Annotated in this window: 43 protein-coding genes (1 of these 43 only partly in view); 30 read left to right on the top strand and 13 right to left on the bottom strand. The window is 45.8% G+C overall.

Annotated elements, in window-relative coordinates:
* Window positions 1–469: 469 nt before the first annotated feature.
* Window positions 470–811 (top strand): DUF6970 domain-containing protein, encoded by a 342-nt coding sequence (locus EKG39_RS11230; RefSeq protein WP_126505821.1) that lies wholly within the window; start codon window positions 470–472, stop codon window positions 809–811.
* 513 nt (window positions 812–1324) lie between these two features.
* On the opposite strand, the gene EKG39_RS11225 is transcribed toward EKG39_RS11230, so the two are convergent.
* On the bottom strand, window positions 1325–1756 hold the full coding sequence (locus EKG39_RS11225; RefSeq protein WP_126505847.1) for a GNAT family N-acetyltransferase: 432 nt from the start codon (window positions 1754–1756) through the stop codon (window positions 1325–1327).
* A 128-nt stretch (window positions 1757–1884) separates the two neighbouring features.
* Between EKG39_RS11225 and EKG39_RS11220 the strand changes: the two genes are divergently transcribed.
* From EKG39_RS11220 to EKG39_RS11195, 6 genes are all read left to right on the top strand, one after another.
* Window positions 1885–2280, top strand: a complete 396-nt coding sequence (locus EKG39_RS11220) for a SirB2 family protein (RefSeq protein WP_126505820.1) — start codon at window positions 1885–1887, stop codon at window positions 2278–2280.
* Entirely contained in the window at window positions 2280–3068 is a 789-nt protein-coding gene (locus EKG39_RS11215) for a transglutaminase family protein (RefSeq protein WP_126505819.1), read from the top strand. The genes EKG39_RS11220 and EKG39_RS11215 overlap by 1 nt, the downstream gene beginning before the upstream one ends.
* 331 nt (window positions 3069–3399) lie before the next feature.
* Window positions 3400–4653, top strand: a complete 1254-nt coding sequence (locus tag EKG39_RS11210) for a DUF819 family protein (RefSeq protein ID WP_126505818.1) — start codon at window positions 3400–3402, stop codon at window positions 4651–4653.
* Between the two features lie 139 nt (window positions 4654–4792).
* Complete coding sequence (gene kdsA / locus EKG39_RS11205) at window positions 4793–5641, top strand: 3-deoxy-8-phosphooctulonate synthase (protein ID WP_126505817.1); 849 nt, start codon at window positions 4793–4795, stop codon at window positions 5639–5641.
* 176 nt (window positions 5642–5817) lie between these two features.
* Window positions 5818–7356: an AbgT family transporter gene (locus EKG39_RS11200; protein WP_126505816.1), complete on the top strand. Its 1539-nt coding sequence runs from the start codon at window positions 5818–5820 to the stop codon at window positions 7354–7356.
* Between the two features lie 185 nt (window positions 7357–7541).
* Window positions 7542–8414 (top strand): DMT family transporter, encoded by an 873-nt coding sequence (locus EKG39_RS11195; protein WP_126505815.1) that lies wholly within the window; start codon window positions 7542–7544, stop codon window positions 8412–8414.
* A 1-nt stretch (window position 8415) separates the two neighbouring features.
* On the opposite strand, the gene EKG39_RS11190 is transcribed toward EKG39_RS11195, so the two are convergent.
* The 5 genes from EKG39_RS11190 to EKG39_RS11170 form a co-directional block, all read right to left on the bottom strand.
* The gene (locus EKG39_RS11190; RefSeq protein WP_126505814.1) at window positions 8416–9069 is read right to left on the bottom strand and encodes a phosphatase PAP2 family protein; all 654 of its coding nucleotides are present in this window, start codon (window positions 9067–9069) and stop codon (window positions 8416–8418) included.
* Between the two features lie 186 nt (window positions 9070–9255).
* Entirely contained in the window at window positions 9256–9366 is a 111-nt protein-coding gene (locus EKG39_RS11185; protein ID WP_126505813.1) for a methionine/alanine import family NSS transporter small subunit, read from the bottom strand.
* A complete protein-coding gene (locus EKG39_RS11180; RefSeq protein WP_126505812.1) occupies window positions 9363–10850 on the bottom strand; it encodes a sodium-dependent transporter in 1488 nt (495 codons plus the stop codon). The genes EKG39_RS11185 and EKG39_RS11180 overlap by 4 nt, the downstream gene beginning before the upstream one ends.
* Window positions 10851–11127: 277 nt before the next feature.
* The gene (locus EKG39_RS11175) at window positions 11128–12060 is read right to left on the bottom strand and encodes a ketopantoate reductase family protein (protein WP_126505811.1); all 933 of its coding nucleotides are present in this window, start codon (window positions 12058–12060) and stop codon (window positions 11128–11130) included.
* 31 nt (window positions 12061–12091) lie between these two features.
* Entirely contained in the window at window positions 12092–12532 is a 441-nt protein-coding gene (locus tag EKG39_RS11170; RefSeq protein WP_425470163.1) for a VanZ family protein, read from the bottom strand.
* A 102-nt stretch (window positions 12533–12634) separates the two neighbouring features.
* On the opposite strand from EKG39_RS11170, the gene EKG39_RS11165 reads away from it, so the two are divergent.
* Entirely contained in the window at window positions 12635–13120 is a 486-nt protein-coding gene (locus EKG39_RS11165) for a YajQ family cyclic di-GMP-binding protein (protein ID WP_126505810.1), read from the top strand.
* Window positions 13121–13191: 71 nt separating this feature from the next.
* Entirely contained in the window at window positions 13192–14022 is an 831-nt protein-coding gene (locus EKG39_RS11160) for a hypothetical protein (protein WP_246028476.1), read from the top strand.
* A 99-nt stretch (window positions 14023–14121) separates the two neighbouring features.
* Here EKG39_RS11160 and EKG39_RS11155 read toward each other — a convergent pair whose 3' ends face one another.
* The 4 genes from EKG39_RS11155 to EKG39_RS11140 all read right to left on the bottom strand — a co-directional run bounded on the left by EKG39_RS11155 (window position 14122) and on the right by EKG39_RS11140 (window position 17310).
* Complete coding sequence (locus tag EKG39_RS11155; protein ID WP_126505809.1) at window positions 14122–15558, bottom strand: AmpG family muropeptide MFS transporter; 1437 nt, start codon at window positions 15556–15558, stop codon at window positions 14122–14124.
* A gap of 144 nt (window positions 15559–15702) precedes the next feature.
* Window positions 15703–16029 carry a hypothetical protein gene (locus EKG39_RS11150; RefSeq protein ID WP_126505808.1) on the bottom strand — a complete coding sequence of 109 codons (327 nt, stop codon included), beginning with the start codon at window positions 16027–16029 and terminating at the stop codon, window positions 15703–15705.
* Between the two features lie 83 nt (window positions 16030–16112).
* Entirely contained in the window at window positions 16113–16697 is a 585-nt protein-coding gene (locus EKG39_RS11145; protein ID WP_126505807.1) for a peptidylprolyl isomerase, read from the bottom strand.
* A 46-nt stretch (window positions 16698–16743) separates the two neighbouring features.
* Window positions 16744–17310: a YajG family lipoprotein gene (locus tag EKG39_RS11140; RefSeq protein ID WP_126505806.1), complete on the bottom strand. Its 567-nt coding sequence runs from the start codon at window positions 17308–17310 to the stop codon at window positions 16744–16746.
* 278 nt (window positions 17311–17588) lie between these two features.
* Here EKG39_RS11140 and EKG39_RS11135 point away from each other — a divergent pair, with 278 nt between their 5' ends.
* A complete protein-coding gene (locus EKG39_RS11135) occupies window positions 17589–18635 on the top strand; it encodes a DUF2804 domain-containing protein (protein WP_126505844.1) in 1047 nt (348 codons plus the stop codon).
* Between the two features lie 326 nt (window positions 18636–18961).
* On the top strand, window positions 18962–19525 hold the full coding sequence (locus EKG39_RS11130; protein WP_126505805.1) for a porin family protein: 564 nt from the start codon (window positions 18962–18964) through the stop codon (window positions 19523–19525).
* Between the two features lie 150 nt (window positions 19526–19675).
* On the opposite strand, the gene EKG39_RS11125 is transcribed toward EKG39_RS11130, so the two are convergent.
* Complete coding sequence (locus EKG39_RS11125) at window positions 19676–20914, bottom strand: methyltransferase (RefSeq protein WP_126505804.1); 1239 nt, start codon at window positions 20912–20914, stop codon at window positions 19676–19678.
* Window positions 20915–21036: 122 nt separating this feature from the next.
* Between EKG39_RS11125 and EKG39_RS11120 the strand changes: the two genes are divergently transcribed.
* The 14 genes from EKG39_RS11120 (at window position 21037) to dinB (ending at window position 33214) form a co-directional block, all read left to right on the top strand.
* Window positions 21037–21705 (top strand): alpha-ketoglutarate-dependent dioxygenase AlkB family protein, encoded by a 669-nt coding sequence (locus tag EKG39_RS11120; protein ID WP_126505803.1) that lies wholly within the window; start codon window positions 21037–21039, stop codon window positions 21703–21705.
* A 147-nt stretch (window positions 21706–21852) separates the two neighbouring features.
* On the top strand, window positions 21853–22356 hold the full coding sequence (locus tag EKG39_RS11115; RefSeq protein ID WP_126505802.1) for an ACT domain-containing protein: 504 nt from the start codon (window positions 21853–21855) through the stop codon (window positions 22354–22356).
* Between the two features lie 136 nt (window positions 22357–22492).
* Window positions 22493–22792: a BolA family protein gene (locus EKG39_RS11110; protein WP_126505843.1), complete on the top strand. Its 300-nt coding sequence runs from the start codon at window positions 22493–22495 to the stop codon at window positions 22790–22792.
* Between the two features lie 286 nt (window positions 22793–23078).
* On the top strand, window positions 23079–23588 hold the full coding sequence (gene luxS, locus EKG39_RS11105) for an S-ribosylhomocysteine lyase (RefSeq protein ID WP_126505801.1): 510 nt from the start codon (window positions 23079–23081) through the stop codon (window positions 23586–23588).
* A gap of 549 nt (window positions 23589–24137) precedes the next feature.
* Window positions 24138–25472, top strand: coding sequence for a Na(+)-translocating NADH-quinone reductase subunit A (locus EKG39_RS11100; RefSeq protein WP_126505800.1), 1335 nt, complete (start codon window positions 24138–24140; stop codon window positions 25470–25472).
* Window positions 25472–26671 carry an NADH:ubiquinone reductase (Na(+)-transporting) subunit B gene (locus EKG39_RS11095; protein WP_126505799.1) on the top strand — a complete coding sequence of 400 codons (1200 nt, stop codon included), beginning with the start codon at window positions 25472–25474 and terminating at the stop codon, window positions 26669–26671. The genes EKG39_RS11100 and EKG39_RS11095 overlap by 1 nt, the downstream gene beginning before the upstream one ends.
* Complete coding sequence (locus EKG39_RS11090; protein ID WP_126505798.1) at window positions 26664–27458, top strand: Na(+)-translocating NADH-quinone reductase subunit C; 795 nt, start codon at window positions 26664–26666, stop codon at window positions 27456–27458. The genes EKG39_RS11095 and EKG39_RS11090 overlap by 8 nt, the downstream gene beginning before the upstream one ends.
* Entirely contained in the window at window positions 27458–28090 is a 633-nt protein-coding gene (locus tag EKG39_RS11085) for an NADH:ubiquinone reductase (Na(+)-transporting) subunit D (protein WP_126505797.1), read from the top strand. Before EKG39_RS11090 ends, EKG39_RS11085 begins: the two co-directional genes overlap by 1 nt.
* Before the next feature lie 5 nt (window positions 28091–28095).
* On the top strand, window positions 28096–28704 hold the full coding sequence (gene nqrE / locus EKG39_RS11080; RefSeq protein ID WP_126505796.1) for an NADH:ubiquinone reductase (Na(+)-transporting) subunit E: 609 nt from the start codon (window positions 28096–28098) through the stop codon (window positions 28702–28704).
* A gap of 45 nt (window positions 28705–28749) precedes the next feature.
* Complete coding sequence (gene nqrF, locus EKG39_RS11075; RefSeq protein WP_126505795.1) at window positions 28750–29997, top strand: NADH:ubiquinone reductase (Na(+)-transporting) subunit F; 1248 nt, start codon at window positions 28750–28752, stop codon at window positions 29995–29997.
* Window positions 29998–30143: 146 nt separating this feature from the next.
* Window positions 30144–31160: an FAD:protein FMN transferase gene (locus tag EKG39_RS11070; protein ID WP_126505794.1), complete on the top strand. Its 1017-nt coding sequence runs from the start codon at window positions 30144–30146 to the stop codon at window positions 31158–31160.
* A 103-nt stretch (window positions 31161–31263) separates the two neighbouring features.
* Window positions 31264–31485: a (Na+)-NQR maturation NqrM gene (gene nqrM, locus EKG39_RS11065; protein ID WP_126505793.1), complete on the top strand. Its 222-nt coding sequence runs from the start codon at window positions 31264–31266 to the stop codon at window positions 31483–31485.
* A 283-nt stretch (window positions 31486–31768) separates the two neighbouring features.
* Entirely contained in the window at window positions 31769–31957 is a 189-nt protein-coding gene (locus tag EKG39_RS11060; RefSeq protein ID WP_126505792.1) for a hypothetical protein, read from the top strand.
* A gap of 174 nt (window positions 31958–32131) precedes the next feature.
* Entirely contained in the window at window positions 32132–33214 is a 1083-nt protein-coding gene (gene dinB, locus EKG39_RS11055; RefSeq protein ID WP_126505791.1) for a DNA polymerase IV, read from the top strand.
* An 85-nt stretch (window positions 33215–33299) separates the two neighbouring features.
* Here dinB and EKG39_RS11050 read toward each other — a convergent pair whose 3' ends face one another.
* Window positions 33300–34760 carry an aminoacyl-histidine dipeptidase gene (locus EKG39_RS11050; RefSeq protein WP_126505790.1) on the bottom strand — a complete coding sequence of 487 codons (1461 nt, stop codon included), beginning with the start codon at window positions 34758–34760 and terminating at the stop codon, window positions 33300–33302.
* A gap of 328 nt (window positions 34761–35088) precedes the next feature.
* Between EKG39_RS11050 and EKG39_RS11045 the strand changes: the two genes are divergently transcribed.
* The 4 genes from EKG39_RS11045 to EKG39_RS11030 all read left to right on the top strand — a co-directional run bounded on the left by EKG39_RS11045 (window position 35089) and on the right by EKG39_RS11030 (window position 42894).
* The gene (locus EKG39_RS11045) at window positions 35089–36624 is read left to right on the top strand and encodes a M17 family metallopeptidase (RefSeq protein WP_126505789.1); all 1536 of its coding nucleotides are present in this window, start codon (window positions 35089–35091) and stop codon (window positions 36622–36624) included.
* A 2368-nt stretch (window positions 36625–38992) separates the two neighbouring features.
* The gene (locus EKG39_RS11040; RefSeq protein ID WP_126505788.1) at window positions 38993–40282 is read left to right on the top strand and encodes an NCS2 family permease; all 1290 of its coding nucleotides are present in this window, start codon (window positions 38993–38995) and stop codon (window positions 40280–40282) included.
* A 162-nt stretch (window positions 40283–40444) separates the two neighbouring features.
* Entirely contained in the window at window positions 40445–41563 is a 1119-nt protein-coding gene (proB, locus tag EKG39_RS11035) for a glutamate 5-kinase (protein ID WP_126505842.1), read from the top strand.
* A gap of 56 nt (window positions 41564–41619) precedes the next feature.
* Entirely contained in the window at window positions 41620–42894 is a 1275-nt protein-coding gene (locus EKG39_RS11030) for a glutamate-5-semialdehyde dehydrogenase (protein WP_126505787.1), read from the top strand.
* Between the two features lie 49 nt (window positions 42895–42943).
* Here EKG39_RS11030 and EKG39_RS11025 read toward each other — a convergent pair whose 3' ends face one another.
* A complete protein-coding gene (locus EKG39_RS11025; RefSeq protein ID WP_126505786.1) occupies window positions 42944–43369 on the bottom strand; it encodes a hypothetical protein in 426 nt (141 codons plus the stop codon).
* 471 nt (window positions 43370–43840) lie between these two features.
* On the opposite strand from EKG39_RS11025, the gene EKG39_RS11020 reads away from it, so the two are divergent.
* Window positions 43841–44734 carry the start of a S9 family peptidase gene (locus tag EKG39_RS11020; protein ID WP_126505785.1) on the top strand. The gene runs 1164 nt beyond the window's last position, so the window shows 894 of its 2058 coding nt (coding positions 1–894); its start codon is at window positions 43841–43843; its stop codon lies off the right edge, out of view.

Raw genomic sequence — 44734 nt, 5'->3', positions numbered from 1 at the left:
CATTTTTAGCCAGATCAACACCAACAATAGTACTTTTCATTTTGGACTCCGAAATCTCGTGAGAATTGAGATATACCGTAACTGATTAGAAAGTGGGGAGTCCAATTATCTACACTGGCTGGTTTACGAGAAAGTTCTCTCTTCGATTAGAGCTTTTTGGGGCAGCCTCTAACTTGGAAATGCCCCATAAAGAGTTACATTTGGTAAGCAGCCTAGATAAATTTCCTGTCAGTTGACCTAGCTTTACTAACCCATTTACGGCAATAACTGGTTGCCTTCAGTAAGACCTCTGTATCAATGCAAACCTATTCGGTTAAGCGTGCTCGTTTTTTCTTCGCCATCCTGATAGAGTGCTTATGAATCAATAGCTTTACCAAAGCGAGGCTTAGATAATAGGTTTAATAAATGTGCATGCGCGTTTTGCCAAATATACGCGCATGCGCACTATACAAGTGTTAGGTGAATCATAGTGTTATTGAGAACCATATTTGTCTTCTTGTGTTTTTTTCTGGTTTCTATCAGTGCTAAAACACAAGAACCTATATTTAATGGCTTCCCCCAATGGCTTAATCTTGAACTTAAGGAAATAAGAAAAAGTAAGCTACCAGTGGTAGTAACGAAGCATATGTACAAAGGCACTAAAGTATATGTGTTTAAAGCGAATGCTTGTTGTGATTTAGGTGGTAGCATGCGCTCTGAAAAAGGAAAAACCCTCTGTATCTTCATTGGTTTTGTAGGTAGATGGGAAAACGAATGCAGAGATTTTCCAAAGTCAGGGAAGTTACTTCGCACCGTGTATGAAAAAAATTAAATCACCTAACAAACTGTTCAACAGGACAAAATACAATTGACTATTTTCGTTTCTCAAATTTTAGCCAACAATATTTTGCCTGTTAACAAGGGCGTTACCGCATATCCGATTGCCATACTTTTCTCATTTAAACTAGGAGCTAGACTCTAACTGACTTTTGTCCAAAAGCGTGTTTGAATCATTAGAAGTTAAATAGAAGAAATGAATACTCGAGTGTGGACGCGGCTGTGAGCTTCCAAAACCGGGATGATTTGGCAGAGCCTCCATGGAAGGATTTACGGCGACTCACAGAAGTGTTTACACATTCAGGTCATTTACTGGCATCCTGCCACCACGACATTTGTGCATCCCTGCACGGCACTAGCGCAGGCTATAGATCACATTGAAACTAGATTATTCAGCTAACTATCTAAGCAGCAAAAGCTGTCCAATGAACCCAACCTAAGAAGATACTTGAAACTTGTTATCCGGCAAGTGAATAAACGCTAACTAAAAAATGATAATGGCTTATCTCTATGCCACCAACTTCTTTACCATAAAGTATTTACAGCCGGTTTTTGGGTAGGCTTCCTGAGTCCACTGGACTGTGTAGCCACGGGCTTCGTAGAAGGGGCGGGCCTGGAAGTTCAGGGTGTCGAGGAGGGTGTAGATACAACCGCGCTCGATGGCAATAGCTTCGGCCTGCGCCAATAATTGACTACCTATGTTCTGCCCTCTTAGTGTCTCACTTACCCATAGGTTGTCTATCTGTAGCCAGTTACCGAATGTCCTGGCTGAGAATCCTGCCAATAACTCGCCGTCTTTGCCTTCGAGTTTTAACCCCAGGGGTAACCGCTCCGAGACCTCCCAGTTCTGCCAGTTAAACTCGGCGATCTTATCTTCGACGGCGTTGGCAAACTCTTTACTGTCGTCGAGGGTAAAATCAGGTGTGAAAGTGGGGGTCATAAGCTTTTCCATATTGAATACCAGTTTGTAGAGATTCTAACCGTTTGCAGAGATTCTGACCATGATATTGGTGATGGGGGAGGGGATCGGGTACACTACCGCCTTTGTCAGCCAAATAAGAACTATTAATGGAAACTTTCTACAGTCTTTACCCGGTGATTAAGCATCTTCATTTGACTCTGGTTGCGGCTAGCGTCTTGTTTTTCCTGGTACGTTTTGTATTGCACCTGCGTCAATCTCCAATTATGGATAAGAAGCTGGTCAAAATCGCCCCCCATGTGATCGACACCTTCCTGTTGTTATCGGGCTTGCTCCTCTGTGTTCTTATTAAGCAGTATCCTTTTGTCGACCCTTGGTTATCTGAGAAGTTAGGGGCTGTTGTTGCTTACATCTTCCTGGCAACGATTGCGCTCAAGGCACAGAGAAATACCCTGTTCAAAGTCTTTGCGGGTCTCGGTGCGATAGGCTGGATAGTTTACGCTGCAAAACTGGCCATGTTTAAACAAGCGATGCTGTTGGGATAATGACAACTTTTACATTGAAAGAGACGATTCAACTTCCCGAATCGGCATTTGAAATCACCGAACATTTGGGCTTCTCCAAGGTCGAGTCCGCGAAATGGGCTTGGCTTGAGATTGCTGGCTCAGTACTGAGTCATTATGTTGTGGATAGACATGCAAGGTTAGATGGCCTATTACGCTGGTTCTATCAAGATCTTGGCTTTTGTGCGCGAGAGTCTTATTTCAGTGTAGAAGCCGCGGATCTGGGAAGCTGTATTATCAGTCGGCAAGGAAACAGCACCACATTGGCGACAGTGCTCATGTTACTGGCCAAACAGCTGGATCTTAACCTCGAACCGCTACTGCTTCCCGGAACTACGGTGCTTTGTAGTCGAATCGATGATGAGGTTCGTTATATTGACCCCTTGACCGGTGATAGTCTGACCCGTCATCAATTGCATGCTTTGGTTCGGGGGGAGATGGGGAATGGTGCACCTTTCAAGCCAAATTACTTGAAACCTGCCAGTCTGAAGCGGCTGATATCCAGAATGATACATGAGCTTAAGGCCGGCAGTATTGTCACGCATAAGTTTGAGCCGGCTATGGAGTGCTGTAACTTGTTACTGCAGTGGCACGAGGACGATCTGAATCTTAATCGTGAACGCGCTTTTATCGCGCAGCAGCTAGGCTGTATCAGCGTGGCGGCTGCCGACTTGAAACATTTTGTCGATAACAGCCCTCATGATCCTGTGATTGAGTTAGTTAAGATGCAATTGAAAGAGCTCAAAGAGGAACAAGAGATCTATCATTAGTCTCTTCTCGCATTAGTTTCTTCTCATGTCATCTCAAAATGAGACAAGATGCGGCTGGATAAGAAGCTATAGCATGAAGTTGCAGGGCTGGTGATTCATATTCTTTCAATTAAGAATAAAATCTTGTGCTGCACTCTTCGCTGTTTTCCCTTTTCTGGTTCAGTCGGGAACAGTTGGCAAAAAATTCGCTAAATTTCACCTGAAAACTAATTTTAAATAAGATCAAATAAAACAGTAAACGTACAAAAGTAATAAAGTAAGAAACAATAAAAACCATAATAATCATAACTATAAACAAACAACAAATTGCCGGGTAGGGAGATAACACCGAATGAGTAGTACCGCTTTAGTGACGAACGATGCCACAGGTTTAGGCTTGTTGGCCGTGATTTTAGGCTTCGTATTTTATACCAGTCATAGTAATCATCCCTTTTGGAAGAAGTTCTACAAGTTCATTCCGGCGTTATTGATGTGCTATTTCCTGCCATCTTTGCTCAACACATTTAATATTATCGACGGACATTCATCGCAACTTTACTTCGTTGCATCTCGCTACCTGTTACCTGCGTGTCTGGTGTTGCTTATATTAAGTGTCGATCTAAAAGCGATTCTCTCTCTGGGGCCAAAAGCGATCATCATGTTCCTGACCGGTACGGTTGGTATCGTGATTGGTGGGCCAATTGCTCTGCTTATTATTTCCAGCCTTAATCCCGAGATCATCGGTGGTCATGGGCCCGAAGCCGTTTGGCGGGGGATGACCACGCTGGCAGGCAGCTGGATTGGCGGCGGTGCCAACCAGGCCGCGATGAAAGAAATATATGAAGCGGGTGGTGACATCTTCTCTATCATGGTGACAGTCGATGTTATTGTGGCCAACATCTGGATGGCGGTGTTGCTGTTTATGGCATCTAAAGCTAAACAGATAGACAAGAAGACAGGTGCCGATACAAGCGCTATCGAGCGACTCAAAGAGAAAGTGGAAAAGTATCATGCCGAGAATGCGCGGATCCCGAGCTTAAATGATTTGATGATGATCGTGGCGGTTGGTTTCGGTGTTACCGGCTTGGCTCATGTCGTAGCCGATTTCCTTGGCCCATTCTTCGAAGCTAACTACCCATGGACTCGCGATTACAGCCTGACATCTAAGTTTTTCTGGTTAATCGTGACTGTGACCAGTATTGGTCTGGCTATGTCATTTAGCCCGGTACGTCATCTTGAGGCGGCTGGCGCTTCTAAAGTGGCTTCGGCATTCCTCTATATTCTGGTCGCAACTATCGGCCTGCATATGGATGTGTCAAAACTTGCCGATCCCGACAACCTCTGGTACTTCGCTATCGGTATAATATGGATGGTCGTTCATGCGAGCTTTATGCTGATTGTGGCCAAGTTGATTCGGGCACCACTGTTCTATATGGCGGTAGGTAGCCAGGCCAACGTAGGCGGAGCAGCATCCGCGCCCGTAGTCGCTGCAGCATTCCATCCGGCTTTAGCCCCCGTTGGTGTGTTACTGGCGGTACTAGGCTATGCTGTTGGAACCTATATGGCGTGGATGTGCGGACAAATTTTGCAGATCATCGCATCCTAGTTTCCAGTTTCTAGGTTTCAGCTTGTTATCTATACTCTGGATGGTGGCATACTGTAAGTGGGTTGGGCCGAAAAGTAGACGTTAAACCAAATTGATTCACGCCGATGCATCGCCTCGGCTCTTTAAGAGAGAAGTTCTGATGAGTAATAAAGTCATAGATCTGGGTTCAATCGAGATCGCAAACGATAAACCTTTCGTGTTATTCGGCGGTATGAATGTGCTTGAGTCGCGTGATTTAGCAATGAAGATTGCTGAAACTTACGCCGAAGTGACTCAAAAGCTTGGTATTCCTTATGTTTTTAAAGCGTCTTTCGATAAGGCTAACCGCTCTTCAGTAAATTCATACCGTGGTCCGGGGATGGAAGAGGGCTTGAAGATCTTCCAAGAGATTAAATCGACCTTTAATCTTCCTCTTATCACAGATGTTCACGAGACGCATCAATGTGCTCCCGTGGCAGAAGTCGTCGATATAATCCAACTGCCGGCCTTCCTTGCCCGTCAAACGGATCTGGTTGTCGCCATGGCTAAAACAGACGCCATCATCAATGTTAAGAAACCTCAGTTCTTAGCACCTCATGAGATGCGCCATATCATTACTAAGTTCAACGAAGCCGGTAACGATAAGATCATCTTGTGTGAGCGTGGCAGCAGCTTCGGTTATAACAACTTAGTGGTTGATATGTTAGGCATGGATGAGATGAAGCAGTCCGGTTACCCGGTGATCTTCGATGCTACTCATGCACTACAGCGCCCCGGTGGACGTACCGATAGTGCCGGTGGTCGTCGCGCTCAGGCTACAGAACTTGCCCGTAGCGGTATGGCACTTGGCTTGGCCGGTCTGTTTATCGAAGCACATCCCGATCCTGATAATGCTAAGTGTGATGGCCCATGTGCACTGCCGCTCAATCAGTTAGAAGCGTATCTGAGTCAGATGAAAGCGGTCGATGATTTGGTTAAGTCATTCGATGCTATCGATACCAGTAAGTAGCACTCGCTAACGCTCTATTTTTAAAGCCCCGGTCGTTACCGGGGCTTTTTTTTGCTTTTTAACTAGGATTAAGGTTGATTACAGAGTGCATCTGTATCCTGCTGCGACATAAAAAATGTTGCGCCCGCTTTTTGTCAAAAAGTGAGGAGCGCTTAATGAGTAGAGGGTGATTGGCTATGGCAAATGAACTGGCAGCTCCGGGTAAACTCGGGCGGGTGTTAGATGGAATTGAACGGGTCGGAAATAAACTCCCCGATCCCGCAATGCTATTTCTTATTTTACTCTTTGCGGTGTGGGGGCTATCGGCACTGCTGTCTGGTGTCAGTTTTGAGGCCATAGATCCCAGAACCAGTTCTCCCATAGAAGTTAAAAACTTGCTGAGTGCCGAGGCGCTGACTCACTTTCTAACCAGCATGGTAACCACTTTCACGGCCTTTGCCCCACTGGGCGTGGTATTAGTCGCTATGTTAGGTGTCGGTGTTGCTGAGCATTCTGGCTTTATTAATACCGCACTTAAGAAGATGCTCAAAGTCACCCCGCTTAAGTTTTTAACGCCTGCAGTAGTTTTGGTGGGGATTATCTCTCATACCGCTACAGATGCTGGTTACGTGGTGGTTATTCCGCTTGCCGGGGTGATTTTCTTTACCGTAGGCCGTCATCCGTTAGCGGGTATTGCTGCTGCTTTCGCCGGTGTGTCAGGTGGCTTCTGTGCTAACTTTATTCCGTCGGGTATCGATCCGCTACTGCAAAGCTTTACTCAGTCGGCAGCGCAAATTGTTGACCCGGATATTCAGATTAACCCGTTGAACAACTGGTTCTTCGCCGCAAGTTCCTGCATTCCTATCATGTTAATTATCTGGTATCTGACCGATAAGGTACTGGAGCCCAGGTTGAACCGTACTCATAAGGTTAATACCGAAGAGGTTGATGTGCCTTCTATGGAAGAGAGCACACCTAAAGAGGAGAAAGCATTTCGTGTTGCCACCTTTATTATGCTGACTGCTGTTATCGGCTTCTTCTCGCTCACAGTCTCTGAAACCTCAACACTACGTGACGCTAATGGCTCGCTCACCAGTTTCAGCGCCCCCTTAATGCAGTCAATCGTGCCACTGATCTTCATCTTCTTTGTGATCCCCGGGATGATTTATGGTTATATGACCGGCACCTTTAAAAATTCGATTGATGTCGTGCAAGCCATGTCTAAGTCGATGAGTGGAATGTCTCACTATATCGTGATGGCATTTTTCTGTGCTCAATTTGTGGCGGCGTTTTCAGCATCAAACTTAGGAGCGCTAATCGCGGTTGAAGGGGCAAGTGGTCTTCAGGCGATGAATTTGTCAGCTGAAGTGACCATAGTGGGGTTGATCATCTTAGTCGCCTTCGTGAACCTGTTTGTCGGTTCATCATCGGCTAAGTGGGCCTTAATTGGTCCGGTGCTGGTGCCTATGTTAATGCAATTGAATATCAGCCCGGATCTGTCACAAGCGGCTTACCGTGTCGGTGATTCCAGTTCCAACATTATTACTCCATTAATGCCGTACTTTCCACTTGTCGTTGTCTATTGTCAGCGCTACGTGAAAGATATCGGTATCGGTACCCTCATTTCAATGATGTTACCTTTTAGTCTTTGTTTGCTTGCATTGTGGAGTAGTTGGTTACTGATTTATTGGTCGATTGGTATGCCACTAGGCTTGGGGGCCAGTTACACTTACTAAGTGTTGGACCAATTGTCAGCTATCATCAGATAGCGATATCAGATTAAAGCCCCGAATTGTTCGGGGCTCACTATTACTTTAACTGATAATGAGTATCGCTAATTTTCCTCTGTTTTGGGTCGTTTGACATAAGAGGATAGGATACGCTTAACAGCTATTTCAGCTGTCAGAAGTGTTCATTCTTTATGTGGATCTTGTTTACCTTTCTCGCCGCGTCCATGCAGGCTTGGCGTAATGCCTTTCAGAGCCAACTGAGCAGAGAGGTGAAAGTCGCCGGTGTCACCCTGGCGCGTTTTCTCTGGGCCGGCCCCATAGCAGGGCTATACCTGTTGATACTCTATCTATGGCGACCGGTGGAGTTACCCGAGTTCTCATCTGCCTTCTCGCTTTATGTGCTCGGGGCTTCGGCAATGCAGATTGTAGCTACGGCCTTGATGGTGAAGTTATTTAAACTGAAAAACTTTGCCGTTGGCGCCGGCCTAGCAAAGAGTGAGGCCTTAGTGGCTGCGGTATTGGGGGTTCTCTTTTTCGGTACTAAGCTCTCGTTGCTGGGGTGGCTCGGTGTGATTATCGGCGGCATCGCAATCTTCCTGATGAGCAGCCGTCAGGGATTAAAGGATATCTCCTTACAGACCGCATCAATCGGCCTGGCTTGCGGCAGCGCATTTGCGCTGACATCACTGTGGGTGCGTGAGGCGAGCCTGAATTTAGACCTGCCTTTTCCTCACCGGGCCGCCTGGGTTCTGCTGTTGGTGATAACTATTCAAACAATCGTGCTGCTGGCATACCTCTACCTTTCAGATAAACAGACTCTAACCGCACTATGGCAGCGCCCTAAGCTCACTTTGCTGACCAGCACTACCAGCTGTTTGGGCTCCATCGGCTGGTTCAGCGCCATGTCTTTGCAGGCCGTGCCATATGTTAAGACATTAGGCCAGATAGAGGTGTTCTTTACCCTCTTGATTGCCATGTTCTGGTTAAAGCAGAAGGTAAAGATCAAGGAGGTATTTGCCTTAGTCATGATAGCTATCGCGGCTATATTGGTGATGTGGGGCTAGTCTAGGCCTTGGCCCTGCGGCTTCTTCTGCTCTGAGTGGCAATAATGACCATGTGCGCGATAAATGTTCCTAAGGTCGCACCGGCTAGCAGGTCCCCCAGGTAGTGATAATTTTGCCCCAGTTGCCCGATAAATACGGCGCACATTGCGGCAATCCAGAGTGGACGGTAGCGCGGCAGGTGATACCAGAAGGTCGTCGCGAGCGCAAAGGTGAACAGGGCGTGCCCCGATGGAAATGAGTTATAGGCGAGCCCCTCGGCAAAGGGATGAAATCCTTCGATACGATCGGTTATCCAGGAGGGATTATCGTTAACCCAGGTCTCAGGCCAAGTGCGGCCAAAGAGATACTTTGCCGATACTCTGGTAATACTGGCAAGTATTAAGGTGATAGTCAGGTCGACCGCTAGCTTTAATGATTTAACTCTCCAGAGTTTGAAGGTACAACTTAAGATAGCCAGCCCAGCCAATATCTCTAACAGCAGAGGAGTCTGACTAAGTAGTTTTAACAAGCTATTGGCTTGACTATGCAGATGCATAAACTCAGCAATATTTCTATCTAAGAAGAGGGCACTGAATATGGTAGCTGTTATCGCTAGTGAGTAATACAGCAAGCTCTTCATAGAGCTGAGTGACTCCGGTCGTACTTGTGCGGGCATAATTAGCTGTCAGGATGGTCTTTATTGAATTGATTTTATGGTGTTAGTGGAGAGCGAGCAAGCCGGAGTTAGATATATGGCTACATACATATACCGATTGATATCAGGGCTCTCTCTTGAAATGAGTTCCTGTTATCTCTGGTGAGCCGTTAACGCTAACAGAGTGAAGCTGAACGCGATAAGGAACTAGCTTTCCCGCTTATTCCTTTTCTTTATCGCTATCGCAATACAGATGGCTGCGCCGCCCCAGGTGATGCTCAGTGCAAGCACCATCATAATTATGGCTCCGCTACTCATAGTTTTTCCTCATGATTGGATGCTAAGTTTATCAGTAAGGAGATAAACAACATGGTGGCGATGAGTCCCCAACCTAAGATTATCTGGTCTGCTATCGGGTAATCACCATATCCATTATTGACTGTGTTGACTAAGTTTCTGACGAGAATGATGCCTAGCATTGCCGGACTGATAAAGCGTAAACAGAGCTCGAACCACCTCCCTATAGTGAACTCCGAGAGTCGATTCGTGTAGTCTCTTATATCGGCAATTTTAAATAGCCAGGTAAGAATGATGAGCTCTATAAAGCAACTGAATAGCAGGGCGACATTATTAATAAAGTAGTCGATGAGGTCGAGCAGTAGTAGTCCGCCATTGGTGGCAAATGCCATGGAGATGATAAAACCGCTGCCGCATACTAATGCAGCCGCTTTTTTACGGGGCAGGTGTAGCTTATCCATGATGGCTGAAGTCACGGCTTCAAGAATAGATATATGCGAACTAAGTCCGGCAACAACCAAGGCGAAGAAAAATAGTGGGCCGAGTATATAAGGTGCCGGAAGTAAGTTTATGGCAGCTGGGATGGTGACAAACGCAAGTCCAACGCCGGATGTGACCACCTCTGTCAAAGGTTTAGCCTGCTCCATTGCCATGTAGCCAAGTACACCGAATATCATTATTCCCCCCATAATAGAGAAGCCGCAGTTGATAAGAACGGTCATGAAGGCATTATTATTGATATCTGACTTTTCAGGAAGGTAGCTTGAATATGCGAGCATAATTGCGAAACCCACACTCAGGGTAAAGAAGATCTGCCCATAGGCGGCAGACCAGACCTTAGTGTCCATTATCTTGCTGAAATCCGGTTGGAAAAGATAGTTGAGGCCTTCGAGCGCACCGGGTAGAAAGACGATTCTGCCTATCAAGACCAGTACCATGATGAACAGTAAAGGCATCATTATTTTACTCGCGCGCTCGATTCCCCCCCTCACACCGGTGAAGATAGCTAACGAGGTGATTGCCCAGGCTATGGCCATCGGAACGGCGATATGTGGTTGAAACACGCCCAAGCTGGTGGGGGAGTTATCACCCAGTTGTAAGTATTCATTGAAGAAAAATGCGTTGGTATTGGTTCCCCAACTCTGGGTAAACGAGAACCCCAGGAATGAGATCGTCCAGCCGATAATTGCCACGTAATACACAGCGATGACAGCGGCGATAAGCACCTGAAACCAACCGAGCCATTCCAGCCTGAGCCCATAATGTATGCCTAATCGGGAGAAAACTTTAGGTGCGGCTCCGCGGAGTTTATGTCCGAGACTGAATTCCATTATCATAAATGGAATACCTGCGGATATCATGGCAAAGAGGTAAGGGATGAAGAAGGCCCCGCCTCCGTTTTCATAGGCCATATAGGGAAATCGCCAGATATTACCTAACCCGATAGCAGAACCCACAGCCGCGAGAATAAAGCCAATACGTGAGTTCCACTGTTCTCTTTGCATATGATTTTTCCATAGTTTTCAATCTACTTTCTCTTCTCATAATAGTAGACGAAAAATGAAGTGATGCATTGAGTTGCTTAATGTTCATTAATTAAGGGGAATATATGATTGTCGACGAAAGGGGCGGTGGGAGTAAAAATACGGCTTAGGTATTTTTTCGCCCACAGTTGTTGGCACAGATGAGATTAATTTATTCGGGATGATATGATTCCATCTTTTAACCGCTTCCCGCAGATTTGGTTTATCTTTTAGCTTAACTCATCTTGGTTGCTCTTAATTATTGCAGGTAGTCAAGTTCCATATTCTTGACCTGCTCCAGCAGACTCAGGTTTACCTTTGCGGTTAACTTATGGTGTTGTGCTCTTTGCACGACAAAACCATTTATAGACTCGATCTCAGTCTTTCTTTTATTGGCGATGTCTTGATGCATGGAGGAGTAATTAGCCCCCGTCAGCTCGATAACCTCAAATACCCGGTTAATGAGTGCTGACTTATCGAGTTCGACCCCATCGGCTGACGCGACCTCGACCAGCTCAGAAACAACGTCAGATATCTGCTGTCGATATTGTGCCTGAGCTAATGCTCCATTATTACAGTTATGTATCGCAGTAAGGGGGTTGATGGCCGCATTGATAGCCAGTTTGTGCCAGAGTGAAGGTAGAATCGGTTCACACCACTGGCTGCCCGGGATAGCGTTTAACAAGCATGCTTTTAACTCCCGGCTCAGATGAGGACCGGTGAGGTCGCCTAATTGAGTGCTTCCCGGGCCGGTTTGCGCTATGTGCCAGCGACTCTTTTTCAATGCTGCCTGTGAGGTGGTGCCTAAGCTTAAACCTTGCCCGCGGAGCTGCTTTGCTACCTCAAGGTGAGGTCCCATACCATTATGCAGTAAAAGAATGTGACACTCTTCGGGAAGCTTATCTATGATGGATTTGAGCGCATCACTGATCTGATAGGCTTTTACGCAGACAATAAGAAGTTGAATATGTTCAAATAGTGAGGGATCACTACGGTTGCAAAGCAGAGTCGCCGTGGACTCTGTGACCCGACCATCTAAAGCAGTAAAGGCGATGTGCTGTTGCTGCTCATGATCTCTGGTGATGAAAAGCGGGGCATGGCCATTGGCAAATAGTTGCTGGTAGATCAGCTGACCTACTGCGCCAGCGCCTAGAATCGCAATATTTTTTTCATCGACTAGTTGTTGACCCATGGATGTACTCTATTATTTCAATCAAGTTCGTTTATTCGGGTTCGGTGAGCTTAGCTGCACGGAAATAACGAAGGTAGCTCCAATGGCTTAAGTAGAACAGCAATACCCCGGCCATATCGGCAATGAAGTCACCGACCGATGCGCTGCGATAAGGCAGTGTGGATTGAACCAGTTCAATGAACACTGCATAACCGGCAAGCGTGAGAGCCAGATACTGCCATCTGGGTTTAAACGCCAAGTGGGTCAGGTAAGAGAGGCAAAAGAAACTACCAAGGTGCCCAACTTTGTCCATATGGGGGATCAGCTGAGGGTAGTTGGGCCTGGAGAAAACCAGGTAACTGATGACTATCAGGGCTATGGCCAGTGCCAGTTTAAAAATGTTTCGTCTTGATATCACTATGTCGCAGGATGTTTTGTTGTTTGTGCCATCATAGAAAAATGGTGGCTGATTGTCACCAAGAATATCATCCATTATTTGGTGTTAAACAGAGTTGAACTGGCGTTGATAAGACTTCATATTTACTCCAGATACGTTAAACTAACCCCACAAAAATTACTGTAATAGGACACTAAAATGCCTTCAATGGATATTGTTTCTGAAGTCGATGAAGTTGAGCTGCGAAATGCCGTAGATAACTCGGTACGTGAACTGAAGAGTCGTTTCGATTTTCGTGGTAAGGAAGCGAGCATCGAGTATAAAGACCATGTGGTTACGCTATCTGCTGAAGATGATTTTCAGTGTCAGCAGCTGGTTGACATACTGCGCATGCAGATGAGTAAGCGCAGTGTTGATCCGGCTTCCATGGATGTCGATGAAAAGGCAGTGCATAGTGGTAAAACCTTCTCTTTGAGGGTGCGCTTTAAAGAGGGCATTGAAACTCTCATCGCTAAAAAATTAGTGAAGATGATTAAAGACAGCAAGTTGAAAGTTCAATCTTCTATTCAGGGCGATTCGGTTCGCGTGACAGGTAAGAAGCGCGATGACCTGCAAGCCGTGATGGCATTGGCTCGTGAGTCTGAGCTAGGTCAGCCATTCCAGTTTAATAATTTTCGTGATTAATTACGTCTATTATGATGCAGCATAGTCGTTCAACTTAAATTTTCAGCGGGTTAATTATATCAAGGATGATTATGTTTAGACGATTAAAAATTTTATTGGTGGTTATTGGTGTTTCAACATCAATAGCCCACGCTGAAGCTCCAAGTTACTTCACTAATGATATCGACAGTGAATACAGAGCTTTAATTAACCATGTAGGGGAGTTGTTACCAGAAACTCAACTAGCTTTGGCATATTTACCTTCATTCACCCCTTATAGTTTGTTAGACGTTAGACCTCTCAAGTTCGAGGAAAACAAAGATAAACAAGCGTTTGCTAATTTTAACTTTGGAGTATTTGGACGTAGCCTGTTGAATGTGACTGAGAATCAGCTATCTACTTTGCCAAGTATCTCTATCTGTAAGGAAAAGAAATGTAAGTCTGAACGACTTCAGGTTATTGATGGCTTTTTAGCTGAGGCTAAATCGCATTTGAAACTGTTTAATAAAAACGATGAATTGTTTATTGTTCAACAAACATCCCCTCAGGTTTATCGTTTAAACAATACGTTCTATAGTCCAACAGCACTCATTACTTACTATCCATCTGAGCACGCAGGGTTTGTTCCCTCGAGCAACTTTGAAGTGGTAACTAACTTTGAAAACGTACCTGAGTTAATGTTTTTGGCTAACGAATCACAAGCTTTGAGGGGGCTCATGGGGAAATATGAGGTAGCTGCGATTGCTAAGATCGATGAAGTTAGTACAAATATCATTTTTAACGGTTTGAGTGATAACCATTGGGGAGTTGTGATCGACCACTACTCGAAGTTCCCTGCTAAGGGGGACAGCAACCACATTGGTCTTGAATATGACATAGTCGAAAAGCTATCAGATACAAATTTTTATTATCAAACTAACTAAAGGCTAAATTAAGTATTAGCAGATTCAAGTACAGCTTAGCTGGAAAATGAAAGCCCTCATGATGAGGGCTTTTTGTTTTGTAGCCGATTATCCGGAAGGCTAAGTCTGCTGCTCGGCAGAGTCACGGGACTCGTCATTTTTTGTCTGCCGGGCCTGCTTTAGGCTCTCGTCATGCCGGGTCCGCCTGTCTACCAAGAGCACTAACCACAGAACGGGTAAGCCGATGATACTGGCGCCAATGAAGAAGTTCACATAACCGAACGCATCGACGTAGGCGCCGGAGAAGCCGGCGATAAATTTCGGGAAGAGTAACATGATAGAGGAGAGTAGTGCATATTGTGTGGCACTGTATCCACTGCTGGTCAGACTCGAAAGGTAAGCAATAAAGGCCGCGGTTGCGATACCCGCACTGAAGTTATCGATGGAGATGACGACCGTTAACAGGGGAACGTTGTATCCCACCACCGCCTGGTAGGCAAACAAAAGGTTAGTGACGGCGACCAGCAGGGCACCGACAAAGAGTATTTTCATCGTACCGTAGCGAGCCAGAAGTACGCCACCAAATCCCGCCCCTACTAAGGTCATTATCAGGCCATAAATCTTGCTGATGGCGGCAATTTCTGCTTTGGCAAACCCCATGTCGACGTAAAAGACATTGGCCATGATCCCCATGACGATATCGGATATGCGATAACAGGAGATGAGCAGTAAGATCAATATGGCGTTGCGACCATAACGTTTAAAGAAGTCCATAAAAGGCAATACACTGGCGGTATATAACCAGGATAGGGTGCCAGCCACGGGCTTTGGATACCGCAGGCTCAGATCCTGCTTTAGCTTTTGCTCCTGTTCATCGGCCTTTTTATTCTCAACCTCTGGCTCTTTACTGAACAAGGTGGTGAGTATACCCACTCCCATGAGCCCGGCCATGATGAGGTAAGCCATCTGCCAGGAAACCAGGTTGTATTCATTGTTTCCGGGATCGACCCAGGCTGCAATCGTTAAGGCTCCGGCGGTGGCGACAATCATGGCGCTACGATAACCAACTTGATAGGCGGCTGCTAATGCTGCCTGCATCTTCTCCGGGGCGGATTCGATTCGAAAAGCATCGATAACGATATCTTGTGTTGCTGATGCAAAAGCGACCATTAAGGCAAACAGGGCCAGACGTTCCAGATCTTGTAGCGGGTCGCTAAAAGACATTCCTAAAATTGCTGCGACGAGCAGCATCTGTGCAAATAGCATCCAGCCTCGCCGCCGACCCAACAGGCGAGTGAATATTGGTAGTGAGAGTCGATCGACCAACGGTGACCAGACCCATTTGAAGCCATAGGCGAGAGCTATCCAGCTGAAATAACCTATTGCGGTTCTGTCGATACCCGCCTCTCTGAGCCAAAATGAGAGGGTCGAGAAAACCAGCATTAGGGGTAAGCCTGCCGAAAAACCAAGAAGTAACAGAACCAAGACTCGTTTATGACAGTATATGGAGAGCGCATCTTTGATGCGGGAATAGTTAGAGCCTAACGCTGGTGACATAGATACATTTCAAGAGGGTCATTAAGGCTAGCTTAAGGGGGGGAGTCGTTTGGTTCAAGATAAAATTGCTGGGTACGAGCTGGGGGAATCGATTAAGTCGTAAATGAAAAAGCTCAGGTATGCTTACCTGAGCTTTTTACTCTTTCAGGAGCTAGGTCTATTCCCTATACACCCCTTAGGTATTTGGCCGCCTATACTCAGGTAATCACAGCATTCATCAATCTGCTTACGCAGGTATTGATTGCCGCGGATCATCCAATCCGGCCATTTATCAAAGGCATGTAGCAGGTGCCAGAACACTCTCTCCATATCTGATTGCGCATCACCTTGATGATTGAACTGTTGCCACTCTTCAAGGACGTCCCATAGATATAGCTGGACTTCATTAAAAGCGAGCTGATCGCTCAGAAACGCTTTTCCATATTGGGCCAGCTGGGGCGCTTTTTTATCGATGAACTCATCTGGGGTCATCGGTTCGCCTCCTTATAACTGCTTAATTAGTATAGGACGATAAATAAGCTCTTGGGAGATATTATGTTAAAAATATTGAACTATCACTTTCTGGGCAGTAGCGTCGCTTTTTTTAACACGATCTCATCTATGGGAAAGTCAGGCCAGTCCAGTTTTGTATTGTGCTCCGTTGCAACGCCAGCCATGGCCGCAAGTACCTCTTCGCCTTCAGCTACTTCACCAAAAACCGCATAGCCCCAGCGTCTGGAGGAGGGGTCCAGGCGTTCATTATCGCCTACATTAAAGTAAAATTGGCTGGTGGCCGAGTGAGGATCGTTATCACGGGCCATGGCGATAGTGCCGAATGAATTTGATAAACCATTCCCTGACTCGTTAACGATGGGCGCATCGTATGGCTTCTCCTCCTGTTTGAGATTTAATCCACCTCCCTGAACGACGAAGTCGGCGATAACCCGATGAAACAAGGTATTGTCATAGTGCCCCTTCACGACATAGGTCAGAAAGTTATCAACTGTGATGGGGGCACGCGTTCTGTCTAATTCGACGATGATCTTTCCCATGCTGGTGTCGAGTTGTACCTGGGGGTAAAGCGTATCGGGCTGAATGTCGACGGCAACCGCAGTCTGGCTTAAACAGAGTATGAGTAGAGCATTAATCCAACGGATCATGGGGCTTCCTTGTTCTTTTATATCTATGGTCTTTTTAGGGCAGGAATTACTGCTGAATAAACTGGTTCAGTTCAGGGTCATTAATAATATCACCGCTTAGTTGACCGAGAAGTTTATTTATCTCTAGTTCTAAGGTTGCAAAGTCGGCACTGAACGGGCCCGATAGTGTTCCGCGAGCCGTGTAACGTTTCGTGAGCTCTTGAGTGCTGTTTTTGGCTATCACATTGATGATGATATTGCTCTTAGCCTCGAATCCGAAGGTACTCTCATTGACGTCAGTCAGTAACCGCTCTAATTGGAACTGTATATGTTGGACCGCACTGGGGTCTACTTGGTAACCGGCTTGAGTGAAGCCCTTACGAAAGACGGCGTCTATCTGTCTTCTCGGTGCTTCTGAAGGGCTGACAAGCCTGGCCGCATCGCCTTCGTTGTTGAAGCGTACAATGAAATTGGCTGAGCGCGTATCGATTGTCTCTATGGCTACGTTTTGTAGCGACTGAGTTTGAGGCTGTACTTGCGGAACCTGTGGCTCAAGGGCGATATGGCTTGGCGCCTGAGTCGCGCAACCGGAAAGTGCGATAGCTGTAGTTAACAATAAAAAGAGACGTTTCATTTTCTGGATTATCTTTATTCAAAATTGCGAAATAGGGTGATATCAGCATACCAGAATTGCCATTCGATGCCATCGTCTTTGGCTGTGCAAACGGCCCCCAGAATCTATTCAAGTTTGTTACCTTTTATCTGTCCCAGTTTATTAAAGTCAGGATCCGGAGTCATTTAAGCCATTTCTCAATTAAGCTGTAAATTTTACTTTCATCACGTTAGACATAGCGTTAGAGTAAAATTTGATTAACGGTCAGGGAGTGTTCGATGACGATAAGCGTTTCAAAGGTGATAAATATCCAGAGTCAGACCGCTCCCGAATGCTTGATGTCGAGTCATGGTACTCCCTTCTTTGGTTATTTTGATGGCCCGGTGGCCTCCCTGGGCCTTGAGCTGTTCAATTACTATAATGAAATGGATAAGCCCGCCTCCAGGTTGAGTCGCTACTTCAACTATAAGCAGTTTCAATTTATTAATATCGTCACTCCCCGTTTTGTCATTGGTGTCGCCATTGCCGATATACGTTATGTGGGCAGTGCATTTTGTTATCTCTATGACATCAGTAAAAACCACATCAGTGAAACGACCTGGTTGAAGCCACTGGGCAGAGGTTATGAATTGACGCCCTCTCCCATGTCGGGCGTTGCCAAGATGGCTAGTAGTAAGGCGAGAGTCTCCTTTACGATATCTGAAGGTGTGTGGCATGTGTCAATTGTGACAGCCAATATTAAGGCTGAGATCGATCTCGACGCCCCGGTATTGAGCTTACCTATGGCCATGTGTAATCCGACCGGGTATAACGGCTGGACTTATACTCAGAAGCATAACGGGCTCAAACCGACAGGGGAGCTTATCATTGACGGTGAATCTCAGCCTCTGAATAGGGCATTAGCCGGCTATGACTTTTCCGCCGGGTATATGCGCAAAGAGACGAGTTGGCGCTGGGCAAGTATTAATGCTCATACCCACGATGGTGTCCTGGGCCTTAATTTAGCGGCTGGGGTTAATGAAACCGGCTGTAATGAGAATGTCTTCTGGGTTAACGGTGAGCGGCACCTGTTAGGGCCTGTGCACTTCAACTTTCAACGGGCGACGGGAGCCGATTGTCAGAAACTGGCCCAGGCTTCATGGCGTATATATTCGGACAATGGTCAGGTTGAACTGAGCTTTAATCCAGCCAACTGTCGACAGGAGAAGCTTAACTTGCTGCTGTTAAAGAGTAACTTCAGGCAATACTTAGGATACTACTCAGGTTACATCATCGATAACTTTGGCAACAAGCATATTCTCGATAATGTACTGGGACTCACCGAAGACCATTTCGCCCGTTGGTGACTAAGAGGTCTGAAGACTTCTCTTTCTGTGACCTCTATTACCAACATTAATCCTGACTACTTTCAACCCTACCTACCTTCAACCAAAGTTGACTGAACTTCTTCGCGCCTTAGCTTTTCCATCGGATATTCAGCATCCAGCTTTGCTATCTCAGGTTTGTTCAGCTCAGGTACAGCTTTTGCCTCTAACATTGCTACGCAGTTGTTGGATTCCTGTGTTGGGCTGGCTCTCGATTTAACACCTGTATTATTTTGCGTCTCGTGATTCAGTGTTATTAAACATGGGCTTCAGCAAAAATTAAAGTATTATAAATTAAAGGATTTATCATGAAGAGATTGTTGTTGGTGATCGGTAGTTTGCTGAGCGTGGGGGCTTACGCCGGTGATTCAAATCATATCGTGGGCGGCAGTGTAGGCTATGGTATTCAGGATTTTGAATTCGAATCCGGACAAGAGACCGGCGGCGAGGACAGTTTCGCCATCGATGCGTATTACCGCTATATGTTTAATGAAAACTTCGGCATCGAAACCGGGCTATTTGGTGGTACGGGTGGTGTAGTGTCGGTGTTTACCGGTTTGTTCGGCGGAGTTGATAACATCAGTTATAAAGGGATACGAGGCACCCTTTACGGCCAGGTCCCGTTATCAGAGAGTAACCACCTCTATGCCAAACTGGGTGCCAGTGCCAATCGGCTCAATTACGATGTTTCAGGTGCGTTTAGTAGTGAGGTGATCAAGAGCGTCGAAACCAGGGGCAGTGATTTTTATGGCGCTGTGGGATGGGGGATACGTTTTCAATCGGGTATCGGCATGAATATCGAGTATCAATATGTGCCGGTTCAAGAGCTTAAGGTACAGAACTTCAATATCGGTATGAGCTACCGTTTCTAAATTGAACGCTCGAATGCTTTTATGATTAAGGGCAGGAAGGCGTGTCGCCTTCCTGCTTTGTTCGCTCTTCGTTACTTTTATTTAGTTACTTCTTCTTAGTTCAACCTTTATGTTTCAGGCGCTAATATTTTTGGCACTAATGTACAGGCACTATGGCTTTGTAGCACCATAGAGTGAACTCTGTGGATGAGGCGCTTCGGTAGAACTCTCCTGAGATTCATGGGGCTCGGCTTTCTTACCTATCTTCTGCGCCTGTAAAATAACAAACTTACCGTTAGAGGCGACTGTGGTGCAGTTCTTAAAAATACGCTGCAGTTTCACATGATAAGCCAGGTGACGGTTACCCACGACATGTAAGATGCCGCCATTTTTAAGTGCCCGCCAGGACTGGAGGAACATTTGCCAGGCAATGTGATCAGTTATCGCTTCCCCCTGATGAAAAGGAGGGTTACATAGGATCAGATCGGGGCGAACGCCTTCATTGAGGTGAGTCAAACAATCATCCCAGCCAAAGGTGGCTTGCTCGCCGACAAGGCCCTGTGTATCTAATTTATTCAATGCCCAGTTTTGTCTGGCCGATTCCACCGCCATCTCAGAATCATCCACAAAGTGGATATAAGCTTGCGGAAAGCACTGTTTGGCATTGAGGCCCAACACACCGTTTCCACAGCCCAGATCGATAATCGACTTGAAGTCACCCTTAGGCATGTTATCGAGCATGATGCGTGCACCGATATCCAGCTTGCCGGAAGCAAAAACGTTGCTGAGGTTGGTAATTTCAAGGTTTAACTCAGGGATAGGCCATTGGCTTGCTGTCGGAAGTTTACGGGCGACTCCGTCTGTGATGCAGGTGATAACCCGGGTCTTTTTCCAGGTCAGGCTGGCGCTAGCCGGGCCCAGATTCTTAGCAAAAACCTCGAGTAAAGACTTGTTGATCGACTTGGCTTTAGCGCCTATCAGTACCTGAGTACCTTCTGGCAGAACCTGAGATAAACGGTTTAGCTGGTGGGCAAAATAGCTAAGATTCTTTGGTAACTTCATCAAAACTAACTCGATGGCAGCGGGTATATTTTCACGACTGTTTAGCCATTGAATATCATCTGAGCTGAGTTTGTTATTTTCTAAGTTTTGCAGAGTACCTAATTGGCTGGTTTTAGCGTCAGTTTCGACGGCTAACGGCCATTGTGCGTCCATTGAACGCAGGCATGCTGTCAGAGCCCCGAAATTATCATTGATGATAGCCGTTGCAATCGGTGCTTGTTCAGTCTCTTTAAGATGTTTAATCAGGTGTTCATCGGCCGCATCCCAAGCCTGTAAGTTCGATTCCTGATTTTTAGGATATCGAGTTAATTCTAGCTCGATATCTTCGACTGAAAATTGTGTTGTCATATGCCAAACTGCACCAATAAAATAAGGGCACGTATTATCGCAGATTTAGGCTGTAAGGTACATATGACTATTAGTTGCGGCAAGTGCGGGGCGAGTCTGAACGAGGTTGATTGGAGGATGGCATGAAACAACACGGTTTTGGATTCGCTGCTCCTCAAGGGACAAGTGCTCAAAACAAAAGTGCTCAAGACTCAGGCGAACATGACCTGATGCCCCCGATTAAACTTATCCGGGGTTACCTGAGCGAAGCGCAGCAGACAGCCTTGCTTGAGGAAGCGGATGCTTATCCTCTGTCCCGGCCTGTAATCAAGGTTTATGGCAAACAACATGCCATACCCAGGACACAAGTTTGGTTCGGTGATGAAGGTTGTGACTATCTCTATTCGGGTCTGTTTATTAACGCGTTGCCATGGCCGAAATATGCTCGTCTGCTACAACAAAAATTGAAGCGTGATTTTGGTTTAAATGCCAATGGCGTCTTGGTCAACCGTTATGCCGATGGCAATGAGTCTATGGGGTGGCATAGCGATGATGAGCCTGAAATTGCCATTGGTAGTGATATCGTGTCTGTGACGTTAGGGGCGACTCGAGACTTTTTTATTCGCCATAAATCAAGCCATCATAAGATTAGTATTTCATTGGAGAGTGGCGATCTCTTGTTGATGCAATGGCCGATGCAGAAGGAGTGGGAGCATAGCCTGCCTAAGCGAATGAAGGTGATGGAGCCCAGGCTTAACTTTACTTTCAGAGCCTTAATAAAAGATTTCCATAAACAGATAGCTAAGGATTGAAAATATGTGCCAATATTAGGTTAGGTGGCCTGTCGATTTTTATGTTACTCAGATCTCAATGTTGATCAGTTAAATATTCTAAGCTAAATCGGAAAGAGGAAGATATTGCGCGTCACTCTGCTTGTTTTTAGCAATAAGGAGTATCACATGAAAAAGTTGTTTATTACTACAGTAATAGGACCTATCACACCGGGTATCATTAAGTCGCTAGCGGAAGTCACCCGCGGTTTCAAAGGGGAATGGGTGACGAGTAAGGTGATAAAGCTCGATGGCCACTTCTCAGCCATGATGAAGGTGGGTATCCCTCCTGAAGCCGAGGCGGAGTTAAAAGCCGAGTTGGAGTCGAAGTTTGCTAGTTTGCGCTTCTTCTTCGATGACGTCATCACAGAGGTCGGATCCGCTTCCAGACCATTGCACCTGACCCTTGATTGTGGCGACCGCGCGGGCCTGACCCGGGATATCGTCAATATACTCACTAATTTAGATCTGGTTATTGAACATATGGAGTTCAATCGGGTTCATGTCATGCCTATCGGGCAAACCGTGTTTTCTTCAAACCTGAATATTGCTGTTCCACAAGGGATTAGTACCGAGAGCGTGGTTGAACTGCTAGAAGGTGTGAGTGAAGATGCCAGAGTGAATGTTTTATAGGCTGGTGATTGTAACTTACTTATTATCGTCTACTGATTATTTTTGAGTCAGGTGTGGGGATGTGGAGGTGTTGACCTTTCTTCCCCTAAGCAGTAATCTGCCGCCATAGCTTTTATGTATGACTGAGAATATCGTTATGTCAGTAGAACAGATCATTACCGAAAAACTCACCGCGGCTCTGTCCCCATCTCACTTAGAGGTGATAAACGAGAGTCATAATCACCATGTGCCACCTAATTCAGAGATACACTTTAAGGTGATCATTACCTGTGGCGCATTTGAAGGCAAACGTTTACTGGCACGCCACCGTGCGGTCAATGAAGCTTTAGAGACTGAGTTTGCTAATGGTTTACACGCATTATCTATGCATACTTTTACGCCGACAGAATGGGCTGAAGAATGCGATGTTCCTGCCTCACCTAAGTGTAAGGGCTAATACTATTTAGTGTGATTGGTAAAGCAGATTGCTTCCAGATATATAAAGGCCATAGCGTTAACCGTTATGGCCTTTTCTATATCTGCTTCATAGACAGGCTATCGACCTTTCCTCGAATGAGATTGGTGTTCAACCTGTTAATTTGAAATATACCCGATAACCGAACGGTATGAAAAATAGTACAAAGTATGTGCTAGTATGCTGCTAAACAGTGTGAACACATAAGAAGATGGATGTGCGTTGCTGTAACCATTATCGATAGCGCCATAACACTTGGAGACTAGATATGCCCTTACTTGATAGCTTTACTGTTGACCATACCCGTATGCAGGCCCCGGCGGTTCGAATTGCGAAAACCATGAAAACCCCCAAGGGTGATGTCATTACGGTTTTCGATTTGCGCTTTTGTGTACCGAATAAAGATATCTTAAGTGAAAGGGGCATTCATACTCTGGAACACCTTTATGCCGGGTTTATGCGCGATCATTTAAACGGTGATTCTGTCGAGATCATCGATATATCACCGATGGGCTGTCGCACCGGCTTTTATATGAGTCTGATAGGTACTCCGGCAGAAGCAGATGTAGCCCAAGCCTGGCTCGCTTCTATGAATGATGTATTAAAAGTCGCAGAACAAGGTCAAATTCCCGAATTAAACGAATATCAGTGTGGAACATTTGATATGCATTCGTTAGAGCAGGCGCAGAGTATCGCCCGTTCAATTATCGCTTCAGGTATCAGTATTAATAAGAATGATGAATTGAAGTTAAGTGATGAGATATTGAACGGCTTGTAAGCAGAGCTAGTCCCAAATAGATATAAAAGCGGCATTGCCGCTTTTTTTATGTCGAAATATCGCTTGAGATAAGCAACCAAAAAAAACGTGAGATTAGTAAGTTAGGCTAGTTTTGGGTACTTTGGCTGTAATTGTAGCGGTTAAAAAACGAGCGGGGAATGCTTTTTGTTTGGTTAATTAATGAGCAGTTAAACTTAGGTTAAAAATTGTTTAAATTTTATCAATTTAAGGGGGATTACCTCTGTTAAATCACTGATAACCTTGCTAGGTCAGGGAACCGAATTGCTTTAGTAGTACCTGAATCAAATATAAATACTAAAGTGTGATCTGAACCTGATTCTAAAAAACTTCATTATCCACTTAAAACACTCACATTTTTCATGGCGATACCGTGATATTTGCGGTAAAATGCGCGCGAACAGCGTGATTGCGGTCGCATTTCTGTAATAAATCTGCGCTAGCTCAATGGGATGGGTTTTGATGAAGACTCGTCGTATTTAGCAGGAACGCGTCGCATTTTCTTTCCTTCATAACGTAGTGCTTGTGGATATGATTACAATAAAGAAAGGATTGGACCTGCCCATAGCAGGCGGACCAGAGCAAGTTATCCATAATGGCTCAGCCATTAACCATGTAGCTACTTTGGGTGAAGAGTATATTGGCTTACGTCCTACCATGAAAATTAAGGTGGGAGATAAAGTTAAAAAAGGTCAGGTTATCTTTGAAGATAAAAAGAACCTTGGTGTTAAATATACTGCTTTAGCCAGTGGCACAATTTTAGAAGTTAACCGGGGCGCTCAACGTGTACTTCAGTCTGTCGTCATTGCTGTGGAAGGGGAAGAGAGTGTTTCCTTTTCTAAGTATGATGCCGCACAGTTGGATACGCTGGATTCTCAACAAGTTCGTGACAACCTGATTGAATCGGGTCTGTGGACGGCGTTGAGAACTCGTCCTTTCAGTAAAGCCCCAGCCGTAGATTCTACCGCTGCCGGCATCTTCGTTACCGCGATAGATACTCAACCTCTTGCAGCCGACCCTGAAGTGGTTATTGGTGAGCATAAAGAAGATTTTGCTAACGGACTCAAGGTTCTGTCGAGATTGACTGAAGGTAAAGTATATCTGTGTAAAGCGCCTGGAGCCGATATTCCGGCTGCTAATGCTCAGGTAGAAGAGTTTGCGGGTAAGCATCCAGCAGGCCTAGCCGGTACACATATTCATTTCCTTTTACCAGCCTCTGTTAACAGAACTGTTTGGCATATAGGTTATCAAGATGTGATTGCTGTCGGTCAGCTATTTACTACCGGCGAACTAAACACTCAACGTGTGATAGCAATTACCGGCCCTAAAGCGGCTAAACCAAGACTCGTACGTACTCAGCTCGGCGCTTCTACCGTAGAGATCTCTGCAGGTGAAACAACCGATGGTGAAGTACGTGTGATATCTGGTTCGGTTCTTAGTGGTCGTACCGCTTCGGGTCCCCATGCCTACTTGGGTCGCTTCCATCAGCAGATCTCTTTGCTGGAAGAAGGTAGAGAGATGGAGTTTATCGGCTGGGCTATGCCTGGACCGAATAAGTTCTCTATCACTCGCTCTTTCCTTGGCCACCTCTCACCTTCTCGTCTGTTTAATATGACGACAAGCACCGGTGGTTCAGACCGAGCCATGGTACCAATTGGTAACTATGAGCGTGTAATGCCGCTGGATATTCTTCCTACTATGTTACTTCGTGACTTAGTCTCTGGTGATTCCGATGGTGCCGTAACTCTGGGTGCTTTGGAATTGGATGAGGAAGATTTGGCACTTTGTACTTTCGTATGTCCGGGTAAGTATGACTATGCGACTTATCTGCGTGACTGTTTAGATACGATCGTGAGGGAAGGCTAATGGGCTTAAAACAGTTATTCGAAAATATTGAACCGCAATTTGAAAAAGGCGGTAAATATGAGAAGTTCTATGCGCTCTTCGAAGCCGCATATACGGTGTTTTATACGCCGGGTCAGGTGAACAAGGGCGCAACCCATGTTCGTGATAATCTCGACCTGAAGCGTATGATGATCATGGTGTGGGCTTGCGTATTTCCTGCGATGTTCGTGGGTATGTATAACGTCGGCCTACAGGCACAAGATGCATTAGTTGCGGGTTTTGCTACACCAGATGTTTGGCAGGTCAGCCTGTTTAGCATGTTTGGTACCGAGTTGACTGCTAATTCAGGCATCGCAGCCTTATTGTGGTATGGCGCCTGTTTCTTCCTGCCTATCTATGCGGTTTCATTCGCAGTAGGTGGTGTCTGGGAAGTCTTATTTGCCTCTGTACGCGGTCATGAAGTTAACGAAGGTTTCTTTGTTACTTCCATTCTGTTTGCGCTAACACTACCACCTAATATTCCATTATGGATGGTTGCCTTAGGTATCACCTTCGGTGTGGTTGTTGCCAAGGAGATTTTCGGCGGAACCGGGCGTAACTTCTTAAACCCTGCTCTTGCCGGTCGTGCTTTCCTATTCTTCGCATATCCGTTAAGTATGTCGGGTGATACCTCTTGGGTTGTTGCCGATGGCTTCTCTGGTGCTACTGCACTTAGCCAAGCGGCTCAGGGCACACTTGAGTATGGATTTACGCAAGACTGGTGGGATGCTTTCCTGGGCTTTGTTCCTGGTTCTGTGGGTGAAGTTTCAACCTTAGCCCTGCTACTTGGTGGTGCGGTTATCGTCTATATGCGAATAGCTTCATGGCGCATTATTGCGGGTGTGATGGTTGGTATGATTGCCGTCTCTATGCTCCTCAATGCAATAGGTAGTGACACAAACGCTATGTTTGCTATGCCTTGGTACTGGCACTTGGTACTCGGTGGTTTTGCCTTCGGTATGATGTTTATGGCGACCGATCCGGTATCAGCCTCATTTACCAATCAGGCAAAATGGGGATACGGGATTTTGATTGGTGCAATGGCCGTGTTTATTCGTGTCATTAACCCAGCATTCCCTGAAGGTATGATGTTGGCCATCCTGTTTGCCAACCTGTTTGCACCGCTGTTTGACCATTTTGTGGTTCAGGCAAATATCAAGCGGAGGATCGCTCGTGGCTAGTAATAAAGATTCGTTCGGCAGAACTCTCTTTGTGGTTGTCGGTTTATGTTTTATCTGTTCGGTTTTTGTATCAACCGCAGCGGTATTGCTACGACCAATTCAGATAGAGAATAAATTGCTCGATAAGCAGAAGTATATTCTTGAAGCCGCTGGCCTTGTCGATACTAAAGAGTCAAAAATCGATAAAGCTGAAGTGCTTGCGACTTACGCTAAGTTTGTTGAAGCTAAACTGGTTGACCTGAAAACAGGTGAATGGGTTGAAGGCGATGCAGATTCATTCGATGCCGATAAGGCAGCGCGTGACCTGAAAAACTCATTTAAACCACAAAATGATGTCGCATCAGTTAAACGTGTTGCTAACACTGCTGTTGTCTATGTGGTTAATGATGAGCAAGGTAAGCCTAAGACACTTATCTTACCTATTAAAGGTTATGGCCTCTGGTCGACCATGTATGCATTCCTTGCCGTTGAGCCTGATATTAATACCATTAAGAGTCTGGTTTATTACTCATTTACCGGTTCGGGTGAAACTCCTGGCCTGGGTGGTGAAGTACAGAACCCTCAGTGGATGGCAAAATGGCACGGTAAGAAGCTCTATAACGAGCAAGGGGAGTTAGCGATTAAAGTCACTAAGCTTCCGGCTGTTGCAGCTTCCGTTCATGGTGTTGATACCTTGTCTGGTGCAACCTTGACCGGTAACGGTGTTCAAAACTCATTAGATTTTTGGTTAGGTGAGGAAGGTTTTGCTCGCTTTATCGAGAAAGTTCGTAAAGGAGGGTTGAGCTAATGGCTAACGCTAAAGAACTTAAGGAGGTCCTGTCGGGACCGATCGTGAGTAACAACCCGATTGCCCTACAGGTATTGGGTGTATGTAGTGCACTTGCTGTTACCAGTAAGTTGGAAACTGCATTGGTTATGACGATTGCATTAACTGCCGTTTGTGCATTCTCTAACTTGTTTATCTCAATGCTACGTAACCATATTCCCAGCAGTGTACGTATTATCGTACAGATGACCATTATTGCTTCGCTGGTAATCGTGGTAGATCAGGTGCTGCAGGCGTATGCCTACGATGTGGCTAAGCAACTCTCGGTATTTGTTGGTTTGATTATTACCAACTGTATCGTAATGGGACGCGCCGAAGCTTATGCGATGAAAACGCCGCCAATGATGAGCTTTATGGATGGTATAGGTAATGGTATCGGCTACGGTGCTATCTTACTGTCAGTTGGTTTTGTCCGTGAACTCTTTGGTAATGGTTCGCTATTTGGTGTCGAGATCTTAAGCAAGATTTCAGACGGTGGCTGGTATCAGCCTAACGGTCTGTTATTGCTACCACCGAGTGCGTTCTTCTTAATCGGTACATTGATCTGGATCATTCGTACTATTAAGCCAGAGCAAGTTGAAGCAAAAGGGTAAGCGCGATGGAACATTATATTAGTTTGCTAATTCGCTCTATTTTCATCGAGAATATGGCACTCTCTTTCTTCCTGGGGATGTGTACATTCCTGGCGGTTTCAAAGAAAGTGACCACTGCGATGGGATTGGGTATTGCTGTAGTTGTGGTACTGGCGATTTCAGTTCCGGTTAACCAGATCATCTATCAGGGGCTGTTAGCGCCGGGTGCTTTGGCTTGGGCTGGTCTTCCGGAAGCCGATTTGAGTTTCTTGAAGTTTATCACCTTCATCGGTGTGATCGCTGCACTGGTACAGATCCTTGAGATGGTGTTGGATAAGTTCTTCCCGCCACTTTACAACGCTCTGGGAATATTCCTCCCACTTATCACCGTAAACTGCGCAATTTTTGGTGCGGTATCTTTCATGGTTGAACGTGATTACAACCTGATAGAAAGTATGGTGTTTGGTGTAGGTTCTGGGCTTGGTTTTGCATTAGCTATCGTCTTGTTAGCTGGTATCCGTGAAAAGCTGAAATATGCTGATGTGCCTGATGGACTACGTGGCTTAGGTATTACCTTTGTTACAGCGGGTCTTATGGCGCTTGGATTCATGTCGTTTTCTGGTGTGTCCCTATAACAGGGACCCTCCGGGTTCCTATTTCGGACTTTTAAGGATAAGTTAATGGATATTCTTAAATCTACTCCACTTGAGGTTTACCTTGGTGTGAGTATGTTTACCGCTATTGTCTTAGGTTTGGTGCTAATCATTTTATTTGCCAAGTCAAAGTTAGTGAACAGTGGTGACATTACAATTGGTATCAATGATGACCCTGAGAAGGGCATCAAGTTACCTGCAGGTGGTAAGCTACTGGGTGCATTAGCTGAGAGCGGTATTTTCGTTTCCAGTGCTTGTGGTGGTGGTGGTACTTGCGGTCAGTGTAAAGTACACGTTAAATCAGGTGGTGGAGATATCTTGCCAACTGAGATGGACCATATCAGTAAAGGTGAGGCTCGTGAGGGCTGTCGTTTATCTTGTCAGGTAAACGTGAAAACCGATATGGAAATTGAGCTTGAAGAAGAGATCTTCGGCGTTAAGAAGTGGGAATGTACCGTTATCTCTAACGATAACAAGGCCACTTTCATTAAAGAGCTTAAGCTTCAAATCCCTGATGGTGACTCAGTACCTTTCCGTGCTGGTGGTTACATTCAAATTGAAGCACCTGTTCATCACGTTAAATATGCAGATTATGATATTCCTGCAGAATACCGTGGCGATTGGGAGCACTTTGGTTTCTTCAATTTAGAATCTAAAGTTGATGACGAGACAATCCGTGCATATTCAATGGCGAACTATCCTGAAGAGGAAGGTATCATCATGTTGAACGTACGTATTGCGACGCCTCCTCCACGTAACCTGACTCTGCCTTGCGGTAAGATGTCTTCGTACATCTTTAGCCTTAAAGAGGGTGATAAGGTGACAATCTCGGGTCCGTTTGGTGAGTTCTTCGCTAAAGAGACTGATAATGAGATGGTATTTGTCGGTGGTGGTGCAGGTATGGCGCCTATGCGTTCTCATATCTTCGATCAACTAAAGCGTCTTAAGACTAACCGCAAGATGAGCTTCTGGTATGGTGCTCGTTCTAAGCGTGAGATGTTCTATGTAGAAGATTTTGATGGCTTAGCTGCAGAAAACCCGAACTTTGATTGGCACGTTGCACTTTCTGATCCTCAGCCTGAGGACAACTGGGAAGGTAAGACTGGTTTCATTCATAATGTGCTTTATGAAAGTTACCTGCGCGACCATGAAGCGCCGGAAGATTGTGAGTTCTACATGTGTGGTCCTCCAATGATGAACGCCGCAGTTATCGGTATGCTTAAAGATCTAGGTGTCGAAGATGAAAACATCCTGTTGGATGACTTCGGTGGCTAATTACTTCTTATAAAGCTAGAATCTGCTGAAGTCGTTTTCATCTGATTTGAACGGGAAAAGTGGACATAGATAATTTATCATGTGCACTTTTCTATCTTCGAAACAGACGAACATAAGTAGAATAGTGATTAAGGATCCAGGTCAAAATGAAAAAGACCTTAGTAAACTGGTTAGCTCTTATTGGGCTAGCCTTTTTTGTTTCAGGCTGCTCTCAACCAGCTGAAATAGTGTCGCTGTCGGGTAATACCATGGGCACGACGTATCACATCAAAGTTGTTCCTAATAAACAACTTCCCGAGGCTAACCTGTTACAAGCCGAGATAGATCTGGCACTCGAAAAGGTCAATGATCAGATGTCGACTTATAGACCCGACTCTGAGTTGTCTCGCTTTAACAAGATGAACCATGAAGAGACAGTGACCGTATCGAAAGATACCGCATTTGTTATTGCCGAGGGGATACGTCTGTATAAGGTAACAGGTGGTGCGTTGGATATCACCTTGGGACCCCTGGTCAATTTATGGGGATTCGGTCCTGACAAACGCCCGACTAAATTGCCCTCTCAGGCGGTCATTTCTGTTGCGAAAGCCAAGACCGGCATCGAATACCTGAACCTCGATGGCAACAAGCTTAGTAAGACCAACCCCGACTTGTATGTTGATCTCTCATCGATAGCTAAGGGCTTCGGTGTCGATGTTGTCGCCGCTCTGCTCGATAAGTATCAGGTATCGGGTTACTTGGTTGAGGTTGGTGGTGAGCTAAGCGTATTTGGTCAAAAAATTGATGGCTCGCCCTGGCGCGTCGCCATTGAACAACCCGATGTCAATGACCGGGAGATACAGCAGGTGATTTCTCCGGGCGATATGGCAGTTGCAACCTCCGGCGATTACCGCAACTATTATGAGGAAAAGGGGCGTCAATTCTCTCACCTTATCGATCCCCGCGACGGTTATCCTATCGATCATAGATTAGCGTCGGTCACCGTCTTACATAAACAATCTATGGTGGCTGATGGTTACGCTACGGCTATGATGGTTATGGGGACACAAGCGTCACTGGAGCTTGCTAAGCAAGAGGGGTTAGCTATCATGCTGATCGAAAAGCAAGATGACGGTTTCAAAGTTTTTTATAGCGATGCCTTTAAGCCATTTATAGGTGAATAGGTCGTATTTTAAGCGTTAACTGCGTGTCAGGATGATAGCTTTAACGTGTTCGATAGTGATTTGATGGTATAATGTTCTAATCACGCTATTGTTGGAGTGCATAATGAGTACATTTATAGCGGCATTTGTAGTGTTACTGCTGTTCTTTTTATTGATGTCGATCGGTTATATGGTTAAACGCACTGCTGTCGCCGGTAGTTGCGGTGGGTTAGGCGCACTTGGAATTGAGAAAGCGTGTGATTGCGATGACCCATGTGAAAATCGCAAGGCTAAAATGGCCGAAGAAGAGCGATTAGAAAAGCTCAACAAGAATCGTATTCTTTAGTCTGGTTGAAATCGTCACAATGAAGCACCTTAACTAACACTTCTAGTAAAGGTGCTTTTTTATGGCTGCATAAGGGAAGTCAAGTAGGGCAATAGACCCGGCGGGCTTGGCAAGGTGCATCCGACAAACTGCTTTTTCAATCTGTCATTTTATTCTTTATCAGGTCAAAACCTGATACAAAATGATCCACATCTTTTCCTGAGATATCTACCACTGTACAGCCTTTATTCAGTTACTTTCCTTATTCTTACAATATACCTATGGAATTAATTTGAGCTGAGGCATGACAATGATTAATGGCAGATCTGTTGAGAAGACTCATGATAATGTCAGCGACTTAATCATTAACTTAAAGTTGCGTATCGAATCTCTCGAACTACAGCTTGCTAACTCCAGAACCACTATTGCCCCCGTATCTGACTTGGTCAAGCTGACCGATGATGAGCTGAAGATGATCTACGAACAGTTTTAATCTCAATTGAGTTTACAGCCAACAGCTAGCTAACCCCGAATATGAACTCGCTAAATTACGCTGATACTAACAGAGGAGCCTTAGGGGGCTTTCCGGTTTTTGTGCGCTTACACTTGAGCACTGTTTAAATATACAGTATCTTGTTGGCTAGGTGCTATTTGTGAATTTAGTTTAGTGAAAAAAATCATTCATATCGATATGGACTGTTATTTTGCCGCTGTGGAGATGCGAGATTTTCCTGAGTTAAGGGGGAAACCCATAGCTGTGGGAGGGAGAAGTGATCGACGTGGTGTCATCAGTACCTGTAATTATGAAGCCAGGCAATTTGGTGTTCGCTCGGCCATGGCCTCGGGTTATGCCCTGAAGCTCTGCCCCGACCTGATATTGGTGCCGGGTCGTATGTCAGTCTACAAGGAGGTGTCGGCGCAGATCAGGGAGGTTTTTTCTCGTTACACAGATTTGATAGAACCACTTTCACTCGATGAAGCCTATCTCGATGTTACAGATTGCACTCAGTGTCAGGGCTCGGCAACATTAATAGCCGAAGCCATTCGGCAAGAGATCTTTGACATTACCGGCTTAACAGCCTCTGCCGGTATCGCCCCCGTTAAATTTCTTGCAAAGATTGCCTCCGATCTGAATAAGCCTAACGGCCAGTATGTGATAACGCCCAATATGATCCCGGCGTTCGTAAAGGATTTGCCACTCACCAAGATCCCCGGGGTCGGTAAGGTGACGGGCAAAAAACTTGAGGATATCGGCTTAATCACCTGTAGCGATCTGCAGGAATATCCACAAAGGGCTTTAATTGAGCGATTTGGAAAATTTGGTTCCGTGTTGATTGAACGTGCACAAGGTATCGATACCCGTAATATCTCTCCCCACAGGGAGCGAAAGTCTGTGGGCGTTGAGACGACGCTGGCTAAAGATATATACAGCTTAGAGCAATGTAAGGGGGTAATGCCCCAGTTGATCCAGGAGTTAGCGACTCGAATAAAGCGTAGCGCCAAAGAGCGAACCATCCATAAACAGGTCGTTAAGCTTAAATTTAATGATTTTAAACAGACAACCATAGAACATCGAAGTGATGAGGTGTCTGTAAAGCTGTTTTATGATTTACTTTCCCAGGCGTTAGAGCGGCAGCAGGGACGCGGCATTCGATTACTTGGTGTTTCGGTAGGCTTAGCGAGTCAATCTGATAATGACAGAGCGGAAGAGAATGAAGTGAGAGAGTCGCAGATGGACCTTGGATTTTAAGTGAAGGTACTAGGTTCGAGTTCCTAGAGCCTAGGACTCTAAGAAGTAATAGGCCCTAGGCTCTAGAGCCTAGGGCCTGATAAACTTAACCTTTCTCTGGAATACGTTCCAGTACGGCCAACAGCAGTTTATAGTACTGACCTACCGTTTCGATCAACACCTTCTCATCCGGGCTATGTGGGTAGCGAATGGTTGGGCCAATAGAGACCATGTCCATATCAGGGTAGGGCTTCTTAAACAGTCCACACTCCAGTCCGGCATGAATAACCATGATAACAGGCTCTTTGTTATAGATGCTGTCATAGGTTTCGCGTACCAAAGCCATTACCGGTGAGCTGTTATCAGGTTTCCAGCCTGGATATGCGCCGCTAAACTGGATTTCCGCACCAGCCAGGTTCGTTAGTGAAGTCAAAACACTTTCAATTTCCTGACGTCCTGAATCGATAAGAGAGCGAATTAAGCAAAGTACTTCAACGCTTTCAGCTTCAGTGCTAATCACACCTACATTTAGTGATGTCTCTGTAACGCCTTCAACCTCATCACTCATGCGAATAACGCCATTTGGACATGCATTAAGCAAGTCGATAAGCATATTCTGAGCATCTTCGCTCATCACTTGTTTTGCCGCTGGGGCTTCGACTAGCTCCAGCACCATGTCCGGATCGGCAATGGCAAGCTCTTCTCTTACTAGCGCCTGAAACGCTTTCGTCAGGGCATCAAGTTTGGTGATGTTTTCTGCCGGTAGCATAAAGCTTACCGAGGCTTCACGTGGAATAGCATTTCTAAGAGAACCACCAGTGAAGTTCGTTAACTCTAAGGCTAATTCGTCTGCATGGTTAAATAGGAAGCGAGCTAATAGTTTATTCGCGTTACCGCGCCCAAGGTGAATGTTTACCCCTGAATGGCCACCTTTCAAGCCTGAAAGGGTTAAGGTGTAGGTTGAGTTACTTTGCTCAGGAGCTTGCCAAACCATAGGCACGCTAATCTGTCCGTCAACACCACCGGCACAGCCCATGTAGATCTCGCCCTCTTGCTCGGAATCGGTATTAATAAGGATCTCGGCATCTAGGTACCCCGCTTCCAGACCAAATGCTCCGGTCATTCCCGCTTCTTCATCTATGGTCAGCAGGACTTCAAGTGGACCGTGGGGAATATCATCAGAGCCAAGAACCGCCAACGCCGACGCCATACCGATACCGTTATCGGCACCCAAGGTTGTTCCTGTCGCTTTTACCCATTCGCCATCGATATAAGGCTCAATGGCGTCTTTTTCGAAATCGTGAACCTTATCAGAGTTCTTCTGCGGCACCATATCGATATGAGCCTGTAAGGCAACAACCTTACGGTTTTCCATTCCCACTGTGGCAGGCTTCTTAATAATGAGGTTACCGACTTTATCTTCGACCAGTTCGAGCTGCTTATCTTTGGCCCAAGCTTGAATATGCTGACTCAAAGCCTGCTCATGTTTTGACGGATGTGGGATTGCACAGATTTGTTCAAACCACTGCCATAGGGCTTGAGGTTGTAATTGACTTATTGCTGTCACTGATGACTCCTCTTTTAAAGTCGATGAGGCTAAAAATGGCCATAGTTTACCACAGTGTTTGGGGGACTTTCGGAGATGACTGCCAGCAGTGACTGTCTGCCGGTAATTAAAGTGTCAGCGAAAGTTGCCATTGTGATTCCTTCCTGAGAAAAAGCTCGACAAAAGAGCTTGGCATTGAGGAGGGTTTAAGTGCATATTGTTTGGCCAAACTAGATAATTTTAATCCCGGCAACTATTTAGAAAAATAGGTTCGAGGTTATCAAAATTCGATTCGGTACTCACTGCCAGCAAAGATATCGATTTGATCTCACAAGCAAAAGGATGGTTCATGGCTCAGGTTAATTTTGTTGATGTACAAGGTGACGATGCAATTTTTGAAGGCAGTGGTTGGGATGCCCTGGTTGTCGTGGCTGCCGATATTACCCAAACTGGTTTCGATGAGATTTCACTGTTGGCCGATCACGGGGCTAAGGTAGATAAGCGTGTCGGCCATTCTCCGACGCTACTGTTTGCCCCAGGCTTAGCCGGTGGACGACTCATCATCACTCCGGTGAAAAATAGTATTGATGATTTCGAAGATGTCAGAGTATTTGCCGATGCTGCCAGAGCCGGTATCAAGCTCGCTAAGGACGCCGGTGCAACGCGCCCGTTAATGCTGGTGGCGAAAAATGGTGATCTCAGATATCAATTCGCATCAGAGGTGGCAGCGCTTGCTTGCGGTCAGGAGCTATGGCAGGCGCTTGAACTACGCGAAGCTACAGGAGACCATCCGGCATTTGAGGCTATTGGTTTACTCAACTCATCTAAAGCATCCCAGAGCCTGAATGCCATCGAGGCCGGACGAACGCTGGCACGAGATCTTTGTGGTACCGAGCCTGAGCGAATGTCGGCGCCTGCATTTGCCGACTATTGTGTTGCAGCCTATCGGGACTCAGGCCTAAAGGTCGGTGTGATCGAAGATAGAGATGTCCTGGAGCGTGATTATCCTCTACTCAGCGCTGTCGGACGTTCATCTTTTGCGGTGTCGAGACATCAACCACGTGTCGTGAAATTAGAGTATGTGGGAGAGGGGGCTATCGAACGCACCTATTTCTTTGCCGGTAAAGGTGTGGTTTATGATACCGGCGGAGCAGATATTAAGGTTGCTGGTGGCATGGCAGGTATGAGCCGCGATAAAGGTGGCGCCGCTGCCGTTGCTGGTTTGATGAAAACCTTATCTATGCTTAAGCCTAAAGGTATTCGAGTCGTCGCTGAGCTTGGCTTGGTGAGAAACAGTATTGGCAGTGAAGCTTTTGTGACCGATGAGATAATTACCAGCCACGCAGGGGTAAGAGTCAGAATTGGAAATACAGATGCAGAAGGGCGCTTAGTATTAGCAGATCTCCTGTCTCATCTCAGGATTAAGGCTGAAAAAGCGATAAAGCCTGAACTCTTCTCTGTTGCCACGCTTACTGGCCACGTTGTCCGCTGTTATGGTGGTTATACCGCGTCGGTCGAGAATGCGGTCGCAAAGCAAGCCGGTATCGCTGCGAGCATCGCAAGTGAAGGGCAAGCATGGGGGGAACCAGTTGAGCAATCGGTACTGCGTCGGGAGGATTTTGCCAAGATAATAGATCCATCAGGTGCTGCAGATATACTCTCTTCAAATAATGCTCCCTCTTCGGTTACCGCCAGAGGACATCAATATCCGGCGGCGTTTCTTCTGCAAGCTTCAGGCTTAAGTCTTCATGGCAGTGCTTCAAAAACACCACTGGCTTATACCCATGTCGATATAGCTGGGAGTGCGACCGAAGGTCATCCACAATACGGCAAGCCGACGGCTGCGCCTTTGGTGGGGCTGTACAGGCATATGGTTAGAGAATAAGGTTATCCTGTAGCTGCAGGTGATGCTTGGGTGTCACCTGCAGTGGCTAGTTTGCAAAGTATGATGTCTTTCCCTTCTTTATCGCTGCACCTATTTTTTATTTTGATTACTTTTTATCATTTATCTGAAACTTTTTTGTATCTTCTTCACCGATATGGACTTTATCTAGTCTAAAAAGAACCTTTTTGTGGTTAAATTACGCAAAGTAGCCGATTTTAGATGTAAGTCAAAAAAAGCTTGTAATAAAATTACATTTAACTATAATTGATTTCGTTGGTTAGGCACTGAGCCTTCCATCATTAAGTCTATCCAGGATGGATAACTCTCCAGGGAATCGAGCGACAGGTTGACTCTACAGCTTTTTAGCTACTTTATTTCGTAAGTTAAGCCAAATTTGAGTAGAGTAATTTTATTACAACTTTGTTTAGGAGTATTGACTATGTCTTATACCGGAAATCAGCACGTTTATTGGCAAAACACTTGGTTCTGTACCGATGCTTTGCGTAGCGGCTTATTTGCAATGAACGCTAAAGGTTAATCCTTTAAGGTTTACAGGGCTGACTACCCCTTTAAGTAGTTTCCATCATCCATCAACCTTAATCCCTTTTGGGATATTTAGACTCAAGTCGCATCTTGATCATCTGATCGATATGCCAGTGTAACTGCTAGCGTGGTAACTCTTTCCTTTAGGAACACTTGAAATTAGTCTTTGCCCGCTCTTTGAGCGGGCTTTTTTTTGTCTGCTTTTTGCTTGTCACTAGTAACAGTCGTCTATCAGTTGTTCGGTCTCTTGGCTGCTCGTATTTGAAGGTGATCGGCGCTCAAGCCTCTATCTCTATTTAATCTCCATCGTGCTCAGCGCTTATCTGTTTTGTTGTTAAATTACATAGTATGGCGAATATAGAGTAAATTTCAGATAAAACTTGTAATAAAATTACATTAGAGGTATAGTTATCTCGTTGGTTAGGCAATGACGCCTTCCACCTCTAAGTCTATCCAGGAAGGATGCTTCTCCAGGGAATTGAGCGACAGGTTGACTCTGCGGCGTGACAGCTACTGTGTTATCTAGCTAAGCCAAGTTTGACTAGAGTATTTTTTACAACTTTGTTAGGAGTATCGACTATGTCTTATACCGGAATTCAGAATGTTTATTGGCAAAACACTTGGTTTTGTACTGATGCATTACGTGGCGGGTTATACGCCATCGGCTTCAAGGGCTAACCACCCCTCAAGCTAATTACCATCTATTGACCCTTATCCCTTTGGGATGTTTAGACTCAAGTAACATATTGATCTTAAGATCGAAATGTTAGTGCAACTGTTAGCGCGGTAACTCATTCCTTTAGGAACACTTGATTTAGTCTCGGCCCGCTCTTTGAGCGGGCTTTTTTTTGTTTATTTCCCCTCCCAAGCAAAATAATTAAATAACCAATGTAACTTCACGCCATAAAACTCAGCTAAGAAAATCGATATACAGCTGGCGGCGTCATGTCTAAAGAGGTGGTGATCTTTTGAGATTGAGGACTACAGCTTATGGAATGCCTCTATGCATGGGGAGGCGATGGAGATGTTGTCAGTCTTTTCAGGCTAAAGGGCACCGCCATAAGTGACGTTAGTGTGAATCAAGGAAAACTATATTAGGTGTTGTAAAATTACAGAAATGGGCTAAATCGTACTATTTTTAAAATATATCTTGTAATAAAATTACATTTGAGTATAATTTGTCTCGTTGGTTAGGCAATGACGCCTTCCACCTCTAGGTCTATCCAGGATGGATAACTCTCCATGGAATCGAGCGACAAGTTGACTCTAAGGCTTTTTAGCTGCTTTGTTTAGCAAGTTTGGCCCAGTTTGACTAGAGTAATTTTATTACAACTTTGTTAGGAGTATTGACTATGTCTTATACCGGAAATCAGCACGTTTATTGGCAAAACACTTGGTTCTGTACCGATGCTTTGCGTGGCGGGTTGTACACTATGAATGTTAAGGGCTAACTAGTCCCTAAGTGGTTACGTTAGTCAGCATAACTTTGACCCCTTAAGCTATGAAGACTGAAGATGACATTGGTTATCAAAGTAACACTTCCCTCGAGGAACACTTAAAGTTTAGTATTGGTCCGCTCAATGAGCGGGCTTTTTTTTGTCTGCAGTTTGTTCATAAAAATACTGATACGTACCAGCTCCCCAGTTTTATTGCGCTAGCCTCACTAGAGTAAACCCCCTATAATCGTCGGAAAATGTAAATAGATTTTAGGTATCCTTTCCTATCTTATTTGCATTTGTTTTGTACCTACACTTTTATAAGCTCAGATCTGAGCGTGACAATACACCCTACTTACAACAATAAAAAATAAAAGGAACGCAGTTCCATGTTAGAAAAATTATTTAAATTAAAAGAAAATCAAACCACATTAAGACAGGAGGTCGTGGCTGGATTAACTACTTTCCTGACAATGGCTTACATTATATTTGTTAATCCCATGATGCTGGCCGACGCCGGAATGGACCATGGCGCCGTCTTTGTTGCGACCTGTCTTGCTGCCGCCATCGGGTGTTTGATTATGGGGATTGTGGCTAACTATCCCATTGCGCTAGCACCGGGCATGGGCTTGAATGCATTTTTTACCTATACGGTTGTCGGTGAGATGGGTTATAGCTGGGAGACAGCACTCGGGGCGGTTTTCCTGTCGGGTATCTGTTTTCTGGTCCTGTCTCTGGTTAAGATCAGAGAGTGGATTGTCAATAGTATTCCTATGTCGCTCCGTCTGGGTATTGCGGCCGGTATCGGTCTTTTCCTTGCTTTGATAGGGTTGAAAAGTGCCGGGATTGTCGTTGCCAGTCCGGCGACCCTGGTGACCATGGGGGATGTGACCGCTTTTCCTGCTGTGATGGCCATTCTGGGCTTCTTTTTGATCATTGCCATGGTACACCGCGGCATGAAGTCTGCCGTTATTGTGAGTATTCTTTCTATTACTGTATTAGGTATCCTGTTTGGTGATGTTCAATATCAGGGGGTGATGTCGACCCCTCCCTCTATCATGCCCACCTTTATGAAGATGGATCTCTCCAGTGTATTGGAAGTGAGTATGCTTTCGGTTGTCTTCGCCTTCCTGTTTGTAGATCTGTTTGATACCTCCGGGACACTGGTTGCCGTGGCGCAGCGCGGAGGATTTTTAGATGATAAGGGGCGTCTTCCGAGGTTGAATCGAGCATTGACTGCTGACAGCACTGCGACGATTGCCGGCGCTATGCTGGGCACATCGACGACTACGAGTTATATCGAAAGTACAGCCGGTGTGAGTGCGGGTGGCCGTACAGGATTAACAGCTGTCGTGGTAGGCATGCTGTTTTTATTCTCCTTGTTTCTGTCGCCACTGGCGGGAATGGTGCCGCCCTACGCCACCGCGGGAACTCTATTTTACGTGGCTATCTTGATGATGTCGGGTCTGGTTCACGTTGAATGGGAAGATTTAACTGAGGCGGCGCCTGTCGTCGTGGTCTGTATTTTGATGCCATTGACCTTCTCGATAGCTACGGGTATCGCGATGGGCTTTATCTCTTATGCCGTCATTAAGCTCTTGAGTGGACGATACCGAGACTTGAGTGTAGGTGTACTGGTTTTAGCGGCGCTGTTTATTGCAAAATTTATCTATGGCTAACTAGAAGCTGGTCATTTTTTTGAAGGTCATACAGTGTATGGCCTTTTTTTATGGGGAAAATTCACAATTCCACTGTTTTAGCGCTTCTTTTTTATGGTCGACTACCAATTAGCCTCAAGATTGGGTATAACGCTAAGTTCGGCTTTATTTACTATTTTGAAAATGAACTTAAGTGAGATTGGTTACCGCCGCGTAGTGGTAAAATTGGGAACAAGCGTTCTGACATCCGGCAGTCGACAGCTGGATAAGGCGCATATGGTTGAGTTGGCGAGGCAGATGGCAGCGTTAATGAAAGCCGGAGTAGAGGTCGTACTGTGTACTTCGGGGGCTATCGCCGCCGGACGTGAGCATCTGGGTTACCCCGAACTTCCCGATACCGTAGCCAATAAACAGCTTCTGGCCGCAGTGGGGCAGAGTCAGCTTATTTTAGCCTGGGCGCAACTGTTCAGTATCTATGGCCTTCACGTGGGCCAACTGCTGTTAACCCGCGCCGATCTTCATGACAGAGAGCGTTATCTCAATGCGCGAGACTCGCTTAATGCGCTGTTGGCTCAGGGTATTATTCCTATCATTAACGAAAATGATGCAGTTGCGACCAATGAGATCAAGGTGGGTGATAACGATAACCTTTCAGCCCGCGCCGCTCTGCTTTGTGATGCGGACCTTCTGATCCTGTTAACCGACCAAAGGGGGCTATTCGATGCCGATCCCCGTTCGAATCCCGATGCGAAACTCATTAAGCAAGTGGTCAATATTGATGACAGTCTTCGGCTTCTCGCCGGTGGTGCCGTCTCAGGTTTAGGAACCGGAGGCATGGCTACTAAGCTAGAAGCGGCTGATATTGCGAGACGTGCCGGTGTCGAAGTGATTATTGCATCGGGACATCATCCCAGAGTCATACAAGATGCCGTTTGCAAGGAGTCTGTAGGAACTCACTTTACGGCGCTGGAAAATCCATTGGAGAGCCGTAAACAGTGGATCTTAGCTGGCCAGGCAACCAGAGGTAAGTTAATACTGGATCAGGGCGCCCAAAATGCCGTGACTCAAAAGGGGAGGAGTTTGCTCTCTAAGGGCATTGTCAGAGTCGAAGGCAAGTTTGAGCGAGGTGCAACGCTGCAACTTGTCGATAGTGATGGCAGGGAGTTTGCGCGTGGCATGAGCCGTTATAGTGCCAAAGATCTGCACCTGATAGCTGGTAACCACTCGGATGATATCGAGTCTCTGCTTGGTTACGATTATGGTGATGCCGTGGTTCACCGTAATGATATGGTTGTGCTTTAGAATTAAGGTTTACAGGCCCTGGAAATCAGGTCCGCTGAAAATGAAGGTGATGTGACGTGATTGAGAATAATGCAGTTTATCTGCAAACACTGGGACAACAGGCGAAGCAGGCAAGCTATGCGTTAGCGGGATTAACCGGCCAACAGAAACAGGCGTTATTGAGTGCTATCGCCAATAGCCTGACAAACAATAGCGCCACCATTCTGGCTGCAAACGAAAAAGATGTTGCGGCTGCGCGGGAGAATGGTCTCAATGATGCCATGATCGATCGTCTATTGCTCGATGAGTCACGCCTGCAAGGCGTGATTGCTGATATCGATAATGTGATTAATTTAACCGATCCGGTAGGCACAGAGCTGGAAAGTCAGTTATTAGACAATGGCCTGCGGTTATCACGACGTCGTGTGCCCCTTGGAGTGATTGGTGTCATCTATGAGGCGCGCCCTAATGTGACCGTAGATATTGCCGTGCTGGCACTGAAAACCGGCAACGCCGTGATCCTGCGAGGAGGTAAAGAGACACTGCAGTCTAATCTTGCCCTTAGTGAAGCGATTCGTACAGCCGTGGTTGAGCAAGGCTTGCCGGCAGATAGCGTACAGCTCATTCAAAGCCCTGACAGAGTCTTAGTCAGCGGCCTGCTTAAACTCGATCAGTTTGTCGATATGATAGTGCCCCGGGGTGGTCAAAACCTGCAGCGTCTGTGCGCCGAGCAGGCGACGATTCCGGTCATTTTAGGCGGCATAGGAATTTGCCATCTCTACGCGGATAAAGATGCGGATATTGCTAAGTCGATTGACGTTATTGCCAATGCCAAGGTTCAGCGTCCAACGGTCTGTAATGCCCTCGATACTGTGTTAGTTCACGAGTCAATTGCGGATGAGTTATTGCCGCAACTCTATACTCATCTTGCTGCATCAGGTGTTAGTTTCTATGGTTGCTCGCGAGCCAAAATTATCGCCGATAAACAGGGCGTAGCCATCTCGATAGCGACCGAAGAGACTTATGGGCAAGAGTGGTTATCACTCACCTTAGGCGTTAAGGTTGTCAGCGATATCGATACGGCGATCGAGCATATCAGGACCTATTCGAGTGGCCACTCGGAAGGGATCTTAACCGACAACATTCATGCATCGGCTCACTTCGTGAATGAAGTGGACTCGGCGGCCGTCTACGTCAATGCCAGTACTCGTTTCACCGATGGCGGTCAATTCGGCCTTGGCGCCGAAGTTGCGGTGAGCACCCAAAAGTTGCATGCCCGAGGCCCCATGGGACTCGAGGCGCTGACCACCTATAAGTGGATCGGTGTTGGGGAATATACCGCAAGGGGTTAATTGACCTTTTAAGCCAAAAAAAGGAAGCTCATTAGCTTCCTTTTCTTTTTCAGGCCTCTTTAACCAAGACCTCGTAGGCAAATCCATGGCTACCGTCGTAATAGAATTGGTCAGCCTTTTTCAGCTCAACATTCAATCCTTGGCTGCGGGCATATTCATATGCGGCCTCGATTATCCCCATATGGTTCGCATCTGTGTGATGGTTTGGGATAATTGACCAATCTTTATCCATTATCAGGACACGGTTGTCATCCGAACTACGTGGCATATGTATGGCTATTTCAAGGCCATTTGACGCTTTGAAGGAGGCTTTAGGTGTTGTATGGAACTGCATCGAGGTGTTTACCGACTTAAAAGTGGCAACAACAACGGGTAAGGGGGTTGCCTGAGCTGGAACTGCGACCGTAATAGATGCGAACGCGATAGCCAATACAGGAAAGATATTCTTCATAGAAGTTAGGTTTGTAAGTTTCATAATAAGCCTCATAGGAACTGTTTAATCGTAAAGGTTAAATCTATGGAGGAGATATTACCTGCCTAAGAATAACTAAGCTTTTATAAGAGTTTTAATGAACGCTTGGTAAAACCTTAAATTTGTCGATGATGAGAATAGGGACGACTCAGTTTTTAGTGTGAGATTACGAATCAGCTAACTGGTATTATCCTAAATTATTGGTGTCGATTCAGGAGAACATAGCCTTATTCTTGTTAATTATCTCCTTTGTTCTTGTTGAGCTATCTAGGTGCCGGCTTTACAAATTAAGTTCTATTTAATTGTTAAGTATGACAATAGCTCTGTGTTGATGTGATAAAGGGGATAGCTGTCTTGCTCAGTAATGTTAATTCGATGACTATTCGATTACCATTAGATTGATGTCATCACTCGCTGCGTTGCCTTCTTGTGTTGGCAATAACAAAAATAACAATCCAATCAAGGAGAAGACTCTTGAAGAAAGTCGGAATTCTACTGCTTTGCATCTTGATGCCTTTTGCATCGGCGTTTGCAGAGCAAACTAAACCAGAGCAAGTGAAACCAGAGCAAGCTACAACGCTATCTGTCGATCTGCTGTGGCAATTAAAGCGTATCGGTAGCCCAATTGTTTCACCACAGGGCGAGTATATTATTGCACCCGTAACTCAATATGATGTTCCTGAGGACAAGGGGGCGACTCAACTTTGGTTGTTTGCTAAAGATGGTTCTGATCAGCGGCCGATAACTGCCGAAGGTCTGAAAGTCAGTGAGCCGACTTTCTCGCCCGATGGTAAGACACTCGCTTTCGTGAGCAAGCGTGATAAAGATGACGCCGGGCAAGTGTACCTGTTGCCGATGGATAAGCCCGGTGAAGCGCAGCGACTCACCAATGTGCCGGGCGGTGTTAAAGGCGTGAAGTGGGTGGGTGAACATATCTACTTTATTAGCCGTGTTTTCCCCGGCAAGAGCTGGGACGAAATGGCCGAGCAATTAAAAGCCAATGAAGACGATAAGGTTTCTGCGCGTCAATGGAACGCGCTGCCTTACTCTAGTTTTGATCACTGGATTGAGGAGGACCGCCAAGCGCACGTTTTCCGTATTCCGGCGAAGGGGGGGGAGGTTGAAGCGATCACACAACCGCTCAATAGACAGTTACCTCGTTCATCTCAAAGTGCCGCTAACTATGATATTTCAGTCGATGAGCGTCTGATTGCCTTTAACAGCAATGGTTGGGCAAACCAGGTCGATCCGAAAGTCGATATCTTTATGGCTAAGATTGGTAGCGATAAAGTAGAAAACTTAACCCCAAAAAATGAAGCTCCGGATACTAATCCTACCTTTAGTCCCGATGGCAAGACGTTAGCCTTC

It is taken from the genome of Shewanella atlantica (assembly GCF_003966265.1).
Classification (GTDB): Bacteria; Pseudomonadota; Gammaproteobacteria; order Enterobacterales; family Shewanellaceae; genus Shewanella; species Shewanella atlantica.
The sequence above is the reverse complement of the archived record's forward strand: the minus strand, read 5'-3'. Positions and strand labels throughout refer to the sequence as shown.

What these genes read in the sequence shown, in the direction of transcription:
- EKG39_RS11225 (WP_126505847.1), bottom strand. Translation starts at nt 1,756, where the DNA reads ATGACCCCCACTTTCACACCTGATTTTACCCTCGACGACAGTAAAGAG.
- EKG39_RS11220 (WP_126505820.1), top strand. Translation starts at nt 1,885, where the DNA reads ATGGAAACTTTCTACAGTCTTTACCCGGTGATTAAGCATCTTCATTTG.
- EKG39_RS11215 (WP_126505819.1), top strand. Translation starts at nt 2,280, where the DNA reads ATGACAACTTTTACATTGAAAGAGACGATTCAACTTCCCGAATCGGCA.
- EKG39_RS11210 (WP_126505818.1), top strand. Translation starts at nt 3,400, where the DNA reads ATGAGTAGTACCGCTTTAGTGACGAACGATGCCACAGGTTTAGGCTTG.
- kdsA (WP_126505817.1), top strand. Translation starts at nt 4,793, where the DNA reads ATGAGTAATAAAGTCATAGATCTGGGTTCAATCGAGATCGCAAACGAT.
- EKG39_RS11200 (WP_126505816.1), top strand. Translation starts at nt 5,818, where the DNA reads ATGGCAAATGAACTGGCAGCTCCGGGTAAACTCGGGCGGGTGTTAGAT.
- EKG39_RS11195 (WP_126505815.1), top strand. Translation starts at nt 7,542, where the DNA reads ATGTGGATCTTGTTTACCTTTCTCGCCGCGTCCATGCAGGCTTGGCGT.
- EKG39_RS11190 (WP_126505814.1), bottom strand. Translation starts at nt 9,069, where the DNA reads ATGCCCGCACAAGTACGACCGGAGTCACTCAGCTCTATGAAGAGCTTG.
- EKG39_RS11185 (WP_126505813.1), bottom strand. Translation starts at nt 9,366, where the DNA reads ATGAGTAGCGGAGCCATAATTATGATGGTGCTTGCACTGAGCATCACC.
- EKG39_RS11180 (WP_126505812.1), bottom strand. Translation starts at nt 10,850, where the DNA reads ATGCAAAGAGAACAGTGGAACTCACGTATTGGCTTTATTCTCGCGGCT.
- EKG39_RS11175 (WP_126505811.1), bottom strand. Translation starts at nt 12,060, where the DNA reads ATGGGTCAACAACTAGTCGATGAAAAAAATATTGCGATTCTAGGCGCT.
- EKG39_RS11170 (WP_425470163.1), bottom strand. Translation starts at nt 12,532, where the DNA reads ATGGATGATATTCTTGGTGACAATCAGCCACCATTTTTCTATGATGGC.
- EKG39_RS11165 (WP_126505810.1), top strand. Translation starts at nt 12,635, where the DNA reads ATGCCTTCAATGGATATTGTTTCTGAAGTCGATGAAGTTGAGCTGCGA.
- EKG39_RS11160 (WP_246028476.1), top strand. Translation starts at nt 13,192, where the DNA reads ATGTTTAGACGATTAAAAATTTTATTGGTGGTTATTGGTGTTTCAACA.
- EKG39_RS11155 (WP_126505809.1), bottom strand. Translation starts at nt 15,558, where the DNA reads ATGTCACCAGCGTTAGGCTCTAACTATTCCCGCATCAAAGATGCGCTC.
- EKG39_RS11150 (WP_126505808.1), bottom strand. Translation starts at nt 16,029, where the DNA reads ATGACCCCAGATGAGTTCATCGATAAAAAAGCGCCCCAGCTGGCCCAA.
- EKG39_RS11145 (WP_126505807.1), bottom strand. Translation starts at nt 16,697, where the DNA reads ATGATCCGTTGGATTAATGCTCTACTCATACTCTGTTTAAGCCAGACT.
- EKG39_RS11140 (WP_126505806.1), bottom strand. Translation starts at nt 17,310, where the DNA reads ATGAAACGTCTCTTTTTATTGTTAACTACAGCTATCGCACTTTCCGGT.
- EKG39_RS11130 (WP_126505805.1), top strand. Translation starts at nt 18,962, where the DNA reads ATGAAGAGATTGTTGTTGGTGATCGGTAGTTTGCTGAGCGTGGGGGCT.
- EKG39_RS11125 (WP_126505804.1), bottom strand. Translation starts at nt 20,914, where the DNA reads ATGACAACACAATTTTCAGTCGAAGATATCGAGCTAGAATTAACTCGA.
- EKG39_RS11120 (WP_126505803.1), top strand. Translation starts at nt 21,037, where the DNA reads ATGAAACAACACGGTTTTGGATTCGCTGCTCCTCAAGGGACAAGTGCT.
- EKG39_RS11115 (WP_126505802.1), top strand. Translation starts at nt 21,853, where the DNA reads ATGAAAAAGTTGTTTATTACTACAGTAATAGGACCTATCACACCGGGT.
- EKG39_RS11110 (WP_126505843.1), top strand. Translation starts at nt 22,493, where the DNA reads ATGTCAGTAGAACAGATCATTACCGAAAAACTCACCGCGGCTCTGTCC.
- luxS (WP_126505801.1), top strand. Translation starts at nt 23,079, where the DNA reads ATGCCCTTACTTGATAGCTTTACTGTTGACCATACCCGTATGCAGGCC.
- EKG39_RS11100 (WP_126505800.1), top strand. Translation starts at nt 24,138, where the DNA reads ATGATTACAATAAAGAAAGGATTGGACCTGCCCATAGCAGGCGGACCA.
- EKG39_RS11095 (WP_126505799.1), top strand. Translation starts at nt 25,472, where the DNA reads ATGGGCTTAAAACAGTTATTCGAAAATATTGAACCGCAATTTGAAAAA.
- EKG39_RS11085 (WP_126505797.1), top strand. Translation starts at nt 27,458, where the DNA reads ATGGCTAACGCTAAAGAACTTAAGGAGGTCCTGTCGGGACCGATCGTG.
- nqrE (WP_126505796.1), top strand. Translation starts at nt 28,096, where the DNA reads ATGGAACATTATATTAGTTTGCTAATTCGCTCTATTTTCATCGAGAAT.
- nqrF (WP_126505795.1), top strand. Translation starts at nt 28,750, where the DNA reads ATGGATATTCTTAAATCTACTCCACTTGAGGTTTACCTTGGTGTGAGT.
- EKG39_RS11070 (WP_126505794.1), top strand. Translation starts at nt 30,144, where the DNA reads ATGAAAAAGACCTTAGTAAACTGGTTAGCTCTTATTGGGCTAGCCTTT.
- nqrM (WP_126505793.1), top strand. Translation starts at nt 31,264, where the DNA reads ATGAGTACATTTATAGCGGCATTTGTAGTGTTACTGCTGTTCTTTTTA.
- EKG39_RS11060 (WP_126505792.1), top strand. Translation starts at nt 31,769, where the DNA reads ATGACAATGATTAATGGCAGATCTGTTGAGAAGACTCATGATAATGTC.
- EKG39_RS11045 (WP_126505789.1), top strand. Translation starts at nt 35,089, where the DNA reads ATGGCTCAGGTTAATTTTGTTGATGTACAAGGTGACGATGCAATTTTT.
- EKG39_RS11040 (WP_126505788.1), top strand. Translation starts at nt 38,993, where the DNA reads ATGTTAGAAAAATTATTTAAATTAAAAGAAAATCAAACCACATTAAGA.
- proB (WP_126505842.1), top strand. Translation starts at nt 40,445, where the DNA reads ATGAACTTAAGTGAGATTGGTTACCGCCGCGTAGTGGTAAAATTGGGA.
- EKG39_RS11025 (WP_126505786.1), bottom strand. Translation starts at nt 43,369, where the DNA reads ATGAAACTTACAAACCTAACTTCTATGAAGAATATCTTTCCTGTATTG.